Here is a 57,671-nt window from a genome sequence, read left to right on the forward strand (position 1 = left end):
CCACTCACAGTCGAAAACATGCGGTGATTCTAGCAATATGGACTCTTTTTTTCAATATGATAGAATCCACGCATGGATTTCAGGCATTTCAACGCGGGCAGGGACGACGACGGAAAGCGGCTCGACAAAATCGCGCGGCGGCTTCTCGGAACGGAGTCGCTCTCCCCGCTCTACAAGGCAATCAGGAAAGGGCTCATCAAGGTAAACGGGAAAAAAAGCCGCGAGGACACGCGGATTAAGGAAGGCGACGTCATATCGGTCGCAGCCGTCATACTCGCGCAGGAAAGCGCGCAGCAGAAAAAGCCCCGGGCGGAAACAGGCTTCCCGCATCTGGACGAAGTGTTCCGCAACGGGCACCTGCTCGTAATCAACAAGCCCTACGACATGCCGGTCCAGCCGGCGCGCGGCGGGGCGAAATCGCTCAGCGAAATCGTCGAGGCGGAGCGTCTGTCTTCGGAAAAAGCGGGAACATCGCTCTCGTTCAGGACGGGTCCCCTCCACCGGCTCGACAGGAAGACGACGGGGCTTCTCGCCTTCTCCCAGGACGCGGAGGGAGCGCGCATCTTCTCGGAAATGATGAGGGAACACCGCCTCGAGAAGCGGTACATCGGAATCGTCCTCGGCTCGATGGAGAGCGCCGCGAAATGGACGGACAGAATCGAGCGAGGAAGCGGCGCGGAAGCGGGCGGCACGGCATTCGCGACGGTAACCGTCCTCGGCGCGGAAGCGGACGGCGGGAAGGAGAGCATCACCACGGCCGAGCCGATTGCGCGCGGGACGATGTGCGGGAAGGAAGCGACGCTCGTCTCGTTCACCATCGAGACGGGACGGACGCACCAAATACGGGCGCAGTCCGCCGCGAACGGCTTCCCGCTTCTCGGGGACGAGGCATATGGCGGCGGGAAGATAAAATCGAGCAGGGATTTTTTCCTCCACGCGCTGGAAATCGTTTTCCATGACGAGGAAAAGAAAAAGGCGCTCGGGCTTCCGGACGCGCTTTTCGCGCCCCCCGCCCCGGACCTCGCCGACGCGCTCAAACTGTTCGGGTGCGTCATAGACGGCGGGACAATACGTGCCGGCGCGAAAACTTGATAAACGGGAATTCGCGCATTATTATCATCCCCGATGATTTTTCCGACTTTCTCCCGCATAACAGACTTTCTCCGCCTCCCGAAAAAGGGCATCACCGTGTACGCATTCTACGGCCCGAGCGGAACCGGGAAGAGCTACCGGGCGAAATTCATCGCGCAGAAACTCAAGGCGCGCGCCCTTATCGACGACGGCCTGCTCATCCAGGACGAGCGCATAATCGCGGGGAAGTCGGCAAAGCTCGAGCAGAACTACATGGGAGCCGTCAGGGTCGCGCTCTTCGACGACAAGGAGCACCGCGACTGGGTCGCCAAGGCAATCCTCTCCCACCACATCAGGAGAATCCTCGTGCTCGGAACGTCGGAGAAGATGATTCTCAAAATAACGACGAGGCTCCAGCTTCCGCCGCCCGTGAAATACATACGAATAGAGGACGTCGCGACGCCGGAGGAGATGGACGAGGCGAAGAGAAGCCGGCAGATAGAGGGAAAGCACGTCATCCCCGTCCGCTCGTACGAGATACGGCAGAAGGACAAATCGTACTCGAAGATATTCGTCGACTCCATCAGGATTGCCGTGGCGAAAAAACCGCTGCTCGCGAAGCTGTTCGGCATAAAGCAGCAGGCGGAGGTCGAGAAGGCGGAGGGGAACCAGCAGTCTAAGCTGTTCGAGAAATCGATAGTCCGCCCCGCGTTCTCGATTTACGCGAGGAAGAACATATCGCACGCATCCCTCGCGAGGCTGACGCTCGACTACACGGCGCAGTTCGACTCCGAGATACGGATGAAGAAGCTGTCGATAAAAAACGGGCCGTCCGGCTACACGCTCACGCTGACCGCGGACATGCCCTTCAACGGGGCGATAGCCGACATGACCCAAAAAATGAAGGATTTCGTAATAAAGATGATAGAGACGGAGACGGGCGTCCTTATCGAGGAGCTTTTCATCGTCGTCGACAAGATGCTGCAGCCGCGCGCGAAGCCCGTCATATAAAGGAAATGCGGTCAGCCCCTCCTCTGCCGTCTGGCCTGGGCGCGCGGAGGCTTCTGAATCCGCACGTTGACGCCGAGAGACAGGAGGGACGACTTTATCGCGAACTCGAGCTCCGTCCGCTGCGGGTTCATCGGCAGGACGAAGTTCCGGCACTGCGTCCACGTCCTCGTGTACAGCTCTCCGGCGGCCGAATCCGTGTCAACCTCCTTCTTCCAGTCCGTAAGGGTTCCTATGAAATCGCAGACGAGGAACGCGAGCTTTTTGCCGAACCGCGCGTCGGGATTGTCGCGCACGAACCCGTCAAGCTCCTTCAGATGAATCATGTAGCTTCTCTCGAATTTCCTGTCCGCGTACATCATCGCGCACGCCGACGGCTGGAGGTACATGAAGACGTCGAATTCAAGCGCGAGCGTAACGATTTCGAACGAATGCCCGCTGTTCACGATTTTCATGAGCTCCTCGGTGAGGCGCGACGGGGAGACAGCCGAGAGAAGATGCGCGGACTTCCTTATCCGGGAGCGGAGCGAGTGCGGCATCCTGCATCCGAGCGAGGACGCGTATTTTATGGCGCGGAGCATCCTCACCGGGTCGTCCTCGAATATGTGCTCGAGCGGTATGACGGGGCGCAGGACCTTCTTTCGGATATCCTCGACGCCGCCGACGTAATCCACGACCTGCTCCTTTATCGGGTCGTAGTACAGGGCGTTCGCCGTGAAGTCGCGCCGCTGCACGTCCTCGTCCATCGTCCCGAAATCGTTCCCGACGGAGCCGGACGCGACGGAACGGAACGTGGACACCTCGAAAATCTTCTCGCCGAAGAAAACGTGCACGAGCCTGAACCTTTTTCCTATTATCCTTGAATTCCTGAAGAGCCGCTTTATCTTTGACGGCGTCGCGTCGGTGACTATGTCGAAGTCCTTGGGCGACTTGCCCACGAGGAGGTCGCGGACCGCCCCCCCGACGATGTAGGCGTCGAACCCGCATCCGCGCAGGTGCTCGACAATCCTGTACGCATCCTGATCTATCCGTTCCCTCGGTATCAGGTGCTCGTCCTTCGTGTAGACGACGGCCTTGCGCACAGGCCTGCCTTTCTTGTCTGTAGAATAACGATATAACACAATGCCTCAATGATACCGATTCGGGGCGCGCTTTTCAACAAACGGCTTTTTTTGCCGGGAAAATGCCCTCTATTGTGGAAGAGCGCTTTTCGGAATAGAATCGAACACGCTTTTTTGAGCATCCAAACCTTTAAGGAGACGAAATTATGAAAAAGGTAATCAGCGGCAAGGTCCGCGAGGTTTACGATCTTGAGGACGGCCGCATGGTCATCGTGACGACGGACCGCATCAGCGCGTTCGACGTCATACTCCCCACGATGATAACGGACAAGGGCAAGGTCCTCAACGCGCTTTCGAACTACTGGTTCGAGCTGACGAAGGACATAGTGAAGAACCACATGATATCATCTGACCTAAAGGACATGCCCGCCGAATTCCAGAAGGACGAGTACGAGGGGCGGACAATCCTCGTGAAGAAACTCAAGATGATACCGTACGAGGTCATCGTCCGCGGATACATGTTCGGCTCCATGTACGAGGCGTACAAGAAGGGAGAGCCGTTCCTCGGCCACAAATTCGACAGGGCATACGAGCAGGCGGAGAAGCTCGAGGAGCCCATCGTCACGCCGTCAACGAAAGCAGCCGAGGGGCACGACATCAACGTCACCCTCGAATACATGAAGAACGACCTCGGAAAGGAGCTCGGCGAGAAGATTGAGAGCATGGCGCTCGCAATCTACAAGAAATGCTACGACCACGCATACAAGAACGGAATCATAATAGCCGACACGAAATTCGAGTTCGGCCTCGACGAGAACGGGGAGCTCGTGCTTGCGGACGAGGTGCTCACGCCCGACTCGAGCAGGTTCTGGAACCTTCAGGAATACAAGGTCGGCACAAGCCCGGCAAGCTACGACAAGCAGTTCGTTCGCGACTGGCTCAAGTCGAAGAACCTCGCGGGCGACCCGACCATAAAGGAAGTCGACGCCGACGTCGTGAAGCGCACGAGCGAGCTCTACCACGAGTGCGTCAGGAAGATAACGGGAAAAGACCTCTAGCGGTCAGGCGCCCCGGACAAAAAAAATCAAAACTGCCTCCAGGAGGTGGGAGGGTATCCCCGCCGAATCCGAACATCTGGATTCGGCGGGGATTTTTTCATGCGCGCGGAAAATCAGGAGCATCCGCGGGAGAGCGCCTCCTTGTAGACCTCGACGTATCCGTCGCAGCTCGCCTTCCACGAGAAGTCCATCGCCATGGCGCGCTCCTGCATCGCCCGAATGTGCTCCTTCCTGTTGTAATAGGCCCACACAGCCCAGCCCACGGTGTCGTATATGGCGCCCGGCGTGAGAGAGTCGAACATGAATCCGGTTCCCTCTCCCGTCTGCTCGTTGTAGTTCTCGACGGTGTCCGCAAGGCCTCCCGTGCGCCTGACAATCGGCAGCGTCCCGTAAAGCTCGCTGTACATCTGGTTCAGGCCGCACGGCTCGTACTGGGACGGCATGAGGAAGAAATCGGCGCCCGCCTCGACGAGATGGCTCACCCGCTCCGAATACCCGATTTTCGCGCGGAAGTTCGGGAGCTTCGACTGAAGCTCGCGGATTTCATCCTCGCACCACCGCTCGCCCGTGCCGATGACGGCGAACTGAACGTCCATCGTGGAGCATATCGAATACACCGAACCGTATGACGGCGCGAAAACCTCCGCGATTCCTTTCTGCGACACGAGGCGCCCGACCATGCCGACGAGCGGGACATCGGGGCGGACGGGAAGCCCGAACTCCTTCTGCAGCGCAGCCTTGCACGCAGCCTTGCCCGCCATATCGCCCGCGCCGAACCGTGCCGGTATGAGGCTGTCCGTAGCAGGGTTCCACACGGACTTGTCGACTCCGTTCACGATTCCGCGGACGACGTCGCTTCTCACGCGAAGGAGCCCGTCGAGGCCGAACCCGCCCTCGGGCGTCTGAATCTCATGCGCGTACGTCGGCGATACCGTGGTCACCATGTCGGCGCACGAAATTCCCGCCTGGAGGAAATTCAGCGCGCCGTTCCGCTCGAAGCCCGCGCCGTAGTACAGCCCCCAGTCGAGCCCGAGGTCGGGGAATTTGTCCTTCCCGAAGACGCCCTGATAGCCCATGTTGTGAATCGTGTACACGCTCGCCGTGTGCCGGAATTTCTCCTGCCAGCGGCAGACATGCTTGAGGAGGACGGTCGCCAGCCCCGCCGACCAGTCGTGCGCGTGCACTATGTCCGGGAACCAGCCGAGCTTGTTGCAGACCTGGAACGCGCCGTGGGCGAGGAGCGAGAAGCGGTACGTGTTGTCGGGGAAATCCGACGACGGAGTCGGCCCGTAGACGCCGTCGCGCCCGAAGCACTGCTCGTGGTCGATGAAATAGACCGTCGCCTTGGGGAATCCCGGAAGCGGCGCCGAGTAGACCTCGGTCCACTCCTGCCCGCCGCCCACGGGGACGCCCATCGCGCCAGGAAGCGGCGTGAGCTTCTTCCTGTCAATCTTGTAGTAGCGCGGCATGACAATCTTGACGTCATGCCCCTGCTCGCTGAGATTTCCGGCAAGGGCGGACACCGCGTCGGCAAGCCCGCCCGTCTTCGCGAAGGGAACGACCTCCGCAGAAACCATAAGAATCTTCATTCATGCATCTCCTTGATTTATCTACAGCGGAAAACCGTCATCCGATTTCGGCGACGGCAGCCCTGAAAGCGCGCTCCGAGTTGACTATGGTGGACTCGGGGACGCAGTACGCGAGCCTGAACCACCCCGGCCCGCCGAAACCGGCACCGGGCGCGCAGAGCACCAGATGCTTCTTCAGAAGGTCGCAGAATTCAGCGTCGCCGCCCGAAAAACGCCCCGGAACCTTGCAGAAAAGGTAGAACGCCCCCTCCGGCCGCGCGTACTCTATCCCCACCCTGTCAAGGATTTCCATGAGCAGGTCGCGCCTCCGCTCGTACGACGAGTAATCGACCTCTGCATCCCAGCTTTTCGCGACGACCTTCTGGAAGAAAGCCGGCGCGTTGACGCACCCGAGGACGCGGAGCGAGAACGTCACGGCGCCGACAAGCTCGGACGCGAACGAACAGCGCGGGCTCACGGCCACGTACCCAAGCCGCTCGCCCGGAAGCGACAAGTCCTTCGCGAACGACGTGACGACGACCGAATCGTCATAGCACTGGAACGCGGGCGCGACGACTGCGCCGTCGTATGTTATCGCGCGGTACGGCTCGTCGCACACGAGAAGCGGGGCGCGCGAGCACGACTCGGCATGCTTCCTGAGCACTTCCGCGAGCGACTCAATCTCGCCGCGCCTGTACACCCTTCCGGTGGGATTGTTCGGGGAGTTGATGAGCACCGCGGCAGTCCGCTCCGTAAGCCGGGCGCCTATCGCCCCGACATCGAGGGAGAAGCCGTCCCCCGGGGGAACCTCCACAAGGACGCCTCCATGGTTCCTTACGTAGTTCCGGTACTCCGCGAAGAAAGGAGCAGGGACGACGACCTCGTCACCGGGATTGACGACCGCCTTGAGGACGCAGTTGAGCGCGCTTGCCGCGCCTACGGTCATCACGACGTTCTGCCCGCCGACCTCGACCCCCTGCTCGGAGGAAACCTTCCGCGCCATCTCGTCGCGCACCCAGCCGTATCCTGCGTTCGGCATGTACCCGTGGGCGCCGTGCGCGCGGTCTCGGGCGACCTCCTCGATGGCGGCGAGCACCTTCTCCGGCGGGTCGAGATCCGGATTCCCGAGGGAGAAATCGAAGACGTTCTCCTCGCCATGTACCTTCTTGAGCGCGATGCCCTCCTCGAACATCCGCCTGATAGCCGATGCGCTCCTGCTGCCCATCAGCTCCTTCATATACTGTGCAATCATAATGCGCCATTATACCACGTATAAAAACAAAAGTTGCCACCGTCGCCGTTTTTCGGGCGTCATCCGGCAGCTTCCGCTCGAACTTTTGCGCCGTTTCCTCTATCATGGGGGAATGCTCACGGAGAGAATCAAAACAGCGGCGGTCGCAGCGGCGCTCTCGCTCGCCGCAGTCCATGCCGCCGCCTCGACGGCGCTCGGGATAGACTTCGACTCGATGTTCAACGGGAGGCTCAAGGAAAGCGACAGGGAAATCCTGGATTCCGGCGGAGTCGTTCTCAGGAGCGTGTCGTCGATGAAGAAGCTCTGCGTCAAGGACACGGAGGACACGAGGCTCGTGACGGAGCCGCTCAGGAACATCCTCAAATCCGGGTACATCGCGGAGATAATAAACTTCAGGCCGTACGAAGGGAACGAGGACCTCGTGGAGAGGATAGACGAGGCGATGTCCGATTTCCTGTCGTACACGGAAATCCCGTACTGGTCGGAGCACGAGCAGGCGTGGTTCCCGCTGTACAACTACGCCGAGGTCACGGAGACGCGAGAGCAGGACGGCGTGAAGACGATATTCGAGACGCTCGAGATGGACATGTTCGGGCGGTTCCACTCGCGCATAGACATCGAGAACAGGGGCGACACGTTCGTCTACAGGCTCCGGAACACGGACAAGCTGAAGTACAAGGGCATCTTCACCGTCATCCGCCCCGAGAAGATGCAGTCTGTCGTCGCGGTGTTCCGGCTGGGCAAAAACTGGGCGATATACGCCGTCGGGGGCGCGAACGTCATACGGCCGCCCTTCATAAGCGAGCGGGTCGAGCCCGCGTTCACCGGCCGCGTCAAGGCGTTCGCGGACTTCGTGTTCAGCAGAATAGACAGCTCCGGAGGAAAGGTGGAGAGCGCCATGGACAAAAGCGACGCATCCCGCGACTAGGGCGGTAACCGCAGGCGGGAGCGCTTTGTTATGTGTGAGCCTGCCCGCGGCGGGAATATCAGCAACGAAATCGGAACGAAAAGGAGAACGAAAATGAAAAACAACTTGAGAACGCTCATAATCGCGGCCGCCGCAATCATCTCGCCGGCCTTGTGGGCAAATCCGTTCAACAAGAACCTCACGGACGAGGAGCGCGCGACGCTCGGCTCGGGGAAGGTCCTCATCAAGAGCATAAGCTCCGTGAAGAAGGCGAGCGTTGACAGGACGGCGGAGACAGAGCAGGTCATCGACGCGATGAGGAAGCTCGGCCCGACATACATCGCGGAGATAATACAGGTGCGCCCCTACGAGGGCAACGAGAACCTCGTGGAGAACATAAACGCCGTCCTGTCCGACGTCTCGCAGTACGTGGGAATCCCCTACTACTCGGAGCGGACGGGCGAATGGTACCAGCTTTACAGCTCGGCGGAGACGACCGGGAAAACGGTCAGCGGGAACACGACCACGCTCTCGACGATACTGGAGATGTCCGTGTTCGGGAAGTTCAGGTCGCAAATCGACATAGAGAAGCGCGACACGAACTACTTCTACATGATGAAGAACCTCGACAAGCTGCGCTACCACGACAAGTTCAACGCCGTCGGGAAGGAGAAGATGCAGTCGGTCATAACCGTGTTCAGGGACGGGGACAACTGGATACTCTACGCCATAGGGGGCGCGGACGTGCTCAAAATCCCGTTCATGAGCGGAATCAACGAGCGCGTCGAGGTCTCGTTCATGAACAGGATAAAGACATTCTGCAACTACATATTCGAGAAAATCTAGGCCGGAAGCGGCTTCAATCGGAAAACGTCCCGCGGAAATCCCCGCGGGACGTTTCCGTCTCCGGCGGTCACTCCACGCGCAGCGAGAACCCCGGGAACTCAATCCCGACCGCCCTGAACAGCATCGGCCCGCCGTCCCCGCGCGGATTGTAGAGGGCGTCGCCCCGGACGGGGAAGCCGCACCACGCAAGATGGCAGCGCACCTGATGGCGGAACCCCGCCGTTATGGAGCAGAGCGCCCTCGACTTTCCCCCGGCCAGAGACACGCCGGTCGAATACACGCGCGTACCGCCTTTCCGCGACGCCGCACGCCCCGAACCTTCCGCAACGGGACGCACGCACGCGCCACGCGGACCGAACGGGCGGAAAAAGCTTTCCACGCGGAACGTTCCCGCGCGGACGCAAGCCGGGACGGGAGGAAATCCCCCGAGCTCGGACGCGCAGGACGGAATGTCATCGACATCGGCGCGGTAATGCTTCACGAACCGCCCTGCGTCCTGCTCGGCCGATATGAAATCGTAGAATTCCTGGGTGGACGCTATGAGGACAAGCCCGCTCGTCGCGGTGTCGAGCCTGTGGACGAGCCCCCGCTCCACCGCCTTTCTCCCCGAAACGCCCCCCGCCTCCGGGAAGGACTCCAGCGCGAACGAGAGCGCGCTTTCGTCCCCGTCGGAAAGGGGCGCCGTCGGCATGCCGGACGGCTTGTCGAGGACGATGAACGGCTCGGAATCGGTCGGGGCGTGCAGTATCTCAATTCTTCCGGAATCTTTCATGAAGCACCTTCATAACTTTCCTGAACCGGACCGGATAGTCGGCGCGGAATTCGCTCGGGACGCGCGCCCCCGGAAGCCGTATGCCGAGCATCCGCGCATGGAGCATGAGCGTCGCGGAGCGGAACGTCGAGCGGCTCCCCGGAGCCTTCCCGTACAGCGGATCCCCAAGGACGGGGCACCCTATCGACTTGAGATGCACGCGAATCTGGTGCGTCCGCCCTGTCTTTATCCGGACGCGGAAGAGCGAATACGTCTCGCCCCCGCAGGTATAGACGGCGACGCACTGGTACAGCGTCAGGGCGCTTCTCCCGGAACCACCCGCGGGAACGGCGCGGAATTTCTTCCTGTCGCCGGGATCCCGCGCTATCCACGAGTCGATTCTCCCTGCGCGCGACGGCGGGCATCCCGTGCAGATTGCGACGTACTCCTTCCGCAAAAGCCGGTGGTCAGAAAACTGCGCGTGGAGCCATTCCTCGCTCGCCCTGTTCCGCGCCGTTATGATTACGCCGGAAGTGTCCTTGTCCAGCCGGTGGACTATTCCGGGGCGAAGCCGCTCTGCCCCGCCACCTGAGACATCCTCTATCGTCCCGCGCCCCCACCGGAACAGGAGCGCGCTGACGAGCGTCCCCGTCCAGTTCCCGCCGGCGGGATGCGTGACCATCCCCTGCGCCTTGTCGACGACAGTGACGTCGTCATCCTCGTATATGACCTTGAGGGGAATGTCCTCCGGCTCAATGTTGTCCGGAACAGAATCCTCCCATCCGAATTCGACGACATCCCCGGGGCGAACCTTCGCAGAAAGCTTCGACGGCTTCCCGTTCAGCAGGAGCGACGACAGCCCCGATTTCAGCTTCGAGCGGTTCATTCCATCGCACGAATCCGCCACGAATTTGTCGAGCCGCCCCGAGCCTGCGCCGTCGGGAACGACAAACCTAAAAGACGGCATCTTCGCAAACCCCCTCCATAAGATATTCCCTGCCTTCATCCGGGCGCGCGCCCCCATCGCCGCTTCCCGGGCGGACGGTGACAGCCCCGCCCTCGCGGACGCGCCTTCCCCGCACGGAGCGGGACGCCTTCGTGACGAGCAAGTCGAAGATGCCCAGCGCGACGCACGCCCCCGCGGAGACTGCGATAATCTTCTTCTGGTCCTCGACCGTAAAGGAATCCGAGCTTTTGTTCAGCGGGTTCCTGAATTCCCCGTACTCAAAAATCGAATACCCGAGCGTCGTCCACAGCGTGACGAACGGAAGCGAGCCGAGCGTTATTATCTCCGCCCTCCTGATATCCTTCGCCCAGACGGGAAAATCTACGTCGTCCCATCCCGTCTTCGAAGACTCGGCGGCGGCGGGACTGGACGAGAGGACGAGGAACGCGAGCAGCGCCGCAAAAACGCCCCGGCTCACGCGCCTTCCCCGTAATCGCGCTCACCGAATATTGCAGTCCCTATCCTGACCATCGTCGAGCCCTCCTCGACGGCAATACGGTAGTCCCCGCTCATCCCCATAGAAAGCTCCCCGAGGTCGAGCCCCGGGAATTCCGCGGCCATCGAGTCGCGGAGTCGCCTGACGGAGGCGAACGCGTCGCGGACGGCTTTCTCGTCATCGGTGTTGGGCGCCATCGTCATGAAACCGCGCACGGTGACATGCGGGAATTCGCCGGCGGAGAGCGCGGAGAGCGCGGCGCGGACATCGTTCCCGGACGTGAAGCCCGATTTCGTTTCCTCGCCCGTTTTTATCTCGAGGAGAACGTCGACGGCCTTCCCGAGCTGCACGCACCGCTTCTCTATCTCGGAGAGGAGCTCCATCCTGTCGACGGACTGGATGCACGACGCAATCCGCACCGCCTCCTTGACCTTGTTCCGCTGCAGAGAGCCGATTATATGGAGCTCAGGCTCGATTCCCCTTGAACGGAGCTCGTCGAATTTCGCGGCGGCCTCCTGCACGCGGTTCTCCCCGAACAGTACCTGCCCCGCGCGGAACGCCTCCTCGACGCTCTCCGCCGGATGGAATTTGCTCACCGCGACGAGCCGCACAGAAGGCGGAAGCCCCGCCTTTATGCGCGAGATGTTTCCCGCTATGTCAGTTTTTTCCATCGCCAATCCTCCCCAAGAATTCGCCGAGCTTGTCGGAAAGAGCGAGCAGCTCTTCCACGGAAAGCGACTCCGCGCGCGACGACGGGTCTATTCCGGCAGACGAAATCACGTCCCCCGAATCGGTGCCGGCAAGACGCGCGAGGTTGTTCCTCACGGTCTTCCTACGCGAGCTGAAAAGCTGCCTCACCATGCCCATGAAGAGCCCGGGATTCGCGCATCCGGGGAAGCCGTCCCGCCTCTCCATGAGGACGGCACGGCTGGCGACGCGCGGGACGGGCCAGAAATTTCCTCCCGCGAGGTCGGCGACGTTCGATATTCTGTATGCCCAGCGGCACAGCACCGAAAAAGACGAATAGTCGCCGCTCCCGCAATCGGCCGCCATCCTCACGGCGACCTCCTTCTGCACGGTGACGACCGCCTTCTCGAACCTCACGCCCGACGCAATCGTGTCGGCGACAATCGTCGCGGCAACATTATAAGGAAGGTTCCCGAAAAAACGGTCGGGCACGCCCGATTTCTCAAGCTCTCCCTTCCACGTCTTGAGGACATCGCCCTCGACGAGCCTGAATTTGCCGCGGGCTGCCTCATCCGCAAAAAATTCCCCGACAAGGCGCGCGAACCCCCTGTCTATCTCGAACGCCGTCAGCGACGCGCCCCGCGACAGGATTTCCGCGGTCATGGAGCCGAGCCCCGGCCCGACCTCCCAGACGTTTTTCGAGCCGTCGATGTCGAGGGCGTCCACGATGCGCCGACGGGCATCGCCGTTGACGAGGAAGTTCTGCCCGAACTTCTTCTGCATAGCCATGCCGTTCCCGTCAAGGAAAGCCTTGAGCGCGAGCGGCGAGTTGTAGTCAGGATGTTCCATCAATCAGTTATCTCCAAGAAAATATCACGGAAGCCCGGAAAGCTCCGCAAAGAACGCGGACGCGCCGAAAACTGCCGAATACATGGCGTTCATAATACCACCGAAGAACGGCGAAAGAAAAGGCGCGGCGAGACTTGCCGCGAAGGATACGGCGCCGAGAACGATGAACGCGACGACGAGCGGCGCGACGACCGGAGTCGAGACAATCCCGACGGGAGAAGCATACCCGAACACGAGAACGGACACGGGGGCAGTTGCCACAAAAGCAGCAGCAGACGCCGAAAGGGAAGACGAAATCCACGGAACGCGGATGACGGGGGAGACGGCCGACCGGAACGCCCCGGAAAGAAGTGTTATGCCGAGAAGCGACGAGTAGCTCAGCATGAAGGAGACCTCGGCGACGTGCTCCGGAACAGCCGCGGAATGGATGAGGAACGAGAGGGACAGAAGCGCAAGCCCGTCAGGTTCCCGCAGCCGGAACGCGCCCGCGACGAACGGAACCGCGACGAAAAAGAGCGCGCGCAGAAGCGACGGGGAGAGCCCCGCGAACCAGGCGAAGCCGACGACCGCGGCGAGTGAGAAAAAGCGCCCTGCCCTCCGCCCGAAAATCCCGCCCGCGGCACTTGCGGCGCCGCCGAAAAGCGACATGTGCATTCCCGAAAGCGCAAGGATATGAGAGAGCCCCGCCCTGCGGAAATTCTCGGCGAGCACGGGGGACGTGCCGTCCCTCATCCCGGAAAGAAGCGCGAGGAGAAGCCCGCCCGCGTCCCCCCATGAGGCGAGGAGCCGCCTGAAGGAGCGCCTCCACTCCGCGCGGGCTCTCCGCAGGGCGCCGGGGATTCCCCTGCCCCATCCGCCGCAATCCCTTATCGACTCAGAGCGGAACGAGCCGCCGCCGTAAGGGTTCCACGCCGAGACGGACGCCTCGACGCTGAGCCCCGCATCGACAAGGGGAGCAGGCGAGCCGCGCGCGGACGTGAATATTCCTCCGGGGCTCCGGGAATCGATTATGCGGGCGGGAACAATGATTGAGACGGCGCCGGACGCGGAGGAGACGGCCCTCCTTGACGACACGGACGTGCAACGGAGCGGAATCATGTAGGAGCCGCCGCGAATCCGCTTCGGCGCGGACTCCACGACGCCCCGAACGGACACTATCGACGAAGGCTCGATGAGGGACGACAGGGAACCGGGGCTGACACGGACAACCCCCGAATAGCGCAGCAAAGCGACAAGCAGCGCGGACGCGAACAGAGGATTTGTGACGGAGCGGAAAAAAGACATCCGCCGCCTCCTTTTATCGGTCGGACGACGGAACGGGGCGTCACCAGCGCAGCCTTGACAGGGATTCCCGCGCCTTCGCCACGACGGAATCGGAATACCCGAGGTACGTGACGTAAAGCAGGTCATCGAACGCCGACTTGTCCCCGAGCTCGCCGAGCGCGGTTATGAGCGAAAGCATGACAGCTTCGGGAGGCTGCTCCGAGCCGCCCTCGACGAGGGCGTTGCAGTCGGCCAGACAGGAACGTATCGCCTCCACCGTCGTCACGGACGGGAAGCGCGACGAGAGGAACACGAGGCGAGCGAAAGACTCCGCCTCCACCAGACCGGCGCGGTACAGCCTGACGCATTGGGCAAAGCACCTCGGAACGAGCGGCGAGGCGCGCGTCCAGCCAGCCTCCGCGACGACACCGAACGAGCGGAGCATGAGCGCGACGGACGGCTCGCCCGCGGAAAGGGTTCCGTCAGGAACTGCCTCCACACTGTAAATCGCGTCCGAGAGAACGTTTTCCGCAATTTCCGGCAATAAATTTTTGTTATCCCTGATTTTTCCCGATTTTGACAGCGACTCCAGATACGAGGCGGCGGACGACGGCGACGATGACGACAGCTCCGCGAACAGCGAGACCAAATCGCCCCGCACGGAGTCGGAAGGCGACGACGCGAGCTTCTCGAGGACGGAAATCCGCAACGTCTCGTCGGGAAACTGCCGGAAAAGCGCCATCAGCCGCTCGCGCTCGGACGGGACGGATTCATCGGGCAGGGCGAGGACGGACGCAAGGGCGAGCGCGCGAACGTCCCGGTCATCTCCGAGGATTCCCGACACGGAAAGGCAGAAATCGATTCCCAGCCCCGCCATCCGCTCAGCGTCGCTCCCTGTCGACGCGCGGACTGCCCCCGTCTTCTCCGACACGCTCCCCTTCAGGAACGAGCGGACGAGCGCCCCGTCATCGCAGAACGCCCCGGAAAGAGCAGCGGCGAGCAATGCGGCGGATATCCTCGCGCGAAAACTCACTGCACGCCGTCCTTGTCGCCGTCCAAGCGGAATATCTCGTTCTCGTCGAACAAATTCACGGGCGGCTCAGGAACCCCCGAGTCCCCGTCCTTCTGCCCAATTCCGGCATCCGCGCCAGCCTCCCCGGAAATCTCCCCGCCGCTTCCGGCACCCTCGTCACCGGCGCCGTCAGGCGGCAAGTCGCCGGAAGCAGAGGCATCCTCCTCCGTCTGGGCGATCGCCTCGAAGACCTCCCTCTCTTTCTCGGGGAGAACCTTGTACACGTATCCGAGAACCTGGTTCCTCATCTTGTCGTCAAGGTGGATGCACTCGAAATGCAGCTTGGACTCGTTCCTCGCCTTGTCGTACTCGACGGCGCGCACGATGCCGAACATGACGACGAGGTCGTCGCCTATCGTGAACTGGAGCTTTATCTGGGAGTCGCGCACGCCCTTCCCGCCCACGCGGACGAGCGCCCCGTCCTCCGAGACGTCCTCGATGAGGCATTTGTAGCCGGCGCCCTCTTCGACGGCATCGTAGTCGACATCGCCTTCCCCGAGGAAATACAGCCTGCATTCAATCGAGCAGACGGCGCGGATGGAACGCCTCTTCTGCGTCCTGAGAAGCTCGTGCGAGTGGCTTATCCTGAGCGCCGTGACGCCGTTCCTGAATGTCGTCCCGAGAACGACGGAATCGAAAACGTAGGCGGCGTCCCCCTTCCGCCAGAGATAGACGCTTATCTTCCTGTCGACCCAATCCTCGCCGGGAATGACGATGGAGCCGTTCTGCGTGGGCGTCCGTATTATGATGTCCGCCTCGTTGCCGACAATCTCCGACTGGAAGACGCCGTGCCCCGGAAGGATGAGGCGGACTTTCTGCCCGGAATCGAGGTATTTCGTCGAGTCCAGCCCCCTTTTGTCCTCGTGCTCGAGGCTTATCCGGGTGCGGTATGCGTAGAGCTTCTTGAGGAACTCCTGGTTCGAGCGGGACGACACGGTCCCCGCCTCCTCGCACTCGGCGATGAACCGCGTTATGGCGTCATCGACGAGGTTGTGGGAATAGAACAGCGACTCCGGCTCCTCGACGCCGGCGCTTTCGGCAAGCCTCCAGAGGGAACGAATCTCGGAGAAGCTGAACCCCTTGTCGCTCCCCGTCGCAAAAAAACGAATCTTGTCGCGGAAGACGACGATGAGCCTGACCGCGACGACGACAAAAAACAAGAACAAGACGAGCTCGAACATTTTGATTCCACCTTATGAACTTTTTTGCAATAAGCGGCTAACGGCGACGCCAGAAGCCTCCACATCATCTCAACGAACCATTCGTTAAATTTATTTTATACAAAAAATCCCCAAAAGAAAATCTCAAAAACCTCCATCGCGCAAAAACATCCGCCGAACTAGCCCAACAAAAAAAATACTGCTATAATCCCGCCCGTCAAAAAAGTCCGCACGGATTCCAGATCGAAAAACGGAGTTTCGGAAAAAAAATGAGAAAAACAATTCTGGCGCTGGCATCGCTTCTTATCCCCCCGCTTCTCTCAGCACAGGAAGCCCTGAAATCCGCGGAGGAGGAATACTACGACTTTCTCTCTCTCACGGGCCAGGCAGAGCGCCAGACGCTCGGCTACCGCACATTAAGCGACAGCGAATGGACAATCACAGACGAGAACCACATCTGGGCGGGAAACAACCTCGGCACGAAATTCACGCTCTGGGAAAACGAAACGCCCGCCGAAAACCGCTTCGCGAACGGCATCGACCAGAGCGTAAAAGTAAAAATCTACGGACCAGAATGGTTCAATTCATACAACACCGCCGCTCCTTACGGGCAGAACGACGGCGCGCTCTGGCAGGGCAAAGGCTACAACACCAGTTTCACCGCGGGCGCTCGGCTTGAGGCATATGGTTTTGAGCTGACTTTTAAGCCACAGGTTTCATACTCACAGAACAAAGAGTTTGATTTGATGGACAACAGCGCATATTACACAAATAAATATGCATATATCTGGGGATATGGCAATAATGTCGGTGTTGATGCTCCTCAGAGATTCGGTGATTCATCATTTTGGACTTATGATTGGGGTGACACAGAAGTTCGTTGGTCATGGCACACATTTACTGTAGGTTTTGGCACGCAGTCCATCTGGCTTGGTCCTGCTTGGCTAAATCCTCTTTTGCATTCAAACAATGCTGCATCTTACCCAAAAGTTGATGTAGGTTTGCGTAAAACAGAAATCTATATGCCATTTTTAGGCTGGAATTTGGGTGCAATTGAAGGACGTATTTGGACTGGTTATTTAACAGAGAGTAATTATTTTGATGAGGATAGCTCGAACGACCATAATATGATTCATGGACTTAGTATGTCTTATGCACCTGCATTTATTCCTGGACTCATATTAACAGCAAATAGAATTTGTTTGGTAAAATGGAGAACATCTAATTTAAAATATATCATTCCCATTCGTGAAAATACTTATGTTGGTGATAATACAGGAAATGGAGAAGATCAAAAATTTTCTATAAGTGCTGACTGGGTATTTCCTAATGTTGGATTTGAGGCATATGGTGAAATTGGATATGATGATGGAGAGCCTTTTACCCCATATCCAGAAAGAACTGCAGTTTACACAGTTGGTGTAAAAAAAATTGTTCCCATTTGTCAAAAAAATAATCTGAAAGGAGAGGTTGTTTTTGAATGGAGTAACACTGAAATGTCTCAAGATTTTCAATTTCAATATCCTTATAGTTTCTGTATGCATTATCAAATTCCCCAAGGCTATACAAACCGTGGCCAATGGCTTGGTTCTGGGACAGGGTATGGTGGAATTTCAATATTTACAGGCTTTAAGTTATATCACTCTCGTGGCAGTATGCTTTTATTTTGGAGAAATCAAAATACAGACAATAACTATGTATATATACAAGCAATACGTACAACAACAACAAGTGAAGAACGTTCTGGATTTCGTTCTATAAGAAGTTATGGCATTTTCACAGATTTTTATGCGACAAAGAATGTTTTATTGTCTGGAAGTTTCACTATTATGGGAATAAATGACCCTTTGTATGGTGCAAGTACATGGATGCGCGGCTACTATATACAAGGTGGATTAAAAATCAATTTATAAGATGATGAACATAGCACTTATCACCGACGAAAATTATTTGATTCCAACAGGAACATCTATTGCTTCAATTTTGGAATCAAATAGAAACGAAAATTTTCATTTCTTTATCATCACGCAAAATCTTTGTGCAAATAGTATTCGACTGCTGCAATCATTTGTAGAACCTCATAGCAAGCATGCAAAAATAGAAATGATTGCACTTAGTGATAAAGATATTGCAGATTTTCCTATAAGAAAAGGCGACCACGTTTCTATTGCAACGTATTTTCGCATTTATTTTCCGAAGATAATTCCTGAAAGTAAATTGCTTTTTGTAGACGGAGATACACTTTGTGTTGATTCGTTGAAAGACTTTTATAATTTGGACATAACTAATTACTCTTGCGCAGTTTGCCACGATGAACAGGATGCAAATGAAAATCATTTTTGCAGATTAAAGTACCCAAAAGAAAACGGATATTTTTGCGCTGGTGTTATGCTCATAAATCTTGATTGGTGGCGCAAAAATGATGTTATGAAAAAATGTCTTGATTATATTGCTTCAGAACCAGACGCTTGCCTTTGGCATGACCAAGACGCGCTGAACCATGTTTTGAACGGCACTGTTTTATGGGCAGATTTCCGTTATAATTTTACTCAAGGATTTTATTTTGATAAAAATGATATGTGCATAGATAGCCATTTTTATTCAGAAATTGACAATGCAAGAAAGAATCCTTGTATTTTGCATTTTTCTGCCACTTATAAACCGTGGCATGTAGAATGTAATCACCCGCTAAAAAAGCAGTACCGACTTTTTTACAAGCAATATACTGGAAAAACTTTGCAACTTTCTCATAAATTAAAAGGCTTTTATAGAATAAAATGGTACTTAAAAAAAATATTGACTGTATTGCATATAAAAAACTATGCAGATTTCAGAAAACCGCTTGATTTGACTTTATATACAAATTTAAAGCCTTGCAGGTAAAAGATTAAGTTTGTATAATTATTAGAGTTTATTTGATATTCTAGAGTAGGAAGTGTTTTGAAAAGTATACTTTAGAAACTATTGTCATGCTGAACAAGTTTTCAGTATCTGCCTTGATAGAGTAGATTCCGAAACAAGTTCGGAATGACAAACTATCAAAAAATAGCATACTTTTTGTAACATATCCCTAGAGAATATCATAACCGTGAAAACAGTTTTAACTTTTATGCGTGTAGTGAGTATATATGAATATAACTACTGTTAGTATATCAAATTTTCGTTCAATAAATGAATTGACCATTTCTGGTTTTAAGCAATTTAATTTGATTTTAGGAGAGAACAATTGCGGAAAAAGTTCCTTTATTGAATCAATCCAATTTTGTTTGGGACTTCCAAATGGAATGCTTCTTAATCAAATAAATACTGCAAGAAGGCTTTTTAATAATGATATTTTTACAGCTTTTCATAATCTGAATTATGAAAAACCTATAATGTTTTCTCTTACAATAGATACAAAAGAAAGCAGAATTCTTTCCATCAATGCTCCAAAAATCAATGCTCAACAATTTATTTCAAGAGAGACTGCTCAACAACAAGAACGTGCTATAGGTTTATACAAAATAAATGTGGAACGTTTTGACGGACAAAAATATTCTGTGGAATATTCACCAGAGCAGCATACAAAAAATCCTCTTTATCAGTCTGTTGCTGACAATAATTTATTACAAAACAGTGATATAGTTCCTCCGTCTTTTTACTGGACTCCTGATTGGTCTGGCTACAATTATTCAAATGCCCTCAGCAGATTAATAATCAATAAGCAGAAAGACTTAGTTATAAAAGCTCTAAAGGCTGTTGATAAGAATATTCAGGATATTCAGTTAGGTGCAAATGGAGGTATTTTTGTTGATATAGGGCTTTCTTCTCTTTTGCCAATTCCTTTAATGGGACAGGGAATTGAAAAAATACTTGCTATTATAACGACTCTTACAACCTTAAAAGACGGAATTATTCTTATTGATGAATTTGAAAATGGTTTGCACCATACTTCGATGGCTCAATTATGGGCTGTTCTTTTTGAAATATGCAGTTCACAGAATATTCAAGTGTTTGCCACAACTCATTCGTATGAATGTATAGAATCTTTTATTGAAAAAGCACCAGATGAAAATAAACTTTCAATCACACGTCTTGAGAGAGATTCTTCTGGAAATCACAATGCTGTTATAATAACTCCAGAAGCTGCAAAAGAAGCAATAAAAGAGCGCTGGGAGTTGAGATGAGCGAAGCAATAAAAAGCGAAAAACTTCTTTTGGTAGAATGTAAAGATGAAGAAAATTTATTTTCAGTTCTCCTAAAATATTTACAGATTGAAAATGTAACTATTCGTTCTGCAGGTGGATATTTAAAGTTTGCAAAATTGTATCCTTCTGTTGCCATAACTACAGGATTTTCTGCTGTGAAAAAAATTGGTTTTGTTCGTGATGCGGAAACTAACGAGGCTGCTTCTGCGTTTGAAAGTATTTCAAATATTGTAAAGAAATACACACCAGACATTCTTTTGCCAAATCATGCAGGAGAAATTGCACGGGGAAATATAAAATGTGGTATTTTTATAATGCCTAACAATAAAAATGCTGGTATGCTTGAAGATTTATGCCTAAACTCTGTAAAAGTTTCTTTGCTGTATAATCAAACAGAAAAATATATTTCAGAAGCAGAATCTCTTTTAAAGAACGAAGATAAAACGCATTACAATATTCACAAAGCAAAACTGCAAGCCTATTTGGCAGGAACCGCAAACATACCACGAAATCTTGGAGAAGCAGCAATGCAGGGACTTTGGGATTTTTCATCTTCAGCCTTTCAAGATGTGAACAGATTTTTGAAATCATTGTATCTATAACTCGGAGTTTATGTTATGGCACAGAAATCTCTGAAAAAAAATGCTTTTTTAAATATATTTAAAACTTTTTTAGGAGTAATATTTCCTCTTATAACATTTCCATATAGTTCTCGAGTATTGCAGCCCAATGGAATTGGAAAAGTGAATTTTGCGCAGTCAATAGTAACATATTTTTCAGTCTTTGCTGCTCTTGGAATTTATATGTATGCTATTCGGGAAGCCGCAAAACTTCGTGATGACAAAGTAAAACTTAGTGCTTTCTGCAAAGAAGTTTTTATACTCAATTGTATCTCAACACTCATTGCATATATTTGTCTTATTGTAGCAATATTTTTTATTCCTAAATTTGTTGCATATAGAGCAGTTCTTCTTGTTTGTAGCACTACAATTATTTTTACAACAATTGGTATGGACTGGCTTTATAAAGCCGAAGAAGATTACTTTTATATAACAATCAGACATCTTGTTTTTCAAATTCTTAGTTTGTTTTTTTTGTTTGTATTTGTAAAAACTGAGGCTGACTACATAAAATACGCAGGAATTTCAGTTTTTGCAAATGTAGGTTCAAATGTACTCAATTTCTTCCATGCAAAAAAATATATTTCTTTCAGAAGTATCAAAATTGGCAATCCACTCAAGCATTTAAAACCTGTAATGGTTCTTTTTGGAATGTCTGTCGCCATTTCCATTTATACAACTCTTGACACAACAATGGTAGGTTTGATTTCTAGTGATTATCAAGTTGGACTTTACACGGCATCTACAAAAATAAACAAAATAGTTTTGCAACTTGTAACAAGCATTGGATTTATACTAATGCCAAGATTATCTTATTATATTGGAAAAAAAGATTTTCAAAGTTTTAATAGATTAGTCTATAAAAGTGTTGATGTAATGTTTTTAATATCAATTCCTTGTGCTGTTGGACTTTCTATTCTTAGTGAAAGCGTAATATTACTATTGAGCGGTGCTCAGTATGTTCGGGCAATTCCTGTAATGCGAATGATGAATCCTATAATAGTTATTATTGGTATGGGGTCTTTATTGGGTTCCCAGATTTTAATCCCTATGGGGAAAGAAAAATATACTCTAATATCAGAAATTATTGGTGCAGTTTCAAATTTTACTTTGAATCTGGTTTTGATTCCACGATTTCAAGCATTTGGAGCTGCAATCGCAACTGTTTCAGCGGAATCTTTAGTAACAGCAACACAGCTATTCTTTGCAAGAAAATATTTTGAGGTTCACAAATTTTCACTTTCATTTTTAAAATATTTTCTTAATTCCGTTATAATGGGAATAACAGTGTTCTTTTTTATAAGATTTTTTGAAACCCAGTATTCAAAAATGATTTTTGGAATTGTAACAGGAGTTATAACTTATTTTTTGCTTTTATTGCTGGAAAGAAATTCTATTGTTTTTGAAATTTTGAAATCAATAAAACAAAAAATAGTAAAAAACAAGCAATAAAACTTTGGAGATTTGTAGGCTATGTCAGCAAATGAGGTTAAAATTTATATAATTATTCCAATTTTCAATGCAGAAAAGTATCTAAATATCTGTCTTGAATCAATTTCAAAACAGACATTTAGGAATTTCACTTGTATAATGGTGAATGATGGTTCAAAAGATAGTTCAAAAGAAATTTGCGAAAATTTCACAGATGATAAACGATTTGTTTTATTAAATCAAGAGAATAAAGGTGTTTCTACTGCAAGAAATAACGGGATAAAATATGCACTTGAAAATGCTTGTGATGATGATTTCATCACTTTCGTAGATGCAGACGATTTCTTGTCCGAATCATGTTTTGAAAAAGTTGTTTTTGCTGCAAACAATAATCCAGACAATCACGATGAAACCCTTTATATTTGCGGGTGGAATCAGTTAACAAAGACAGAAGCAATTCACCATAAATTTGAAAAAAACACTTCTGTACTTTCATGCAGTCTGAAAGACGATTTTGAATCTCTTGATATTCATTTAAATTTTGTATGGGGAAATTTTTATAGTGCAAAACAATTGAAAATCAATAAAATCTTATTTGAAGAATCTATGAACCTTGCGGAAGATGTTGAATTCAATATGAGGTTCGTTTATTTTGTGAAGCAATTTATTTTTATAAATGAATGTCTTTACAATTATTTAGAAAGCCAAAACTCGCTTTCAAGACCAGAAGTTTATCCGCCAGAGCGTATAAGCATTTTTATAAGCATTTTTATAAAGCGTTTCAAATTCTTAAATGAAAATGAGGTAAAAAACAAAGAATATATTCTCAATAAACATATTTCGAATTTGATTTTTGATGCAATATTTTCGCCATATTACAAACGTCTATACGAGTTAAAACCTTATGTAGATTTGCACCATACAAGAACTAAAGGCCAAAAAAGAGTTCTATTCTGCTTAAAATATAATATGCTTTGGTTTTACAGATTGTACATGAAAATAAAAAGGAATTTTTTTAAGTAACAGATTTGGCATAAAGCGAACGAAACTTTATATTTGGCTAAAAAATATCATAAGTCAGTAAGGAAATAGCTCTCTTTAGTACCATTATTCTGTAGAAATACTTTTTGTTGGTGTGAATTATGACGAAAACAAAAGCGCACGAATGCAAAATAGAACACTTTGAAAAATGATTTTTATAGAAAGAAGTCTTGAAAAAGTATAACATGCGGAACTTGTTCTAGCATCTCACATAAAAAGCCGATTATAAAGCAGCTTGTTCCAAAGGGGATAACTGTCGAAAAAAAATATTCAGCGGTTGTAAGAAGCAGGCAAGATATTTTCACGATGAATGAAGACGGTGTGAAGTATAGCGTTTTGCGTTTTGTGCATATTATTGGCGGCAAAGAGGTCGAGTTTTCGATGGCACGCGAAAGCGACGGCACGCACAGGTTGTTTCAGTTGCTTGAAATTCTTGAGAGCAAGAAAGAAAAGGTGTATATTATGGACGAAATCAGCCGTTGTTTGCACCCAAAATTGACTATTGAGTTTGTGAAGCGATATTTTGAGATTGCTCAAAGTCGCAATATTCAGCTTTTGACCACGACTCACGAAACTCGGATTATGAGCCACGATATTGTGAGGCGCAACGAGGTTTGGATTGCAGACAGCAAAGATGACGGCAGTACCACGCTTTACAGTCTTGAAGATAAGCAGGTGCGAATTGACAAGGTTTTAGACGAGAATTATATGAATAATGTTTGGGGCGGCGTTCCTGTGTTTGAAGATGATGAAGAGGTATATATAATATGATAGCAATAGATTGCACAGCATTTGGACATAACGAAGCAGAAAGCAAAAAACTTTCACTTTCGACATCGATTTTCACAGCTGATATTTTGGACGCATTCGCGAGAATGGGAAAAGCAGATAACTTTGTGCTTTTTGTGAATTACAACCACGAGGCATTTTTTAAAGAACGCTTCCCGCAATATGAACTCTGCGTTTTGAATTATTTGCCTATTGAAATCGCAAATAAAATATCTCACGGAAAGTTCAAAGGCACAAAATATCTAAAAAAACTCGGAATATTTAAGCGAGTGGCAGAAAAAAAATGCAGCGCAATTTGGTTTCCGTATTGCGTTGATTACACATTCGTAAAAACAAAATTGCCGTCGCTATGCACAATTCACGACATTTATCGCGTTCACAGAAACGGAAAAGACGGCTGGAGCTTTATTACTGACAAAAACTGCGCGCTTACGACCGTTTCGGATTACACAAAAAACGACATAATCAAAACTTTTGCACTTGACAAAAAAAAAGCATCTTCAATTACGAAAATTCCGAATTCGATTGTCTTTGATGTGTCAAAACAAAGCGAAATTGCATATTTGTCAGGCAAAAAGTACATTCTTGACCTCAATGCCTATATCGATAAAAAGAACCCGATGACTTTGCTCAAGGCGTTCAATCTGATAAAAGACAAAATCGATGAAGATTTAGTTTTCTGCGGAGGCTACAAAGACGAAACGATTTTTGCTGAAATGCAGGAATTTATCGCCAAAAACGGCTTGAGAGAACGTGTGAAAATGCTTTTTCGCGTGAGCGATGAAGAGCGAAATTGGCTTTTGACAAATGCAAGACTTTTTGTAACGCCATCTTTGTTTGAAGGCTTTGGACGCACTCCTGTGGAAGCGGCGATTTGCAAAATCCCTGTGATTTCCACAAAAGAAACTTCTCTTTTTGAGGCGACAATGGGGCTTTGCAACTATGTTGAAAACGCAAAAGATGAAAAAGAGCTTTCTTTTCTTATGTATGAAAAACTTGCAAATCGTGATACTGATGAAAAGCTGGAACAAATCGCAAATACGCTTTCAGAAAACTACGAACCGATGAATTTGGCAAAAAAATATTTGGAGATACTAATGCAATCAATCAATCAAATTGTGATGCGCTGAAATTTGCGTGTCAAGTGTTTTTGCCGTCTTTTTCTTCTGTTGCGGATATCAAAACAAGTCTTGCGGCGTAATGGGAGAAAAAGACTATGGCAAACATCTTTTCAAAGGCAAAAAATCTTTTTAAAAGCGGAAAATATGGCGAGTTAAAAACAAAATCGTTTGATTATGCGCGCTATATTGTTCTAAAAATCTGGTACACTCTTACTTTTCAAGAAACTGACAGCAATATCAAAAAAGTGAACAAAAACTGGGTGGTTTTCACTTATCTCAAGGCAAAATACAAGCATTTTCTTTTGAATTACAAGCGAATTGAGAATAAAACGCACGAATACAGCGATATAATCTGGTGGTGCTGGCTTCAAGGCGAAGAAAATGCTCCAGAATTGTGCAAAAGCTGCCTTACTTCGCTCAAAAAGCAAATGCCAAACAAAGAAATTAAGATAATTACAGCAAAAAATCTGTATGATTATGTTGATTTTCCCGATTTTATCAAAGAAAAATACAAAAAAGGCATTATTTCCAACACTCATTTTTCAGATTTACTCCGCCTTGAACTTCTGACAAAATACGGCGGAACGTGGGTTGACGCTACTGTTTATTGCACAACTTACCCCGATTATGCTTTTAACACTCCGCTTTTTGTGTTCAAGACAAAAGAAAAGAATGATGATGCAACTGTAGCACAGAACTGGTTTATGTCGGCAGAAAAACAAAATCCGATTTTAACACTTACCCGCGATTTGCTTTATGAGTATTGGAAAAATCACAACTCGGCAATTCACTATTTTATTTTTATGAGTCTTGCTGCTGATTTTTACAAAGATGAATGGAATGAAATTCCGTGGTTTCCAGATTTACCTCCTCACATTTTGCAGCGAGAGTTAAACAAGCCGTATTCTCAAAAGCGATGGGAGCAACTTTGCCGAATGAGCGATATTCACAAGTTGTCGTATAAGATTGATATTGCAAAATCTGAAAAGCAGAGTTTTTATAAACATTTGCTAGAGTTTTAAAGCTATCGGCATAAAAGAAAAATTATGCTATAACAACTCTGCATGCAGATTTATCATGGCTCAGAAAACATAATCAAAAATCCTCAGTTCGGATTCGGAAATCCGAGAAACGACTATGGTCTGGGATTTTATTGTACACAGTCTGTTGAACTAGCAAAAGAATGGGCTTGTCAGAAAAATAAGGACGGCTTTGCAAACTGCTACGAACTGAAGACGGAAGGTCTTTCGATACTTGACCTTTCAACGTCCTCTTTCAGCATCCTTCACTGGCTTTCAATTCTCATGCAGAACCGGGTGTTTTCACCGAAATCTCCTCTTGGAAAGCAAAATTTGGATTTTCTTACGTCACATTACAATCTTTTCTATTCAGAATATGACATCATCATCGGATACAGGGCAAACGACTCCTATTTTTCATTTGCGAGTGATTTTCTGGAAAACATCATTCCTATTCAGTCCCTTGCAACATCCATGAAACTCGGAAGTCTCGGACTGCAAGTCGTTTTGAAATCAGAAAAAGCCTTTGAAAGCATTTCATATATAAACGCTGAAAAAGCTGAGCAAAACATCTACTTTCCAAAATATATTGCACGAGATACCAGCGCTCGAAAAGCATATTTGAAAAATCTGAGGAATCAAAAACCTGATTCCTCGACCTATCTGATTGACATTGTTCGTAATCCGGAGCTTTTAAATGACCTGCACCTATGATGAAATGTATTTAAGCGACGTACAGAAGAACCTGGGATTCTTTTTTCAGCTGCTGCTGCATAACATGGGGCTTTCACCAATGGAAAGTCAGAATGTCTTTTTGGATTCAATAATCCCCGCACAAATTGAAAATGCAAATCCTGATTTTTTATGCGGCAAATCTGGCTACGAACTGGCAATGCTTGCCCTTCCGCACAAAGATTTATCCAAAGTGATTGAAGAAGCTATCCAAGAACCATTTTATCCTCAAGCCGAATATTGGACAGGGTTTGTTCTCGCATTCTGTCAGTGGAAAAACAATATACCGTTTGATAGAATCTTGAAACGATATTCTCTAGAACACATTTTGCAAAACTATCCACTTTTGCATGAAGCAGACGTGACAAAAATAGAGCAAATCATAATGGAAAAAGTAAATGAAAACTAAATATTCTTCTCTCCTCCCCTACATCATAATTTTGCTGTTTTCAGCAATTCTCATAAACAACATGTTCTACGGTTTTTCCTGGACTGATGAAGGTCTTTACCTTTCCAATGTGCAGCGTTACCTTTCAGGAGACAGATTCTTAATCGATGACTGGACGCCCACCCAATTTTACGAGCCGCTTTTGTATCCGCTGTATGCTCTGTTTATAAAGGCAACCGGCTCAACAGATGGAGTTTTCCTCTTTTTCAGGATTGCGACAATTATTTTTCAAACACTAACAGCATTTTTCGCTTATACTCTGCTTTCAAAAAAATACAGCGCATTTTCTGCATGTAGCGCTTCACTCATTGTACTTTCATTTGCACGGGCGTGCATAAACGGCCCATCTTACTACACCATCGGCTTTGAAAGTTATCTTATCGCCCTGCTCTGCCTCTATGCCTTTTTCTCTTTATCTTACAGCAAGTTTTTTCTTTTTTTTTCGGGAATCTTCTTTGCTTCATCAATTCTTTGCAATCCTTTCCTCGTACTTCCCTATATCGCCGTTTCAATTTTTGCATTTATTCTTCCAATCAGCCGAAACCACATCAGGCAAATCTCAATTATCTGGCTTGGAACAGTGTTTTCTGGAATCATCTACCTGTTTTTTGTTTTTGCAGGCAATTCACTGTCTGATATTCTTTCGGGGCTGCACTACACCTACAATGATCCGTCATACAAGCACACCGTCATTCTTACGATAAAACGCCTTTACAAAATGCCGCGCCTGCTGATTTTTCCTTATGTCCTGACCTGGCTTCCAATGATTATCACATGCATTGTCGTCAAGCAAAAAAAGATACAGCTTTCTGCAAAGAAAAAAATAATCTTTCATGTACTCAATTCACTCTTATTTTTTGTACACTGCCTTATAAAAAAAGATTGCGGAAGTGCCGTAATGGCATTCTTTCATTTTACGATTTTTGAAACAATCCTTTTTTCTGATTTGCGACCAAAAAATTTCCTTCGGGAATATAAAAATGAACTGCTTTATTTCATCATTCCGGGATTAATCCTGGCCTATTTCTTCTGCTTCGCATCTGACACAGGTTTTGGCGTATGTGCAATAGGGATGGCTGTTGCTGCAATTGGGGAAGTTCTCATCCTCAGTTCCATTCTTAAAAGACTTGATTTTGTTGTTTCAAAATCTCTATTTGAAACAACAAAAAGCCTTCCACTTCTCATTCTCATTGCTTTTACTTTGTTTAATCGTACCAACCTGATTTACAGAGATGCAAAACTTCCGCCGCATATTTTGTTTATTCCTCAGCCTCACACAAATATTGAAAAAATCACTGAAGGCCCAGTAAAGGGAATTTACACAACAAAAGAAAGCAAGAATTACTATGACGAATTGTTGGCAGAGCTTAGGAATATAAGCAAGAATAAAAATAAATCCGATAAATCAATTTTCATATCTGGAGCCGCAACATGGGCTTACACGGCATTTCAAAATCTTCACAGCAACACCCCCACAACCTGGAGAACTTTTTGCGATGATGTCCGATTGCAGCCCTATTACGAAGAATTCCCCAAAAACGCTTTTCCAGAATATGTACTTCTCCTTGATTCTAAAAATCCTGACAATGAAGGAAGATATACCGGAAAAAATGATGAGGACAATATCGCAGATACTTGGTTTTTCAATAAAATCATTGCGCTGGACTATGAAAGAACACAGCTGCCCAGTGGAATACTCTATAAAAGCAAAAGGAAATGAATCATGAAATATGTCTATGTTCTAACCTCAACTGAAAAAGACCTCTACTATGAGCAGTGCCTCATGTCGCTCTTTTCGCTCAGACATTACATGCCTCAGGCAGAAGTCATTATTCTTACCGATAACAGGACTGCTTCCACTTTTACCGGAAAACGCGAAGAAATAAAAAAATATGTTTCAGACATTGTCGCTGTAGATTTCCCAGAATCTGCTGGAAATGTTGAACGCTCCCGGGTATTGAAGACAACGATTCCAGAACACATTACTGGAGACTTCCTCTTTATAGACTGCGACACAGCCATCTGTGAAAGTCTTTCTGACATCGAGAAGTTTGACTATTCTCTCGCAGCTGTTCTTGACGGTCATGTTCCGCTTTCAGAGCATAAGCATAAGGATTACTTTTTGAAGCGCGAAAAGAAAATGCACTACACAGGAACCAAAAATCAAGGCTTTCACATTAACAGCGGCGTGATTTTGTATCGGGACTGTGAAAAATCCCGTGAATTCTTCAAAAAATGGCATGAGCTTTGGGAATATTCATTCAGGGTAAAGCATGACCACCATGACCAGGGGGCTTTTAACGAGGCTTTCTATCAGTGCGGATTTGGAGACACACAGCTATCAGGAGAGTGGAATTGCCAGATTAGCCAGGGCGGGCTTGAATTCTTGGAACACGCAAAGATAATCCACTATTTTTCAAGCGAAGCTGCGGGAAAGAATTATATTTCCTACTACAAACTTGCAGACAAAAGCATTCAGCAGCGGATAAAAGACGCAGGTGAAATTCCAGAAGACATACAGAAGATGATTTTAAATCCAAAATTTCAGTTTACGAAAGTACATCTTTTGAACGACAAGCGAATCATCCCGATTTTACAGTCGCCACTTGTCTTCACGCTGGCTGAGCTTAAATTGCATTGTCCACTTTTTTTCGCTATACTTGAGACTACTATCGGCGGATGTCGTTCCCTTGCGAAAAAATTAAAGGGAAAAAAATAACTCAGGCATCAGGAGAAAAGTAAACATGAAAATAGCAGTAGCAGGAACCGGCTATGTGGGACTTTCAAACGCAATTCTTTTAGCTCAGCATAATGAAGTTTATGCGGTTGACATCGTGCAGAAAAAGGTCGATTTAATTAACAGCAAAAAGTCACCAATTGTTGACAAGGAAATCGAAGATTATCTTTCCTCCAAAGATTTGCACCTCACTGCCACAACTGATGCTGAAGTAGCCTATACAGGTGCTGATTTTATCATAATCTCCACGCCGACAAATTATGACCCCCACAAAAATTACTTTGACACTTCGAGCGTAGAGGCAGTTCTTTCCCTTGTCGATAAATTCAACAGAAATGCAGTCATCATCATAAAATCAACTATTCCAGTCGGATATACCGAAGAAGTAAGCAAGATGTTTTCTGAGCTGAACATACTCTTTGCACCAGAATTTCTTCGCGAAGGACATGCACTGTACGACAACCTTTACCCCAGCCGAATTGTTGTGGGCTACCCGAAGAACAATAAAAAACTGGAGAAGGCAGCCCATACCTTTGCGGAGCTTTTGCAGGAGGGGGCAATAAAAAAGGACATTCCTACCCTTTTCACCCAGCCTACCGAAGCCGAAGCAATCAAGCTCTTTGCGAACACTTATCTTGCCCTGCGCGTAAGCTACTTTAACGAACTTGACACTTATGCCGAAATGCACAACCTCGATACAAAACAGATTATCCAGGGGGTAAGCCTTGACCCGCGAATTGGTGACGGTTACAACAACCCGTCTTTTGGCTACGGCGGCTACTGCCTTCCAAAAGACACCAAGCAGCTTCTTGCAAACTACGCGAACATTCCTCAGAACCTCATGACGGCAATCGTCGAGTCAAACAGGACGCGGAAGGAATACATTGCCCGTCATGTACTAGAGAAGTGTCCGGAAACAGTAGGAATTTACCGCCTTACAATGAAAGCCAACAGCGACAACTTCCGGCAGAGCTCAATTCAGGATGTCATGAAAATTCTTCGTGGAGAAGGCGTGAAAGTTGTAATCTATGAGCCAACCCTTTCTACCGCGGAATTTGAAAAATACATAGTCTGCAATGACCTTGCTGAATTCAAAGCAAGGTGCGACGTTATCCTTGCGAACAGAATTACACAAGATTTGGAAGATTGCAGGGACAAGGTTTATACAAGGGATTTATTCTCAAGAGATTAGGACTATAAAAACAGGATTTTTGCAATGAACATAATTAAAAATGAAATCATCCCCTACGAAAATCTATCTCGCACGAACAGGCAGTTTGAGGCTGAGTTTAAATCCGTATTCGACAGATTTATCGAAAAAGGCTGGTATGTTCTCGGTCAGGAAGTAAAATCTTTTGAGGAAGAATTTGCTTCGTATGTCGGAACAAAGCATTGTGTAGGCGTGGCAAGCGGCCTGGACGCCCTCATCATAGCCCTTGAATGCCTTAAGCTTCCAAAAGGAAGCGATGTTCTCGTTCCGTCAAACACATATATTGCATCGATTCTTGCAATCGTAAAGGCTGGCCTCAATCCTGTCCTTGTAGAGCCGGACATTTCAACCTGCAACATAAATCCCAACTTGCTTGAGGAAAGCCTTACTCCAAACACTAGTGCAGTTCTTGTCGTTCATCTGTACGGAAAAGCCTGCGAGATGGATAAAATCACATCTTTCTGCAAAAAACATAATCTCCGTCTGGTTGAGGATTGTGCCCAGTCACACGGAGCAAAATTCAACGGAAAAATGACAGGCTCTTTCGGAGACTTCGGCGCATTCAGTTTCTATCCTACAAAAAATCTCGGTGCACTTGGAGATGCAGGCGCACTTTGCACTGACAACGACGAGCTTGCACAAATGGCCCGTGCCTGGCGCAACTACGGCTCAGAAAAGCATTACCACAACAAATACACCGGAATCAACTCACGGCTTGACGAGATTCAGGCAGCATTTCTTCGCATAAAACTCAGCCATATCGAAGAAATCACGGCAAAAAAGCGCAGGCTTGCCCAGATGTATTTTAGCGGCCTTGATAAAAGCAAGTTCATTCTTCCCCGCGTTGATGAAAAATATTTTGATGTCTATCACATTTTCCAAATCCGCCATCAAAAGCGTGATGAGTTAAAGCAATACCTTTTGGACAGTGGAATCAAAACTGAAATCCACTACCCTGTCGCTCCAATCAATCAGGAAGGCTACAAGGAGATTTTCAAAAAACAAAAGGCCACCCCTATTGCTGAAGAAATCCACAATACGGTTTTATCGCTCCCGATTTCTTATGGAACAACAGAAGAAGAAGTCGCCCACGTAATCGAAGTAATCAATCAATTTAATGTATAGGAAATAAAATGAAGCTTTCAATATGTATTCCAGTATACAACGGTGCGGACACAATCGGCCAGCTCGTAGATAAACTGCAGGAAATTTTCTCAGGACGGGATTTTGAGGTTGTAATGACAAATGACGGAAGCCGGGACAATTCCAGCGAAGTCTGCCAGTCAATCGTAAAAAAATACGGCAATGTGCGTTTTGTGGATTTAAGGCGTAACTATGGCGAGCACAATGCCGTCATGTGCTGCTTAAATTACTGCACAGGAGACTATGCGGCAATTATTGACGATGACCTGCAGAATCCGCCTGAAGAAATCCTGAAGCTCGTTGAAGAAGCCGAAAAGGGCTATGATGTTGTTTACGCAAAATACCACAAAAAGAAGCACTCTCTTTTCCGTAATCTCGGAAGCAAAATAAACGACATTCTTGCAACATGGCTCATCGGAAAGCCAAAGAATCTTTATCTCTGCTCTTTCAAACTTATTAACCGGGCCTTGATTAACGAAATCATCAAATACAAGGGGCCTTTTCCTTATATTGACGGACTCATTCTCCGCGCCACAAACAGTTATTCTTCAGTTTTTGTTGAGCATAAATCACGCGAGGCTGGAAAATCAAACTACACTCTCGGAAAGCTCATTCACCTGTGCCTGAGCATGTTCGTAAACTTTTCGATTAAGCCGATGCGCTTCATGATGGGACTCGGAGCCTTTGTAATCATGCTTTCAATTGCGATGGCAGTCTACTTCATCATAGACAAAATTCTTCATCCCGAAATCGAAAGCGGCTGGACTTCCATTGTGGCCCTTATCCTCTTTTTTGGTGGCTTGCAGACCGTGTTCTTAGGTCTCATCGGCGAATACATCGGCAAAAATTATCTTGACCAGAACGGAACGCCGCAGTTCACGGTCAAAAACACCTACGGAATTCCTGTAAATGAGGAGCAGTCAAAATGAGTGAAATGTATAAGCTTTTGAATTTTAAGGATTTGGGAGATGAACGCGGAAAACTTGTCGTTATAGAGGGGGGGCAGGACATTCCTTTTGAGATTGCCCGTGCATTTTATATTTATGGCTCAGACTCAACAGTCGTTCGAGGTCAGCACGCAAACAGGAATTCAGAATTTGTTCTTGTAAATGTTGCCGGAAGCTCAAAAGTCATGATTACCGACAGCACCAAAAAAGAAATAGTCGAGCTGAACAAACCCATGGAAGCAGTCTATATTCCCAAAATGATCTGGAAAGAAATGTACGATTTTTCGCCGGATTCAGTTCTTTTAGTTCTTGCAAATACACATTACGACGGCAAAGAATATATCCGTGATTTTGAAGAATATAAAAAAATGATGGCGGATTCTTAATGGACTCCTCTAAAAAATTTTCTCTTCTCTTCATGCACTTCGCCTTTATCGTATACGTGCTCCATCTGAATTTTCGGTGGATACATTTAGTTGAAACTGATTGCCGCTCCACAATGGCGCGCTCTGAAATCTCTAAATATTAAAATCGAGACGGCTTTTGCCAGCCGGAATCGGGCTGCTCAAGCAGCGCACTAGTCCAAAAAACAAAAAAGTAGTAGTATTTTCCCGCTTCTATAAATATGCTTGCTGATTCAGAGCGCATTTTATACCAGTATTTTCATTGTGTTTTACACCACCGGAATCCGAAACACGATGTTGCCATATAGCAATCCGGGCATATCTCGATGCCCTTCCCCACTCTTTATGGCTTATCAAGAACATCGCCTTCTTAAGCCAAAAGAGAATCCAAATTAAAGAAGGTTTTATTCAATGGGAACTCTCATCAATTCGCTCGTTATATACCCGCTTACGCAAATAATCGAGCTTGTTTTCATGTTCTGCAAAAAACTTTTTGACGATACAGGCTTCGCAATAATCGGCGTAAGCTGTGCGGTTTCGCTTCTCACGCTTCCGCTTTATATAGTCGCGGAGCACTGGCAGCAGATAGAGAGAAACAAGCAGAAAGCCATGAAAAGCCAGATTGAAAAAATCAAGGCTGTTTTCAAAGGCAACGAGCAGTACATGATTCTTTCCACCTATTACAGGCAGCAGCATTACCACCCGATAATGGCGCTGCGCTCTGCGTTCGGCCTCCTGATTCAGATTCCGTTTTTTACGGCGGCATACGCGTGCCTGAGCCACATGACGGCTTTGCAGGGGCACAGCTTTCTGTTCATCAGAGACATGGGCGCCCCCGACTCCCTTTTCATGATTGGAGCTTTCCATGTGAACGTTCTTCCAATCCTTATGACCATAATAAATATGGTGAGCGGAACGATTTACACGCGAGGATTCCCCATAAAAGACAAGCTTTATACGTACGGGCTGGCTCTTATCTTCGTCATCATTCTCTACGATTCGCCGGCAGGGCTCGTAATGTATTGGACGATGAACAATTTGTTCTCCCTCGTCAAAAACATATTCTACAAGATGCGGCATCCTGTAAAAGCGCTTTACTACATCGCCTGCGCGCTCGTCACAGCCCTTATCATATGGATTTTTGCGGCACATGTCCTTTCAATTACGAGGGCGCTGCTGGTCAGTTTCGTTTTCGCTTTGGTTTACCCGGCTCCATTGTACGTACGCTTCGCGAACTGGCTCATCGACAATCCATACACTTCGCTGAGGGACAATTTCAAACTGCGCCTTTCTTTGTTCGCAGTTTCCGCAGTCGCGCTTACGCTCCTTTTAGGGTATTTCATTCCGACGAACCTCATCGCGTCCTCCCCGGAGGAATTCAGCGGCATAGACGGCATCGGGAACCCGATGTTTTTCGTGAAGAACACCCTTTCACAGGCCGCGGGATTCTGCCTTGTCTGGGCCTCATTGATATTTTTCCTTTACCACGAGCGAATGCAGACTTTGATTGCGACGGGGCTTTCAATCATTTTCGGAATGTGCATCCTCAACAATTTCGCGTTCCCGGAAGACTACGGCAACCTGTCGAAGCTCCTCATATTCACCGATATCGGAACAGTTGATTCCACTCCAATAAAAATAGCAATCAACGCGCTGGCTCTTGCAATTTTTGCGGCCGCACTCTTTTTCGTCTTCAAATGCAACAAAACGAAAATTTTCAACAGCGTTCTTTCCCTTGCGGCAATCAGCCTATTCGGCATGGGAGTAATGAACAGCGTGACAATCACGAAGGGCTACAAATCATATGAGGAAAAAGTAAAGGCGAACGGCATTGCCTCAATGTCAAAAATCGAGCCCATTTTCCATTTGTCGAAAACAGGGAAAAACGTCCTCTACATATACTTGGACAAAGCCCAGAACAGGTATATTGAGGAAATGTTCAGGGAGATACCGGAGCTTCAGGAGCAGTTCTCAGGATTCACCCTTTACAAGAATACAGTCTCATTTAACGGGCATACGCTTCTCGGCGCGCCGTCCGTTTATGGAGGATATGAATACACGCCGGAAGCGATGAACGCCCGCAGCGACGTTTCATTGGTAGACAAGCAGAACGAATGCCTTCTTGTCCTTCCTAGAATATTCACCGAGCAGACGGACGGAAACTGGTCCGCGACAGTAACGGATTCCACCTGGGCCAATTACAGCTGGACGCCAGACCTTTCCATTTATAAAGGCTATCCGAGCATCGATGCGCACCTTACCGATGCGGTTTACCTTGATTTGTGGTACAAAGAGCATCAGGACACGGCTCAAATTTCAGTCACATCGGACACGCTCAAAAGGAACATACTGTGGTACGGATTTTTCAAATCCTCACCGCTTTTCCTGAGACCGGCCTTTTACAATGATGGCGTCTATTGGTCGGCAAACAAAACGAACGATGATTTCAACGATTACCTGAACGGATATTCCGTCCTGGATTATCTGAAGCGCTTCACGGATTTCAACGCCTCAAAGGAAAATGTGTACATCAACCTCACGAACAACTGTCCCCACGACTCGCTGTTTCTCCAGGCGCCGGAATACAGGCCTTCCTCAAAAATCACGAACAAAGGCACATCTTCATTCGCCAACGACTCCCTGTACCATTCGAACGCCGGAGCAATACGCAGAATCGGAGAGTGGTTCCAATACCTGAAATCAGAAGGAGTTTATGACAACTGCAGAATCGTTCTGGTTGCGGATCACGGGAGCTCCGGCAAGGAAGGGGAATACGTCTGGGATGAGAAGTTCGAGAAAATGCAGCCTGGCCACTATCACCCGCTCCTCATGTTCAAGGACTTCAATGAGTCAGGAAATCTGAAAGTCAACACCGATTTCATGACCAATGCGGACACGCCGCTTCTGCTGACACAGGGAATCGTTGACAATCCGACAAACCCATTTACAGGAAAAAAACTTGAAGCCGACAAGGAAAACGGCGCATTGATTTGCACCTCAGACATTTTTATGCCATACCAAAACAGCAGCAAGTATGTATTCACGGTCAAAGACGACCAATGGCTACGGGTCAGCGGGAATATATTTGATTCCGCAAACTGGTCTTTTGAACCTCATAAACAGGAGAAAAAATAATGAATGTCTTTCTATTATATATTGACCCGGGCACGGGCAGCATGCTTTTTTCGGTCTGCATCGGTGTAGCAGCCACGCTATTTTTTCTGGCAAGAGCATTATGGCTGAAACTGCAGCTGTTCTTTACGGGCGGGAAAGCGAAGGCCGACACAAACACAAAAAAATATGTAATCTACAACGAAGGCAGACAATACCTGAATTGTTTCAAGCCGGTTCTTGACGCATTCGAAAAACGCGGGACTGAGGTCTTTTATCTGACATCAATGGAGAACGACCCGCTCCTCAACGAGCCTTACAAATTCGTAAAGGGCGAATACATAGGCGAAGGAAACAAGGCTTTTGCCCGCCTGAACATGCTCAGCGCCGGTGTCGTATTAATGACGACCCCGGGACTCGACGTTTACCAGATGAAAAGGAGCAAAACCGTAAAGCATTATGCGCACCTGCGGCATGGCTCAGGGGATGCGACAATGTACCGCCTTTACGGAATCGATTACTTCGACTCGGTTCTTCTTACGGGCGACTATCAGAAAGACGACCTGCGCTATCTGGAAAAATCGCGGGGCTTAAAAGAGAAGGAGCTCGTTACGGTAGGATGCACATACCTTGATGAGCTGAAGAAAAAGATGGAGCAGATTCCCGCGGAAGAGAACCATGCGTTTACCGTTCTTCTCTGCCCTTCATGGGGTCCGAGCGCTATTCTTTCAAAGTACGGAGAAAAACTGCTCACACCGCTTATTGAGACAGGCTGGCATATAATCGTCCGCCCACATCCTCAGTCAAAAAAGTCGGAAAGCGAGATGCTCGAACGCCTTCAGAAAAAATATGAGTCATTCCCAAACATCGAATGGAATTTCGACAGGGACAATATCTACGCGCTAAAACGTGCAGACATTATGATTTCGGACTTCTCTTCTGTCATTTATGACTACACCTTCCTGTGCGACAAGCCCGTCATGTATGTAAATGCCGACCTTGATTTGCGAATCTACGACGCAAGCGAAGTATACGATGAGGACGGCTCGAACAAACGGATATGGCAGTTCACGACACTTGAAAAAATCGGAATCGAACTGAAAGAAGAGCAGTTCACGGACATAAAAAATGTAATTCAGAATGCGAGCGACTCCCCCGTTCTTGCGGCTGCCCGCGCCAAGGCAAAATCTGAGGCGTGGATGCACATAGGGGAGGCTGGCGACAGGGTCTGCCAGTTCATGATTGACAAAGTTGAGGAAAAGCAATAACGGCAAACGCGATTTTTTTATAGGAGGAATAAGAAAATAATGCAAGCAATAATCTTAGCGGCAGGAACAGGAAGCAGGCTCCGGCCTTTGACCGATACCGTTCCAAAGTGCATGGTAAAAGTAAATGGCATTCCCATGATTGAGCGAACGATAGATGCTCTCGTCGCAGCCGGCATAAAAAAATTAATCATCGGGCTTGGCTACAAGAGCGAGGTCCTTAAGGATTTTATCCGGAGAACTTTTGATGAAAAACGCCTGAACGGGATGCAGATTGAATTCGGCGAGAACCCCGACTACGACAAAACGAACAACATATACTCGCTTTACCTTCTGAAAGAGTTCTTCAAAGCTGATGACACCCTGCTCATAGAAAGCGACCTTGTTTACAAGCCGGAGGTCTTAAAGGACCTTGTGAACGCGGAGGACAAGAATCTCGCCGTAGTAAGCCGCTGGGAAGACTGGATGGACGGAACGGTAACGCTTCTGAACAAGGACGATGAAATCACAAACTTCATCGTCAAGAAGAATCAGAAAAACGAGGAAAAGCCATCTTACTACAAAACGGTCAACATTTATAAATTCTCCAAAGAATTCACAAACACCTATTATCTGCCGTTCCTTGAGACGTTCATGAATGTCTTCGGAAAGAATTCGTATTATGAGACATGCCTTAAGTTCATCTCAGAAACCGATTCAAGCCTTCTCAAGGGATTCAAAATCGACCAGGGAATCTGGTACGAAGTGGACAATCAGGAGGATTTGAAAGAGGCTGAAAAGCGGTTTTAATCGGTTTTCCGCCGCAGGTTCTGCCGAATCAGGATTTTTCCGTCCGATTCGGCATTTTTTTTGCGGTTCGCCAGAAAACGGCGATGTAGAAACAATCCGGCAAAAAATATATTCTGTCCGGCATGATTCTCATAAACGGAAATTTTCTTTGCAGGAACCTCACGGGAATCGAGCGGTTCGCATTCGAGACGTGCAGGCAGCTGGACATCATTCTGGCGGAGAAAAACGCATCGGGCATCGAGTTCTCGATTCTGGTGCCGAACAACGCAAAAACCGTTCCCGAATTCAGGAACATCCATACGATATTGTCGGAAAAGCCCCTCAAGAGCTTCCCGAAATGGGATATGTTTGAGATTGCGATGGAGGCAAAGAAGCGCAATGCCGTTCCGCTCAACTTCTCCAACACTGCCCCGCTCGGAAAAAAAAGCGGAATATGCTTCATCCACGACATTTACGCGCACGACTTCCCGGGGGATTTCGTGACATTCAAGGACAGGCTCATCCGCGCGTACAGCTGCCTCCATTACAGGAACATCGCGAAAAACGCGCGGCTCATCCTCACCGTTTCCGAATTCAGCAAGAAGCAGATTCAAAAAGCATACAAGACGGACGCCGAGCGCATCATTGTCGTCCCGAACGGGTGGGAGCATTTCAATTCCGTAGCCGAGGACAACGGGATTTTCAGCAGGTTCCCGCAGCTTGCCGAGAACAGGTTCTTTTTCACGCTCGGAAGCCTTCAGAAAAGGAAGAACCTGCGCTGGATTCTTGAATACGCAGCAGGAAACCCGGAGCAGACGTTCGCGATTTCCGGGAAGGCGATAGGCGGAATGAAATCCACGGAGCTGGGGGACATCAGGAAACTCCGGAACGTCGTTCTTCTGGGATATGTTTCCGACAGCGAGGTAAAAGCGCTCATGAAGAGATGCGAGGCATTCGTGTTCCCTTCGTATTACGAGGGGTTCGGCATTCCGCCGCTCGAGGCGCTCTCCGCGGGCGCAAAGATTATCGTCTCAAAGAACGCGAGCCTCCCAGAAATTTACGGAAACGCGGCGGCTTACATAGACGCCTGCGACACGAACTGCAGCCTTCCCGACCTGGCGGAAAAGCCCATAAAGAAAGAGGACGTCGACGGCGTGCTGCGGAAATACACGTACCGGAACGCCGCTGAAAAATTGTACGAAGCGGTATCCAAAATCGAGGACAACTAAATCCCGAACAGAAAACAGAACGACAGTCATCCGCCCGCTCGCGGGCGTTTTTATCGGCGGGAACTTCAGATTGTGCCTTCCCCGTCATGGCGGAGAAGGCTCGAAGACGTGACGCACTCGGCAGTAGCGACATCACGGACGATGCCCTGCTCGGCACGGTGGCTCGACGGGGAATGTGATGAAGGATGAGCGGATTTTTCCCGCTCTTCAAGAGGTCGCGAAAAAAATGTATAATCCCGAAAATATGAAAGTTGCTATTGTTCACGATTGGCTCGTCAACTACGGCGGTGCCGAGCGCGTCGTCGAGGCGATGCTGTCCCTCTACCCCGATGCGGACATATACACGCTTGTATACGACGAAAAGAAGATGGGGCGCATCTTCCCGAAGGAAAAAGTCCGCACATCGTTCGTCCAGAAAATACCTGGCTCAACAAAAATATATACGAAACTCCTCACGCTCATGCCGAAAGCATTCGAGTCGTTCGACTTCTCCGGATACGACCTCGTGCTCTGCTCGTCGTCGAGCTGCGCGAAGGGCGTCATAACGCCGCCCTCCGTCCCGCATATCGCCTACATCCACTCGCCCATGCGCTACGCATGGGACCAGTTCTTCGAATACAGGAAGCGGAGCGGCTCGCTGACGAGGCTTTTCATGGACAGATGGATGATGGGCATCCGGCTCTGGGATTTCGTCTCGAGCCAGAGAATCGACTCGATAATCGCGAATTCGGCCTACATCGCGCGCAGGATAAAGAAATACTGGAACCTCGACTCGAAAGTCATCTTCCCGCCGGTGGACACGCAGCGTCTCCGCCCCAACGGGAAGCCGAGCGAGGATTTCTTCGTCGTCTTCTCGCGCTTCGTCCCGTACAAGAGGATTGACCTCGCGATACGGGCATGCGGCGAGACAGGAAAGAAGCTCGTCGTAATCGGCGGCGGGAGCCAGGAAAAGGAGCTCAGGGAAATCGCGTCGCTCTACAAGGGCGCGGACATCACATTCACCGGGCGGATAAAGGACGACGAGGTGATGGATTATCTGCAGCGGTGCCGCGCGCTCATTTTCTGCGCGGAGGAGGACTTCGGGATAATACCCGTCGAGGCGCAGGCGTGCGGAAGGCCGGTCATCGCGTTCGGGAAAGGCGGCGCGCTCGAGACGGTTGTCGACGGGAAGACCGGCGTCTTCTTCGGCCACCAGTCCGCGGACGCGCTGATGATTGCGATGGAAAAATTCGAGGAGCTGGAGCGGAACGGGGCGTTCGTCCCGGAGAAGATTGCGGAGCACGCGAAATCGTTCTCGACGGAGCGGTTCTGCGCGCAGTTGAGGGAACACATAGAGGGGATCCTTTCGGAAAAAGAAAAATGCTGAAAATCGCTATTGACTGCCGGATGATCGGCTCGGGGGGCATCGGCTCCTACATTTCGGAACTTGTGCCGTGGCTTTTGGAGGAGCACGAATGCCTCCTCATCGGAACGCACGAGCAGTGCATGGATTTCGTCAGGATGAAGAACGTCGAGTTCTGCTTCTGCGACGTGAAGCCCTTCTCGTTCGACGAGATGTTCATGTTCCCGAAGGAAGTCCTCGAAAAAATCCACCAGTACGATTTCTTCTTCACGCCGTACTGCAACATACCGGGCGGCATAAGAATTCCCGTCTTCTCGACCATACACGACGTCGTGTTCCTCGACGTGCCGTCGCTCACGGGCTTTCTCGGGCGGCTCGGGCGCAAATTCTTCTACCAGCGGGCGATAAACCTTTCGGAGGAGATATTCACCGTGTCGGAATTCTCCGCCTCGCGCATACGGGCGAACCTGCGGTGCACGAAGCCGATTTCGATAACGTACAACGCCGCGCCGTCATTCCTTTCGAAGGATGACGGGACGGAGAAGACAGAGAAGACGGGGACAATCCTCTTCGTGGGAAACATAAAGAAGCACAAGGGGCTGAAAACGCTCCTCGACGCGTTCGTACTCGCCGTGCGGGAAGGATTCCAGAAAAAGCTCCTCATCGTCGGAAACGCGGAGAACTTCCGCACGGGCGACGAGGAGACCGTGGCCCGCCTGCGCGAGCTTTCCGCGGAGCTTGAGGGAAAAATCGAGTTCACGGGGAAAGTCTCGAACGAGCAGATAAAGCAGCTCTACAAGGAGGCGGATTTCCTCGTGCAGCCGTCGCTCTACGAGGGATTCGGGATGCCGCCGCTCGAGGCGATGACGGTGGGGACGCCCGCTATTGTGTCGGACATTCCCGTGTTCAAGGAGATATACGACGGGTTCCCGGTGACGTTCTTCAAGGTGTCCGACCCGCGCGACCTTGCCGACAAGATGCTCGCGTTCAAGGGCGCGGCCGCGCCAGTCCCCGAGTCCCTCGCCGGGAAATATTCCTACAAAGTCTCCGCCGAGAAAATCGCCGGCGCGATGGAGCGGAGCGCGGAAGGAAAAAAGACGGCGGAACGCGACTGATTCCGGGAAAAAATTGAAAAAGGAAGATAAAAAAGCATGGACAAGAAAAACCAATCCGAATTCACCGCATACTTCAAAAGGAACTTCTGGAGGACGAGCTCCTTCACGTCCGGGTTCCTGCTCATGCTGTGCGACTGCGTGACGATAATGCTGTCAATCGGCATATCCTTCTTCATAATAAATTTCATAAACCACTCGTGGATAAATTTCCGCTCGTTCTACACATACGGGATATACCTCCCGCCAATCCTCGCGGTGTTCTACGCGGCGGGGCTGTATCCGGGTTTTGTCCTGCCGCCAGAGGACGAGGTCAAGAAATTCTCGATATGCACGTTCTTCGCGTTCGTCGGGATTGCGCTGTCGATAAAGGTCGAGGACGCGGACGACAAGATTCCGCTGATGGTCGCGCTCATTCTCGCGACTCCGTTCGCCTCGCTCATGCTCCCGCTCGGACGAGAGGTTGCGCGGCACCAGTTCGGGAAGCACAAATGGTACGGCGTCCCCGCGGTCATCTACGAGAGCGGGAAAAGCGGCATGTTCATAACGGAGCGTCTCATGAAGAGGCCTGACTTCGGCTACAAGCCAGCGATAATAATCGACAGCAAGGCGGACGGGATATCCGTCCTCAACGGCATTCCCGTGTACCCGCCTTCGGTCGAGATTTTCGAGGAGATAAAGAAGCGCGGTATAAAGGTCGCGATTCTCTGCGATTACGAGCCGGACATAACCGACATCAACTCATATTACCGCTACACGATACAGATTCCGAAAATCCAGGACACGAACACGATAACGATGAACGTCCGCGACTTCGGCGGAATCCTCGGCTTCTCCTCGACGCACAACCTGACGAAGGGGTTCGGGCTCCTCCTCAAGCGCGCCGTTGACCTCTTCATACTGCTCCTCTCAAGCCCCGTAACGGTTCCCGTGATAGCGGTCGTCGCGGCAATCGTCAAGCTGACGAGCGAGGGGCCGGTCTTCTACGGGCACAAGAGAATCGGGAAGAACGGGAAGGAATTCAAATGCTGGAAATTCCGCTCGATGGTCGTGAACGCCGACAAGATGCTCGACAAGATTCTGGCGGAGAACCCGGACATGCGCGCGGAATGGGAGCGCGACAGGAAATTCACGAACGACCCTCGCGTGACTAAAATAGGGAAGATTCTGAGGAAGACGAGCATCGACGAGCTTCCGCAGTTCTTCAACATACTTGTCGGGGAGATGAGCTTCGTAGGTCCGCGCCCCGTCACGACGCCAGAGCTGACGAAATACGGGCACAAGAAGGACTTCATCCTCTCCGTGCAGCCTGGGCTGAGCGGAATGTGGCAGATTTCCGGACGCTCGGACACGGGATACGAGGAGAGGATAACGCTCGACTCGTACTACATTCAGAACTGGTCGATATGGCTGGATTTGTGGATAATCTGCAAGACGATATACGTCGTAATAAAAGGAAAAGGAGCATACTGAATGAATCTCGCACCAAAGGCAATCCTTGCAGCAGCGATACTTTCCGCATCAGGTGCGGCGATGGCGGAGAAATTCCGGATAGCCGACATAGACTACGAGCTTGACGGGACGAAGCAATACGCGGTCGAGAAGGCCGTCGAGGTCAACACGAAGCGCGTGTTCTCCTCATACGAGGAATTCCACGCGTACATGGACAACCTCCAGCAGGAATTCACGAACCAGCGCGTATTCGACACGGCGGAGCTGACGTACCGGTACGAGTACGAGGACGGAACGACGGGCGACACGCCGAAAGGAGACGATGACGGCGAAAGCATAACGATTGTCCACGCGCACCTGCGCGCCACCGACTCGAAGCACATGCTACTCGTCCCCTACCCCAAATACAATTCGAACAGCGGGCTGAACCTCAAGCTCAAGCTCAAGGACATGAATTTTCTCGGGACGATGAGCGTGCTCTCGTCTGACATCAACTTCTCCATCGAATACGACGAGCAGGACAGCTCGGACAAGGACTACGTAATCGGGGCGAATTTCAGCTACGACTACCCGTTCAAAGCAGGTCCCTTCGACTCATCGTGGAACAACTCGTTCGGAATCGACATGACGCTCGGCGAGACCATCCCCGAATTCAGCTACGAGACCGGGTTCACGTTCGAGCTTCCGTTCGACACGTATTCCATAAAGCTCGACTTGACGGAGGGAATCTACCGCGACATGGACTACGAGGAATACGGCGACGAACTTTACTTCAAGACGGACGCGACATTCTCGCTCCCGCTGAAAATCGCGGAGATAGAGAACTGGGGAAGCGTCAAGTGGACGCCGTCCGTCGAATTCGAGGTGAACTACGACAAGGACGGAATCTCCCCCGAGAACTCCGACATATCGAGCCCGCTCCTGACGTTCGGGCACTCGATAGGAACGGAAAGAATCGACTGGCTCGGGAATTTCAGGAACGGCCTTTCCGTATCGTTCGGGCAGACGGTCGGATACAACTTCCAGAAGGACACGTATCCCGTGAAGGTCTATTCAAAGCTGAAGGCATACAAGGCGTTCAAATACGCGGGGATTTCGGCGCAGGCGTACGCGTTCGCGGCAATGGACGGGAGCGAGAAAATCGGCTCCATGCTCCGCGGCATAAAGGACGACCAGTATTACGCCGACTACGACAAGAAGGCGCTCGACGTCCCCGCGGCAATCGTATTCAGCCTCGACATACCCGTCCACATAGTGACGACGGACTGGACGGGATGGATAGGCTGGGTTTTCGGCGAGGAGTCGTGGATTTCGCGGCACACAGGATGGATGCGCTACTTCGACTTCGAGCTACAGCTCTCTCCGTTCGGGGACATGGCGCTCGCGAAGAACGACGTGACGGGAAAAGCGTTCGCGATAAAGGACGGATGGTACGCCGGAGGACTTGAGATGCTCGTCTACCCCGCAAAATGGCGCAGCCTTGTCGTCAGGGGAAGCGTCGGAATCGATGCGGGAAGAAAAATCGTGGACAAAGTCGTGGACAAGCTTTTCGACAGCAGCTGGAGGAAAAACTGCTCCGCAGTCGAGATATATATCGGAATCGGTCTCCAGTACTGAACGGAAAGGCGCGGTTCATCATTCATCTGATTTTTTGCCGCAACAAAAAATCCCGCCCAAAACGGGCGGGATTTTTCATGTCCTATAGCAGATTGCCTTGGAAGGCGCCGCTCTGAACGAACCGATGCCGAAACGAGCTTCTTTCCGCTTACTCCGCCACATCGGTGCGCGAAATCTCTTTTCCGGCCTTCTTCAGCTGCAAAAGAGAAACAAGCCCGAAAAAGGCACAGCCGGAAGCGATGATTACAGCACCGAGAAGCGCGTCTTCGGCGCTGATGTCGAAAAACGGCTCGCCGCCAAGCACGCTTGCGATGCCGTCAACGCTCCACATCAAGGCCGCAGCCCAGAACATGAGGAGCGTCGCTTTTAGGGCGACAGCGTTTCCGGCATTCTTCCCGCCGAACAGATAAATCACCGAAAAAACGGACGCGCTTAAAATCGTCAAAATCAAGCACATCAGACAGCCCCCCGAATCATACCGGCGCACCGTTTTGAGCGCCTCCTGAAAAGGGCGCTTATGCCGACTGCCGCGCCCCAGACTGCGGTAACGAGAACAGCCATCCCCACTCCGACAGTCGCCATCTCGTGAAGCATTTCCGGAATATCTTCGGGATTTTTCATTGCCGTCAGGAAAGGCGGGTACAAAACGACTTCGCCGTGATAGATATGCTCGATTGCGAGAAGAAAACTTCCGCCGTAAAGCATTTTCTCGAGATTCCTGATGCTCACTTTTATTTCGGCGAGCTTTTCCTTTTTTGCCTCGCCGATGACGCCGTCCGCATTCCGCCTGAAAACGACAGCCTTGACAGCCGTAACGATTACAGCCTCCGCCAATGGTACCGTAAAACATGCCATATGTATTATCTCCTATTCTGCCCGTGCCATTGCTTCCTCAAAATCCTTCGTTCCAACCCAAATCTCGTTGGTGTAAGGATTTTTCCTAGCGGCAACAGAGCGTTTTATAATCATGGCAAGAACAACAACGTTGATTGCGAGCGCGAGCATTGCTACAACTCCCTGCGGAACCGGGTTCGCCTTGATTCCCGTCGTGGCGATGTCTGCAACCTGTGTCAAATCGAATGCGTTCAGATTCTGAACGTTGTTCGCATAAAGAGAAGGCAAAACTGCGCAATTCTTAATCTGGAAGAGAGGGAAAACCTGGGCGAACATGCACCATAGTGCGAGCGTATTCGCGCGGTTCTGAATCCAGCCGCCCTTGTTCCAGAAAGCAGCCGCGAATGTCGGAGCAAGAAGAAGCGCAACACCGCAGTACCAAGAATGAGTCGGAAGGTTCGCGTAAGTGTACTGGAAGTTCCAAACGTCGTAAGCGAGGATGAACCAGATTGTCATGTCCGGCCAGAGCATATCCTGATGATGCTTGTCTTTTGAAGAATAGATTCCCCACCAGCCGGTCATACAAAGAATGTTCAAAATACCTGCGATTCCGTTTGCCCAGTTCCACCAGCCGCCGTAAAGCCATACGTTCTCGCTTGATTTCCACCAGCGGTCGCCTGTGGCTGCAAGCGCCTGCGAACCTCGGATTGCGCTCTCAAAATCAGATGCAACTGCAATCAAAATGTTGATTCCGACGATAACAAAAGGCCAAGCCTTGAACCAGTGAGCCTTTCCGAGTTTTCCCCATTTGTATTTCAAAACCATGAAGCCGATACAGCCGATATCTGCCGCGTAGAGTTTTGCGTAGTGGAACCAACCGTTCATGTACAAATAAGTCTGATTCTTCAAAGCCCATTCTGCGCCGCCTGCGGCAGCGACAGCAACCACAACAAAGTAAGCCGTGAGCGCGAGCGGAAGAGCAACGAGAAGCGCAATTCCGCCAGCCTTAGTCCTGCGGGCGATTTCGTTCGCAAGAATCAATCCGACAAATACGGCACACCAGCCCAAAAGCTGACTTACTGCCGTTGTCCCGTAAATTTGAAATAACATTTTTTCCTCCTGAGTGTGCCGGTTTATGGTAAGTGACCGTATCCTCAGCACGCTTCAATTTGCTTTATGTTCATTTCGTTCCCAACCTGCAGAACGGTGTTGTCGCTCTTGCAGTTCGGGCACGTTTTTCCGAATTCGACAGTGCGGTACGTTTTCTTGCAATCATTGCAAATTGTTACCGCCTCAATCGGTTCGATTTTCAGTTCGGAGTTCTGCATGATTTCTGTCTTTTTGACAGCCCATTTCCAGCAGTCCTGCAAATATTCAGGAACAACTCCGCTAACCTCACCGATTTCAAGTGTCACGCTCTGAATTTCAGAAAGTTTGTTTTCCTCGGCAAGATTTTCAAGACGCTTAATTACATGAAAGACAATTCCTAATTCGTGCATTATTTTTCCAGCGAATTGCGGTTCGGATTCAAAAGAATCTTGATTTCCCGCTTCAAGATATTCGGCAGGATTGCCTTCAGTTTGTCCTCGCTCTTAATCATGCGGCTTGCGTTCGGGTGCTCGCGATGCAGGTGAATTGCGTCGAATGCACATTTTGTCGTACAAACGCCGCAGCCAATACACTTGTTTTCGTCAACAACGCTCTGTCCGCAGCTCAAGCAACGTGCAGTTTCCTTTTTAATCTGCTCTTCTGTAAAGCAGACTTTTGTTTCCTTGAACTTGCTTCCAACTTCGCTCGCTGTCTTTTTGCCAGGAACCTGACGAGGCGTGTTGTCGTAGCCCTCAACCTTAATGTTTGACTTGTCAAGTTCAATGAACTCACGCTTGTCGCGTCCGATTGTCATGCTTGAATGCGGCTGAACGAATCTGTGGATTGAAACAGCAGCCTTTTTGCCGGCCGCAATCGCATCAATCGCGAATTTCGGGCCGGTGTAAACGTCGCCGCCCGCAAAAATATCAGGCTCGGCAGTCTGATAGGTAAGTCCGTCCGCAACAACGCCGTTTCCGCGCCCAAGCTGAACTTTTGTGTCTTTGAGCATGTCGCCCCAAACAATCGCCTGACCAATCGAAAGGAACACATTTTCGCACTCAACGGTCATCGTGTCGTTTTCATCATATTTCGGGTTGAATCTGCCAGTTTCGTCTTTTACAGAAACGCATTTTTTGAACACGATTCCTTTTACTTTTCCGTTTTCGGTCAAAATCTCTTTCGGGCCCCATCCGCAGTTGATTTTGATTCCTTCTTCTTCGGCTTCCTCAATTTCTTCAAGAGTCGCTGGCATTTCTTTTCGCTGCTCAAGGCAGAATTGCTGAACGTCAGTTCCGCCGCATCGCCATGCAGTACGGCTCACGTCGATGGCAACGTTTCCGCCGCCCACAACCACGGTTTTTCCGTTCACTTTGTAATTCTGGTCATCTGCAACGGTTCGCAGGAAGTCTACCGCAGTCATAACGCCCTCAGCCTCCTCTCCGGCGATTCCGGCCTTGCGTCCGCCCTGGCATCCGATTGCAATGTAGAAAGCCTTGTAGCCCTGTTCCCGGAGCTGGGAAATCGTAACGTCCTTTCCCACTTCAATTCCAGTTTTGATTTCAACGCCCATTTCCTTCATCACGTCGATTTCTGCCTGGACGACATCCTTTTCGAGTTTGAAGCTTGGAATTCCGTAAACGAGCATACCTCCGGCAACCTTGTTTTTCTCGAAAACAGTCGGGCGATAGCCTTTTTCCGCCAAGTAGAACGCGCACGAAAGTCCAGCCGGGCCTCCGCCGATAATCGCGATTTTCTGCTCAAACTCGCCCCTGTTCGAAGGAATAACTTTTTTTGGGATAAACCGTGTCGAAGAGTCCAAATCTTTCTGAGCGATGAATTTCTTTACTTCGTCAATGGCAATCGCTTCGTCAATCGTTCCGCGGGTACATGCCGACTCGCACCGCTTGTTGCAGATTCGTCCGCAAACCGCCGGGAACGGATTTTCTTTCTTGATGAGGGCAAGGGCTTCCGTGTAGCGGCCTTCGCTCGCCATTTTCAAATAGCCCTGAATTCCGATGTGGGCAGGGCAGGCAGTCTTGCACGGTGCAGTTCCTGTCGAATAACAGTTAGTTCGGTTTGTGTTTCTGTAATCAACGTCCCAGTTTTTCTCGCTCCATTTGTGGTTGTCCGGCAGAATGTGCTTAGGATATTCAACCTTGCTTCCGTCTTTTTTGCAGAGTTTCTGACCAAGCTTAACAGCCCCGGCCGGGCAATACTCAACGCATCGGCCGCAGGCAACACACTTGTCGCTTTCAACACGGGCAACATAAGCCGAGCGGGAAAGATTCGGGGTGTTGAAAAGCTGACTCGTTCGGAGCGCGTAACAGACGTTCACGTTGCAGTTACAGATGGCAAAAATCTTGTTCTCGCCGTCAATATTCGTAATCTGGTGAACAAATCCGTTGTCCTCGGCGTGCTTCAGGATTTCCATGACTTTTTCGCGGGTAACGTAATGACCGCGTTTAGTCTCCACGAGATAATCAGCCATGTCACCAACGCCAATACACCAATCTTCCGGGTCGTCGGCACAGCCTTCATCAAAAGTGCGTCGGCTCAAACGGCATGAGCACGGAGAAGCCGCGCATTTTCCGTCGTATTTGTCGAGCCAGTGAGAAATGTGCTCAACCGAAACGCTCTGATTCTCGGCTTCAATCGCCTTTTCCACAGGAATAACGTGCATTCCGATTCCGGCACCGCCCTCCGGAACCATCGGAGTAACTTTCGTAAGCGGCTCAAAACTCATTCGCTCAAAGAATTTTCCGAGCTTCGGGTGCGCTTCAAGCTGCTTCTGATTCATGTTGGTAAATTCCGCGCTTCCAGGAACGAACATCGGCAAAATGTACTGTTTTTCGCGTTTCGGGTTTTCCCAGTTGTATTCAATAAGACCGGCCATCGCCATGTCCATAAGGAGATTTTCGAGATATTTTTCGTCCTTTCCTGTTCGCTTTGCAATCTGCGGGAGCGTAATTGGCTTTCGCACGTCCATCTTGAGCGCAACTTCTGCCATTTCGTCGGTTACGATTTCGTTCAATCCCCAGTACTCCGGGTCATTTTCGTTTATTTTTCGCCCAAGCCGGTCCGTAATCTTCTGACCAAGCTGCAAAATAAGTGGTCTGACTGTTTCTTTTTCTGCCATTTTTTTTGTACCTCTAAAAATTGTCATTTCGACTTCGCTCAATGACCGTTTTGTTTTACTGATTATGAATGCTCACTTCGCCCAAAAGCCAGTCCGTCCAGTCTTTAACGCCTTCGCCAGTCTTCGCGCTAATCGGGAAGATTTTTACGTTCTTGTTGAGCTTCCCAACGTAATCGCGAAGTTTTTCCATATCAAAATCAAAATACGGCATAACGTCAATTTTGTTGATGATGAGAGCGTCAACCTTGCTGAACATGAGAGGATACTTTAACGGCTTGTCGTGTCCTTCCGGAACAGAAAGAATCATAACGTTCTTTGCAGCCCCCGTGTCAAACTCGGCAGGGCAAATAAGATTTCCAACATTTTCCAGAACGACCAAATCCAAATCGTCGTATTTAAGTTCGTTTAAGCCTTGCTCGGTCATTGCCGCATCCAAATGACACATTCCGCCAGTGTGCAGCTGAATCGACTTGACTCCAGCTCTAGCCATCGTTTCAGCATCCACACTTGAATCAATATCAGCTTCCATGATTCCGATTTTAATTCTGTCTTTTAGGGATTCGACTGTGCGCAGCAATGTAGTAGTCTTTCCGCTGCCCGGTGACGACATAAGATTCATCAGGAACGTTTTCTTTGACTTGAGTTTGTCGCGCAAAACCTGAGCCTCTTTGTCGTTGTCGGCAAGAATGTTTTCCTTAACTTCGATAACGCGAATATCAGACATATTTTATTCTTCCTAAAAATGATATTTATACTTTTAAGCTGATAGTCACGCTATCAGTAATCACGAGATTATATCACCTTCCCGCCCAAAATAAAAGATACATTCATATGGATTTCAGAATTTCACCATGACACATTAGAACAGTTCCATTATTTTCCGGACATAAAATTGCCCCCGAAACGCGGACTTCCTTCATCCGGCATCGGGGGCGTTTTCGATACGGCAGATTATTTTGCGAGCTTCGACGCCGCCTCAGACCTCCAGTACGGGTCGGGCATCGCAGCCGCCATCTTCCGGAAGAAGCTGTCAGCGAGGATAAGACGCCCGCGCTTCTGCAGCCGCTCGCCCATCTGGAACATCAGCTCCCAGACGTGGTATTTCTCGCACCAGGTCATGATGTCGTCGTACTTACCGCACTTCTCGAGGAAATCGGCATACGTAGTGAACGAATAGCTCGTGTCGCGCTCGCATATCGTCGCGTAGATGTGCGTGAACGACTCTATCGTGCCGAGGGCGGCGCACACGAGTGCATTCTCGTCGCGTCCGGCGCGCTCGTAGACGTTCCCCAAGTCGAAAAGCGCCTCAAGGGAGCGGTTCTCCTCCGCGCGGAACAGCGTGAAGAACCTGTCCGCGTTCTCCGCCTTGTCGGAGTCGAGGATTTTCATGAACGCGTTCCGGAAAACGGAATCCTTGAATTTCGGGTCGGAATCGAGTATGAGGAGGAGCGCCTGCTCGTAATCGTCGGGACGCTTCGCCTCGAGCGCGAGCGCGACCATCGCGTAGAGAATCTCGTAATGGAAGTCCGGGATGTCGAGGTACTCGCGCTCGACGCGCGCCTTCTCGTAGAATTCGTACGCCGTCTTGTACTCGCCCTCAAGCTGATAGATTTTTCCTATAAGGAAATCCGCCTCGGGATAGACGTTCTTCTCCTTGACCCATTCGACGAGATTCGATATCGAATCGCCGAAAAAGCCCGTGCCGTAGAAGCGCAGGTATTTGTTTATCAGCTTGACGGCCTCGTTCTCGTCCCTTTCCGCGAGGATTTTCAGGACGTCGCCGAAACTGTCGCCGACCTTCCTGACCGCCAGCGGAGAGAGTGCATTCTCGAGGGTGTAGACCTCCCACGCAATCTCCGCGCGCCTGTTCGCCTTCGCCCGGTTCGCGAGGTTCATCGCCTCGCCGTAATCAGCAGCGTCGTAGGCGATGCGGGCGTTCTCCAGGATGCGCCACGAATACTCGCTCGCGACGGGACGCTTAGGCGCGACCTGCGGGAAAGAGAATGATGCGGACAGGACGAGCCCGCAGACGAACGCCATCTTCCTGGCAGCTGAACAGATTCCGATATTCATAAAGACATTAGTTCCTTTCTGAATTCATTATCGGCATCTTTCACGTCGATTGTTCGGACAATTTTCCCCTTCTTGAAGATGATTGCCTTGTCCCCGGCACCAGCGATTCCGATATCGGCGTGCTTTCCCTCGCCGGGGCCGTTGACGACGCAGCCCATGACGGCGACCGTTATGTCCTTTTTCATCGAAAGGAGCTCGTTCTGCCACCTGTCCATGAACGAATGCACGTCGAACCCGATTCTACCGCACCGCGGGCACGAGACGAGCGTGACGCCGCCGCTCCGCTTCCCGCACTCTCGCAGAATCTCAAGCCCGGTGACGACCTCGTTCTCGGGAGTTGACGAAAGCGACACCCGTATCGTGGAGCCGATTCCCTCACGGAGAAGCTTCGAGAACGCCAGAGTCGACTTGACGACGCCCGTTATGAGGGGCCCCGCCTCCGTGACGCCGATATGAAGCGGAACGTCAAAGCGCGACGCGAAATCCTCGTTCGCCTCGATGGTCTCGCTGACGCTGGACGCCTTCATGCTGACCGCGAACTGGTCGAACCCGAGCTCGTCGAAAACCGCGCATTCCCTGGCGGCGGTCTCCGACAGAGCGGCGGCGCGGCTCATCGCCCCGGACTCGACCTTTGCCTCAAGGTCCTTCGGAAGGCTTCCCGTGTTCACCCCAATCCGTATCGCGACGCCCTTTTCGCGGCATCCGTTGACGACGGCCTCCACGCGCTCCCGCGCGCCGATGTTGCCCGGGTTTATGCGGATTGCGCCGACCGGCCCCTCAAGGCACTTGAGCGCGAGCCGGTAATCGAAATGTATGTCAGCGACGAGCGGCATCGTCGTCGACTTGCATATCTCCACGAAACTCTCCGCGCTTGCCATATCGGGGACGGCGAAGCGGATTATGTCGCACCCGAGCGTCTTGAGTTCGGCTATGCGCGAGCGGATTGAGTCGAGGCGGGCGGAATCGTCCTTCACGCCGACAATCGGCTCCTTCCACATAGTCTGGATTGTGACGGGATTGTCCCCGCCAAGCCCGATGCGCTCGACATTACCATTGCCGCCGACAAAAACGGTTCTCGGCTTCAAAAACTGCGGCATATATTTCCTCCAAAAAAAATCGTTTTACACTGGCATCCTGCCGGCTGCGGCAGGAATCCGGAAGTCCGGAAAGGCTCATGATAGTTTTTTTTTCCGCATTCGTAAACATTCGCCCCGCGGAGAAACGCGCGCTGCGATTCAGCCGCCGCATCATCCGAAACAGCAAAACAAATCGGGCAAGTTGTGATAGAATCTCGGCGTTATGTTGCAGAAAAGTGAATCGAACCTGTACATCATCGGGGCAGGCTTTGCCGGGCAGATGATTGCGCAGGACATATCGCGGAAGAAGGTGTTCGGGAAGGTCGCGGCGTTCCTGGACGACGACAAATCGCTCGTCGGAACGGAAATAGAGGGCGTTCCCGTCCTCGGTCCCATAGCGAGCGTCGCCCCCGTGATAAAATGCGGGCCGCTTGACGAGGCAATCATCGCCATCCCGAGCGCGCCTCCGGAAAAAATCAAGGAAATATACGAGAACCTGATGCGCGGAGGCTTTGCGAGAATAAGGATTCTCCCGAGCGTGAGCCAGATTGTCGAGGGAAAGGCGCATCTCGTGCAGACGAGGGACATCGACCCGCTCGACATACTCGGACGCACCCCGATAATAATCCCGCTACACGAAAGCCTCAAATACCTGCGGGGAAAGCGCGTCATGATAACAGGCGCCGGCGGCTCCATCGGAAGCGAGCTTGCGCGGCAGCTCCTTTCGGGCGGGGCGGAGAGGCTCTACCTGTTCGGGCACGGCGAGAATTCGATCGTGAACATCTACCGGGAGCTTATCGTCCTCCAGAACGAGGGCGTCGGCGAGAAGGCGACCGTCGTCCCCATAATAGGCGACATGAAGGACAGGGAATACGTCCGCTACATAGTCGAGAGGACGCGCGTCGACGTCATATTCCATTGCGCCGCGTACAAGCACGTTCCCATGATGGAGGAGAACCCGGTCGCGGTCATCGAGAACAACGTGTTCGGGACGAAGAACCTGCTCGACGCCTCGGTCGAATCGGGCGTGTCGAAATTCGTCCTCATCTCGACGGACAAGGCGGTGGGGCCCGTAAGCGTCTACGGGGTCAGCAAGATGCTTTCGGAGAAGCTCGTCCTGCGCTCGGCAAAAAAGGCGCGCGACGGGCAGTCGTTCATGTTCGTGAGGTTCGGGAACGTCCTCGGCTCGCGCGGCTCAATACTCCCGCTCTTCCAGTCGCAGATTAAGGCAGGCGGCCCCGTAACGGTCACCGACCCGGAGATGGAGCGATTCTTCATGACGATTCCCGAGGCATGCTCGCTCGTGCTCGAGGCGGGCGGCGTCGGCATGAACGGGAAGTCGTACCTCCTCGACATGGGGGAGCCGATAAAAATACTCGACATGGCGGAGCAGATTATAAAATTCTCCGGGCACGAGCCGGGAAAGGACATCGAGATAAAGATAATCGGCGCGCGCGAGGGCGAGCGGAACCACGAGCCGCTCTGGCTTGACGAGGAGAACCCGCAGAAAACGGAATGGGAGAAAATCCTCATACTGCGCAACATCGAGATGGACGAAGGCGCGCTGGAAAAACTGCTCTCGGAGCTTGAGCCGATATGCTTCTTCAGGGAAGGGATGAGGGAGAAATTCAGGAACAGGGACGAGCTGATACGCATTCTCCGCGCAGCTTTCAAAACGCTCGACGAATTCTACGAGCAGACGAAGGACAAGGCGCAGTCGCGGAGCATATCGTCGTCCGGCGATGGCGAGAAAATCACGCTCTGAAAAAAAATGGGAGAAACACTTATGGAAGAAAAAATGAACGTGCCGTTCTTCCGCCCGTCAATCGGTGACGAGGAGAAGAAGGCGGTGCTTGACGTAATGGATTCCGGATGGCTTACGACAGGAAAAGTGGCGCACGAATTCGAGAATGAGTTCGCACGCTACGTCGGCTCGAAGCACGCGCTGGCAGTGAACTCGAACACGAGCGGGATGATACTCGCGATGGAGGCGTGCGGCGTCACCCGCGGGAAGGCGGTCATCACGACGCCGTACACGTTCGTCTCCACCGCGGCAAGCGCAATCCACCTCGGGGCGGATGTCATGTTCGCGGACATCGAGCCGGACTCATACTCGATATCACCCGACTCGATTGAGGAAATCCTCAGGGCGGACACGGAGCACAAAGTCGCGGCAATCGTCCCCGTCCATGTTGCCGGAAACCTCTGCGACATGAAGAGAATCAGGCAGCTCGCCGACAAGTATTCCACCGCGGAAAACAGGATTCGCGTCATCGAGGACGCCGCCCACTCATTCCCCTCGAAAACGGAAGCGGGATTCGCGGGAACGCTCGGCGACGTCGGCGTGTTCAGTTTCTACGCCACGAAGACGATGACGACCGGAGAGGGCGGAATGGTCACGACGAGCGACGACTCGATTTGCGCGCGCATGGCGCAGATGCGCCTTCACGGGATGAGCCGGGACGCATGGGACAGGTACACGAACCCGAAGGCGAGCTGGGAATACGACATAATCGCGCCGGGATACAAGTCGAACATGCCGGACATACTCGCGGCAATCGGCCGGGAGCAGCTCAAGAAGGCGGAGTCGTTCCGGAAAAGCCGCACGGAAATTGCGATGAGGTTCAACGAGGCGTTCGCCAAGTGCGACTTCCTCACGGTTCCGCCCGACGGCGAGGGGAATTCGTGGCACCTCTACCTCATCAGGCTGAACGAGGACAAGCTCACCATAACGCGGAACGAATTCATGGAGAAGCTCCGCGAGCGTGGGCTCGGAATCTCCATGCACTTCATCGCAATCCACCGGTTCACGTGGTGGAAGGAGCATTTCCCGCAATACAACGCGGAGACGCTCCCCAACGCGGAGAAGGCGACGGCGCGCACGATAACGCTGCCGCTCTGGCCGTACATGGACGACGCGTCGGTCAGCCACGTCATACGGTCCGTCATCGAAACGGGAAACGCGCACCATGCCTAAAAAGGAACGCGAGCTTTCGTTCTCCGGCACGTTCGCGACGGACATAGCTCTTCCGGGGATGATGTTCGCGTCCGTCGTCAGGAGCGCCGTTCCCTCGGGGAAAATCAAATCGGTCTCGCTTCCCGGCGGCACGGGAAAGATGGAGCTCATTTCGGCGGCGGACGTTCCGGGGCGCAACGCCGTATCGATGCTCGGGACGGACGCGGAGATATTCTGCACGGGCGACATACGGTACAAGGGCGAGCCGGTCGCGCTTGTCGTCGGCGAGGACGAGCGCGAAGTCAGGGACGCGGCGAGAAAAGCCGACGTCGTGGTTGAGCTCGACTTCTCCCGCAAAAAAGCGGACGGCGAAAGGACGGCCATTATCGCCGCGCGCACGGAAAAATCGGCGGGCTTCTCGCAGGACGACTTCGGGAAGGCGCCGTTCGTCGTCGACGAGACGTGGGAGAACGCGATGCGACCGCTTTCCATGAAGGAGACGAACGCGGCGGCGGCGTATTTCGACGGCGACAGGCTCTCGGTCTACGCCCCGAACCAATGGATACACAACATGCGCGAGTCGCTCTCCGCCTGCACGGGAATTCCGCGGCACAAAATATCGGTCACGCGCACCCCCATATCGAAGAAAAGCTCGAGCGCGATATTCCAGAGCGAAATTGCCGCCGCTATGGCGGCCATCGCCTCAATCAAAACGGGGCGGCCCGTGAAGCTCTCGTACACGAGAAGCGAGCAGGAATCGTTCGTGGAGAATCCCGCGCGGATAACG

At 50.5% G+C, this 57,671-nt stretch carries 53 protein-coding genes (2 of these 53 cut by a window edge); 33 read left to right on the forward strand and 20 right to left on the reverse strand.

The annotated features are described in order from the left end of the window. A protein-coding gene (locus tag TRESADRAFT_RS10335; RefSeq protein ID WP_002705466.1) for a divergent PAP2 family protein crosses the window boundary here: on the reverse strand, nucleotides 1–20 show its 5' end (the start). Its footprint begins 505 nt before the window's first position; the window shows 20 of its 525 coding nt (coding positions 1–20); its start codon is at nucleotides 18–20; its stop codon lies beyond the left edge, outside the window. Nucleotides 21–72: 52 nt separating this feature from the next. Between TRESADRAFT_RS10335 and TRESADRAFT_RS10340 the strand changes: the two genes are divergently transcribed. Further along, complete coding sequence (locus tag TRESADRAFT_RS10340; RefSeq protein ID WP_002705467.1) at nucleotides 73–1,092, forward strand: RluA family pseudouridine synthase; 1,020 nt, start codon at nucleotides 73–75, stop codon at nucleotides 1,090–1,092. 33 nt (nucleotides 1,093–1,125) lie between these two features. Further along, on the forward strand, nucleotides 1,126–2,082 hold the full coding sequence (locus TRESADRAFT_RS10345; protein ID WP_002705468.1) for a P-loop nucleotide/nucleoside kinase family protein: 957 nt from the start codon (nucleotides 1,126–1,128) through the stop codon (nucleotides 2,080–2,082). 11 nt (nucleotides 2,083–2,093) lie between these two features. Here TRESADRAFT_RS10345 and pcnB read toward each other — a convergent pair whose 3' ends face one another. After that, the gene (gene pcnB, locus TRESADRAFT_RS10350) at nucleotides 2,094–3,200 is read right to left on the reverse strand and encodes a polynucleotide adenylyltransferase PcnB (protein ID WP_040842887.1); all 1,107 of its coding nucleotides are present in this window, start codon (nucleotides 3,198–3,200) and stop codon (nucleotides 2,094–2,096) included. Between the two features lie 146 nt (nucleotides 3,201–3,346). Here pcnB and TRESADRAFT_RS10355 point away from each other — a divergent pair, with 146 nt between their 5' ends. Continuing rightward, the gene (locus tag TRESADRAFT_RS10355; protein WP_002705470.1) at nucleotides 3,347–4,198 is read left to right on the forward strand and encodes a phosphoribosylaminoimidazolesuccinocarboxamide synthase; all 852 of its coding nucleotides are present in this window, start codon (nucleotides 3,347–3,349) and stop codon (nucleotides 4,196–4,198) included. Nucleotides 4,199–4,311: 113 nt separating this feature from the next. Here TRESADRAFT_RS10355 and TRESADRAFT_RS10360 read toward each other — a convergent pair whose 3' ends face one another. Both TRESADRAFT_RS10360 and TRESADRAFT_RS10365 read right to left on the reverse strand, forming a co-directional pair. After that, nucleotides 4,312–5,787: a glycogen synthase gene (locus TRESADRAFT_RS10360; protein ID WP_002705472.1), complete on the reverse strand. Its 1,476-nt coding sequence runs from the start codon at nucleotides 5,785–5,787 to the stop codon at nucleotides 4,312–4,314. Between the two features lie 37 nt (nucleotides 5,788–5,824). Beyond that, entirely contained in the window at nucleotides 5,825–7,018 is a 1,194-nt protein-coding gene (locus TRESADRAFT_RS10365; protein WP_002705475.1) for a pyridoxal phosphate-dependent aminotransferase, read from the reverse strand. A gap of 112 nt (nucleotides 7,019–7,130) precedes the next feature. Between TRESADRAFT_RS10365 and TRESADRAFT_RS10370 the strand changes: the two genes are divergently transcribed. Continuing rightward, complete coding sequence (locus TRESADRAFT_RS10370; RefSeq protein ID WP_002705477.1) at nucleotides 7,131–7,946, forward strand: DUF6675 family protein; 816 nt, start codon at nucleotides 7,131–7,133, stop codon at nucleotides 7,944–7,946. A 93-nt stretch (nucleotides 7,947–8,039) separates the two neighbouring features. Beyond that, on the forward strand, nucleotides 8,040–8,771 hold the full coding sequence (locus tag TRESADRAFT_RS10375; protein ID WP_002705479.1) for a DUF6675 family protein: 732 nt from the start codon (nucleotides 8,040–8,042) through the stop codon (nucleotides 8,769–8,771). A gap of 67 nt (nucleotides 8,772–8,838) precedes the next feature. Here TRESADRAFT_RS10375 and TRESADRAFT_RS10380 read toward each other — a convergent pair whose 3' ends face one another. Genes TRESADRAFT_RS10380 through TRESADRAFT_RS10415 form a run of 8 tightly spaced genes read right to left on the reverse strand, consistent with a single transcriptional unit; the run spans nucleotide 8,839 to nucleotide 16,016 of the window. Further along, nucleotides 8,839–9,543: a pseudouridine synthase family protein gene (locus TRESADRAFT_RS10380; RefSeq protein WP_002705481.1), complete on the reverse strand. Its 705-nt coding sequence runs from the start codon at nucleotides 9,541–9,543 to the stop codon at nucleotides 8,839–8,841. Further along, nucleotides 9,521–10,489, reverse strand: a complete 969-nt coding sequence (locus tag TRESADRAFT_RS10385) for an RluA family pseudouridine synthase (protein WP_002705482.1) — start codon at nucleotides 10,487–10,489, stop codon at nucleotides 9,521–9,523. Before TRESADRAFT_RS10385 ends, TRESADRAFT_RS10380 begins: the two co-directional genes overlap by 23 nt. Then, complete coding sequence (locus TRESADRAFT_RS15270) at nucleotides 10,476–10,946, reverse strand: hypothetical protein (protein WP_002705483.1); 471 nt, start codon at nucleotides 10,944–10,946, stop codon at nucleotides 10,476–10,478. The genes TRESADRAFT_RS10385 and TRESADRAFT_RS15270 overlap by 14 nt, the downstream gene beginning before the upstream one ends. Beyond that, entirely contained in the window at nucleotides 10,943–11,635 is a 693-nt protein-coding gene (locus TRESADRAFT_RS10395; RefSeq protein ID WP_002705484.1) for a YggS family pyridoxal phosphate-dependent enzyme, read from the reverse strand. Before TRESADRAFT_RS10395 ends, TRESADRAFT_RS15270 begins: the two co-directional genes overlap by 4 nt. Beyond that, entirely contained in the window at nucleotides 11,622–12,500 is an 879-nt protein-coding gene (gene rsmA, locus TRESADRAFT_RS10400) for a 16S rRNA (adenine(1518)-N(6)/adenine(1519)-N(6))-dimethyltransferase RsmA (protein WP_002705485.1), read from the reverse strand. The genes TRESADRAFT_RS10395 and rsmA overlap by 14 nt, the downstream gene beginning before the upstream one ends. A 24-nt stretch (nucleotides 12,501–12,524) precedes the next feature. Continuing rightward, nucleotides 12,525–13,784, reverse strand: a complete 1,260-nt coding sequence (locus TRESADRAFT_RS15275; RefSeq protein ID WP_002705488.1) for a ComEC/Rec2 family competence protein — start codon at nucleotides 13,782–13,784, stop codon at nucleotides 12,525–12,527. Between the two features lie 40 nt (nucleotides 13,785–13,824). Further along, nucleotides 13,825–14,796, reverse strand: a complete 972-nt coding sequence (locus TRESADRAFT_RS10410; protein ID WP_002705489.1) for a hypothetical protein — start codon at nucleotides 14,794–14,796, stop codon at nucleotides 13,825–13,827. Further along, nucleotides 14,793–16,016 (reverse strand): PilZ domain-containing protein, encoded by a 1,224-nt coding sequence (locus TRESADRAFT_RS10415; RefSeq protein ID WP_002705491.1) that lies wholly within the window; start codon nucleotides 16,014–16,016, stop codon nucleotides 14,793–14,795. The genes TRESADRAFT_RS10410 and TRESADRAFT_RS10415 overlap by 4 nt, the downstream gene beginning before the upstream one ends. Before the next feature lie 248 nt (nucleotides 16,017–16,264). On the opposite strand from TRESADRAFT_RS10415, the gene TRESADRAFT_RS10420 reads away from it, so the two are divergent. The 25 genes from TRESADRAFT_RS10420 (at nucleotide 16,265) to TRESADRAFT_RS10540 (ending at nucleotide 45,720) form a co-directional block, all read left to right on the forward strand. Then, on the forward strand, nucleotides 16,265–17,908 hold the full coding sequence (locus TRESADRAFT_RS10420; protein WP_002705493.1) for a capsule assembly Wzi family protein: 1,644 nt from the start codon (nucleotides 16,265–16,267) through the stop codon (nucleotides 17,906–17,908). Between the two features lies 1 nt (nucleotide 17,909). Continuing rightward, nucleotides 17,910–18,878, forward strand: a complete 969-nt coding sequence (locus TRESADRAFT_RS10425; protein WP_002705495.1) for a glycosyltransferase family 8 protein — start codon at nucleotides 17,910–17,912, stop codon at nucleotides 18,876–18,878. Between the two features lie 245 nt (nucleotides 18,879–19,123). Beyond that, the gene (locus TRESADRAFT_RS10430; protein WP_002705497.1) at nucleotides 19,124–20,161 is read left to right on the forward strand and encodes an AAA family ATPase; all 1,038 of its coding nucleotides are present in this window, start codon (nucleotides 19,124–19,126) and stop codon (nucleotides 20,159–20,161) included. Beyond that, nucleotides 20,158–20,784, forward strand: coding sequence for a DUF3226 domain-containing protein (locus TRESADRAFT_RS10435; RefSeq protein WP_002705499.1), 627 nt, complete (start codon nucleotides 20,158–20,160; stop codon nucleotides 20,782–20,784). Before TRESADRAFT_RS10430 ends, TRESADRAFT_RS10435 begins: the two co-directional genes overlap by 4 nt. A gap of 15 nt (nucleotides 20,785–20,799) precedes the next feature. Continuing rightward, nucleotides 20,800–22,254, forward strand: a complete 1,455-nt coding sequence (locus TRESADRAFT_RS10440) for a flippase (protein ID WP_002705500.1) — start codon at nucleotides 20,800–20,802, stop codon at nucleotides 22,252–22,254. Between the two features lie 21 nt (nucleotides 22,255–22,275). After that, on the forward strand, nucleotides 22,276–23,256 hold the full coding sequence (locus TRESADRAFT_RS15280; RefSeq protein WP_002705502.1) for a glycosyltransferase family A protein: 981 nt from the start codon (nucleotides 22,276–22,278) through the stop codon (nucleotides 23,254–23,256). Nucleotides 23,257–23,523: 267 nt separating this feature from the next. Beyond that, the gene (locus TRESADRAFT_RS10450; RefSeq protein WP_245534348.1) at nucleotides 23,524–24,045 is read left to right on the forward strand and encodes an AAA family ATPase; all 522 of its coding nucleotides are present in this window, start codon (nucleotides 23,524–23,526) and stop codon (nucleotides 24,043–24,045) included. Next, nucleotides 24,042–25,193, forward strand: coding sequence for a glycosyltransferase (locus TRESADRAFT_RS15285; protein ID WP_002705506.1), 1,152 nt, complete (start codon nucleotides 24,042–24,044; stop codon nucleotides 25,191–25,193). The genes TRESADRAFT_RS10450 and TRESADRAFT_RS15285 overlap by 4 nt, the downstream gene beginning before the upstream one ends. Nucleotides 25,194–25,279: 86 nt before the next feature. Continuing rightward, nucleotides 25,280–26,206, forward strand: coding sequence for a capsular polysaccharide synthesis protein (locus TRESADRAFT_RS10460; RefSeq protein WP_002705508.1), 927 nt, complete (start codon nucleotides 25,280–25,282; stop codon nucleotides 26,204–26,206). A 42-nt stretch (nucleotides 26,207–26,248) separates the two neighbouring features. Further along, nucleotides 26,249–26,917 carry a DUF3990 domain-containing protein gene (locus TRESADRAFT_RS10465; RefSeq protein WP_002705511.1) on the forward strand — a complete coding sequence of 223 codons (669 nt, stop codon included), beginning with the start codon at nucleotides 26,249–26,251 and terminating at the stop codon, nucleotides 26,915–26,917. Further along, entirely contained in the window at nucleotides 26,901–27,344 is a 444-nt protein-coding gene (locus TRESADRAFT_RS10470) for a hypothetical protein (protein ID WP_002705513.1), read from the forward strand. Before TRESADRAFT_RS10465 ends, TRESADRAFT_RS10470 begins: the two co-directional genes overlap by 17 nt. After that, a complete protein-coding gene (locus TRESADRAFT_RS10475; protein WP_002705515.1) occupies nucleotides 27,334–29,103 on the forward strand; it encodes a hypothetical protein in 1,770 nt (589 codons plus the stop codon). Before TRESADRAFT_RS10470 ends, TRESADRAFT_RS10475 begins: the two co-directional genes overlap by 11 nt. A 3-nt stretch (nucleotides 29,104–29,106) precedes the next feature. Next, nucleotides 29,107–30,102, forward strand: coding sequence for a glycosyltransferase (locus TRESADRAFT_RS10480; RefSeq protein ID WP_002705517.1), 996 nt, complete (start codon nucleotides 29,107–29,109; stop codon nucleotides 30,100–30,102). Between the two features lie 25 nt (nucleotides 30,103–30,127). Next, nucleotides 30,128–31,312, forward strand: a complete 1,185-nt coding sequence (locus TRESADRAFT_RS10485; RefSeq protein ID WP_002705519.1) for a nucleotide sugar dehydrogenase — start codon at nucleotides 30,128–30,130, stop codon at nucleotides 31,310–31,312. Nucleotides 31,313–31,336: 24 nt separating this feature from the next. Continuing rightward, nucleotides 31,337–32,455: a DegT/DnrJ/EryC1/StrS family aminotransferase gene (locus tag TRESADRAFT_RS10490; protein ID WP_002705521.1), complete on the forward strand. Its 1,119-nt coding sequence runs from the start codon at nucleotides 31,337–31,339 to the stop codon at nucleotides 32,453–32,455. An 8-nt stretch (nucleotides 32,456–32,463) separates the two neighbouring features. Then, nucleotides 32,464–33,402, forward strand: a complete 939-nt coding sequence (locus TRESADRAFT_RS10495) for a glycosyltransferase family 2 protein (RefSeq protein WP_002705523.1) — start codon at nucleotides 32,464–32,466, stop codon at nucleotides 33,400–33,402. Beyond that, nucleotides 33,399–33,806: a sugar 3,4-ketoisomerase gene (locus TRESADRAFT_RS10500; protein WP_002705525.1), complete on the forward strand. Its 408-nt coding sequence runs from the start codon at nucleotides 33,399–33,401 to the stop codon at nucleotides 33,804–33,806. The genes TRESADRAFT_RS10495 and TRESADRAFT_RS10500 overlap by 4 nt, the downstream gene beginning before the upstream one ends. A gap of 429 nt (nucleotides 33,807–34,235) precedes the next feature. Then, the gene (locus TRESADRAFT_RS10505; RefSeq protein WP_002705528.1) at nucleotides 34,236–36,959 is read left to right on the forward strand and encodes a YidC/Oxa1 family membrane protein insertase; all 2,724 of its coding nucleotides are present in this window, start codon (nucleotides 34,236–34,238) and stop codon (nucleotides 36,957–36,959) included. Next, nucleotides 36,959–38,203 carry a CDP-glycerol glycerophosphotransferase family protein gene (locus TRESADRAFT_RS10510; protein ID WP_002705530.1) on the forward strand — a complete coding sequence of 415 codons (1,245 nt, stop codon included), beginning with the start codon at nucleotides 36,959–36,961 and terminating at the stop codon, nucleotides 38,201–38,203. Before TRESADRAFT_RS10505 ends, TRESADRAFT_RS10510 begins: the two co-directional genes overlap by 1 nt. A gap of 39 nt (nucleotides 38,204–38,242) precedes the next feature. Beyond that, nucleotides 38,243–38,989, forward strand: coding sequence for a phosphocholine cytidylyltransferase family protein (locus tag TRESADRAFT_RS10515; RefSeq protein WP_002705532.1), 747 nt, complete (start codon nucleotides 38,243–38,245; stop codon nucleotides 38,987–38,989). A 122-nt stretch (nucleotides 38,990–39,111) separates the two neighbouring features. Continuing rightward, a complete protein-coding gene (locus TRESADRAFT_RS10520) occupies nucleotides 39,112–40,197 on the forward strand; it encodes a glycosyltransferase family 4 protein (protein ID WP_002705534.1) in 1,086 nt (361 codons plus the stop codon). A gap of 244 nt (nucleotides 40,198–40,441) precedes the next feature. Continuing rightward, nucleotides 40,442–41,563 carry a glycosyltransferase gene (locus tag TRESADRAFT_RS10525; RefSeq protein WP_040842949.1) on the forward strand — a complete coding sequence of 374 codons (1,122 nt, stop codon included), beginning with the start codon at nucleotides 40,442–40,444 and terminating at the stop codon, nucleotides 41,561–41,563. Continuing rightward, on the forward strand, nucleotides 41,557–42,654 hold the full coding sequence (locus TRESADRAFT_RS10530) for a glycosyltransferase family 4 protein (RefSeq protein WP_002705538.1): 1,098 nt from the start codon (nucleotides 41,557–41,559) through the stop codon (nucleotides 42,652–42,654). Before TRESADRAFT_RS10525 ends, TRESADRAFT_RS10530 begins: the two co-directional genes overlap by 7 nt. A gap of 36 nt (nucleotides 42,655–42,690) precedes the next feature. Beyond that, nucleotides 42,691–44,124, forward strand: coding sequence for an undecaprenyl-phosphate galactose phosphotransferase WbaP (gene wbaP / locus TRESADRAFT_RS10535; protein ID WP_002705541.1), 1,434 nt, complete (start codon nucleotides 42,691–42,693; stop codon nucleotides 44,122–44,124). Beyond that, nucleotides 44,125–45,720 carry a hypothetical protein gene (locus tag TRESADRAFT_RS10540; protein ID WP_002705543.1) on the forward strand — a complete coding sequence of 532 codons (1,596 nt, stop codon included), beginning with the start codon at nucleotides 44,125–44,127 and terminating at the stop codon, nucleotides 45,718–45,720. Nucleotides 45,721–45,868: 148 nt separating this feature from the next. Here TRESADRAFT_RS10540 and TRESADRAFT_RS10545 read toward each other — a convergent pair whose 3' ends face one another. The 8 genes from TRESADRAFT_RS10545 to ispG all read right to left on the reverse strand — a co-directional run bounded on the left by TRESADRAFT_RS10545 (nucleotide 45,869) and on the right by ispG (nucleotide 53,949). Continuing rightward, complete coding sequence (locus TRESADRAFT_RS10545) at nucleotides 45,869–46,177, reverse strand: hypothetical protein (RefSeq protein WP_002705544.1); 309 nt, start codon at nucleotides 46,175–46,177, stop codon at nucleotides 45,869–45,871. Then, nucleotides 46,177–46,575: a hypothetical protein gene (locus TRESADRAFT_RS10550; protein ID WP_002705545.1), complete on the reverse strand. Its 399-nt coding sequence runs from the start codon at nucleotides 46,573–46,575 to the stop codon at nucleotides 46,177–46,179. Before TRESADRAFT_RS10550 ends, TRESADRAFT_RS10545 begins: the two co-directional genes overlap by 1 nt. A gap of 12 nt (nucleotides 46,576–46,587) precedes the next feature. Next, nucleotides 46,588–47,664, reverse strand: a complete 1,077-nt coding sequence (locus TRESADRAFT_RS10555; RefSeq protein WP_002705546.1) for a DUF5692 family protein — start codon at nucleotides 47,662–47,664, stop codon at nucleotides 46,588–46,590. Nucleotides 47,665–47,708: 44 nt separating this feature from the next. After that, nucleotides 47,709–48,053, reverse strand: coding sequence for a hydrogenase maturation nickel metallochaperone HypA (locus TRESADRAFT_RS10560; protein WP_002705547.1), 345 nt, complete (start codon nucleotides 48,051–48,053; stop codon nucleotides 47,709–47,711). Next, nucleotides 48,053–50,779, reverse strand: a complete 2,727-nt coding sequence (locus TRESADRAFT_RS10565) for an FAD-dependent oxidoreductase (RefSeq protein WP_002705548.1) — start codon at nucleotides 50,777–50,779, stop codon at nucleotides 48,053–48,055. Before TRESADRAFT_RS10565 ends, TRESADRAFT_RS10560 begins: the two co-directional genes overlap by 1 nt. A gap of 55 nt (nucleotides 50,780–50,834) precedes the next feature. Further along, nucleotides 50,835–51,503 carry a hydrogenase nickel incorporation protein HypB gene (gene hypB / locus TRESADRAFT_RS10570; RefSeq protein WP_002705549.1) on the reverse strand — a complete coding sequence of 223 codons (669 nt, stop codon included), beginning with the start codon at nucleotides 51,501–51,503 and terminating at the stop codon, nucleotides 50,835–50,837. A 227-nt stretch (nucleotides 51,504–51,730) separates the two neighbouring features. Continuing rightward, entirely contained in the window at nucleotides 51,731–52,852 is a 1,122-nt protein-coding gene (locus TRESADRAFT_RS10575) for a hypothetical protein (RefSeq protein WP_002705551.1), read from the reverse strand. Beyond that, complete coding sequence (gene ispG, locus TRESADRAFT_RS10580; protein WP_002705553.1) at nucleotides 52,849–53,949, reverse strand: flavodoxin-dependent (E)-4-hydroxy-3-methylbut-2-enyl-diphosphate synthase; 1,101 nt, start codon at nucleotides 53,947–53,949, stop codon at nucleotides 52,849–52,851. The genes TRESADRAFT_RS10575 and ispG overlap by 4 nt, the downstream gene beginning before the upstream one ends. 202 nt (nucleotides 53,950–54,151) lie before the next feature. Between ispG and TRESADRAFT_RS10585 the strand changes: the two genes are divergently transcribed. The 3 genes in view from TRESADRAFT_RS10585 to TRESADRAFT_RS10595 are tightly spaced (at most 21 nt apart) and all read left to right on the forward strand, a layout consistent with a single transcriptional unit that may run on beyond the window. Further along, nucleotides 54,152–55,693 carry a polysaccharide biosynthesis protein gene (locus tag TRESADRAFT_RS10585; RefSeq protein WP_002705555.1) on the forward strand — a complete coding sequence of 514 codons (1,542 nt, stop codon included), beginning with the start codon at nucleotides 54,152–54,154 and terminating at the stop codon, nucleotides 55,691–55,693. A gap of 21 nt (nucleotides 55,694–55,714) precedes the next feature. Then, the gene (locus TRESADRAFT_RS10590; RefSeq protein WP_002705557.1) at nucleotides 55,715–56,905 is read left to right on the forward strand and encodes a DegT/DnrJ/EryC1/StrS family aminotransferase; all 1,191 of its coding nucleotides are present in this window, start codon (nucleotides 55,715–55,717) and stop codon (nucleotides 56,903–56,905) included. Further along, nucleotides 56,898–57,671, forward strand: partial view of a xanthine dehydrogenase family protein molybdopterin-binding subunit gene (locus tag TRESADRAFT_RS10595; RefSeq protein WP_002705559.1) — the 5' end (the start) only. It continues 1,266 nt past the right edge of the window; only the first 774 of its 2,040 coding nucleotides appear in the window; it begins with the start codon at nucleotides 56,898–56,900; the stop codon falls past the right edge of the window. The genes TRESADRAFT_RS10590 and TRESADRAFT_RS10595 overlap by 8 nt, the downstream gene beginning before the upstream one ends.

Origin of the sequence: Treponema saccharophilum DSM 2985 (assembly GCF_000255555.1) — a bacterium.
In the GTDB taxonomy this organism is placed as follows: domain Bacteria; phylum Spirochaetota; class Spirochaetia; order Treponematales; family Treponemataceae; genus Treponema_D; species Treponema_D saccharophilum.

Coding starts and splice junctions, on each gene's coding strand:
- TRESADRAFT_RS10340 (WP_002705467.1), top strand. CDS start 73: ATGGATTTCAGGCATTTCAACGCGGGCAGGGACGACGACGGAAAGCGG.
- TRESADRAFT_RS10345 (WP_002705468.1), top strand. CDS start 1,126: ATGATTTTTCCGACTTTCTCCCGCATAACAGACTTTCTCCGCCTCCCG.
- TRESADRAFT_RS10355 (WP_002705470.1), top strand. CDS start 3,347: ATGAAAAAGGTAATCAGCGGCAAGGTCCGCGAGGTTTACGATCTTGAG.
- TRESADRAFT_RS10360 (WP_002705472.1), bottom strand. CDS start 5,787: ATGAAGATTCTTATGGTTTCTGCGGAGGTCGTTCCCTTCGCGAAGACG.
- TRESADRAFT_RS10365 (WP_002705475.1), bottom strand. CDS start 7,018: ATGATTGCACAGTATATGAAGGAGCTGATGGGCAGCAGGAGCGCATCG.
- TRESADRAFT_RS10370 (WP_002705477.1), top strand. CDS start 7,131: ATGCTCACGGAGAGAATCAAAACAGCGGCGGTCGCAGCGGCGCTCTCG.
- TRESADRAFT_RS10375 (WP_002705479.1), top strand. CDS start 8,040: ATGAAAAACAACTTGAGAACGCTCATAATCGCGGCCGCCGCAATCATC.
- TRESADRAFT_RS10380 (WP_002705481.1), bottom strand. CDS start 9,543: ATGAAAGATTCCGGAAGAATTGAGATACTGCACGCCCCGACCGATTCC.
- TRESADRAFT_RS10385 (WP_002705482.1), bottom strand. CDS start 10,489: ATGCCGTCTTTTAGGTTTGTCGTTCCCGACGGCGCAGGCTCGGGGCGG.
- TRESADRAFT_RS10395 (WP_002705484.1), bottom strand. CDS start 11,635: ATGGAAAAAACTGACATAGCGGGAAACATCTCGCGCATAAAGGCGGGG.
- rsmA (WP_002705485.1), bottom strand. CDS start 12,500: ATGGAACATCCTGACTACAACTCGCCGCTCGCGCTCAAGGCTTTCCTT.
- TRESADRAFT_RS15275 (WP_002705488.1), bottom strand. CDS start 13,784: ATGTCTTTTTTCCGCTCCGTCACAAATCCTCTGTTCGCGTCCGCGCTG.
- TRESADRAFT_RS10415 (WP_002705491.1), bottom strand. CDS start 16,016: ATGTTCGAGCTCGTCTTGTTCTTGTTTTTTGTCGTCGTCGCGGTCAGG.
- TRESADRAFT_RS10420 (WP_002705493.1), top strand. CDS start 16,265: ATGAGAAAAACAATTCTGGCGCTGGCATCGCTTCTTATCCCCCCGCTT.
- TRESADRAFT_RS10425 (WP_002705495.1), top strand. CDS start 17,910: ATGATGAACATAGCACTTATCACCGACGAAAATTATTTGATTCCAACA.
- TRESADRAFT_RS10430 (WP_002705497.1), top strand. CDS start 19,124: ATGAATATAACTACTGTTAGTATATCAAATTTTCGTTCAATAAATGAA.
- TRESADRAFT_RS10435 (WP_002705499.1), top strand. CDS start 20,158: ATGAGCGAAGCAATAAAAAGCGAAAAACTTCTTTTGGTAGAATGTAAA.
- TRESADRAFT_RS10440 (WP_002705500.1), top strand. CDS start 20,800: ATGGCACAGAAATCTCTGAAAAAAAATGCTTTTTTAAATATATTTAAA.
- TRESADRAFT_RS15280 (WP_002705502.1), top strand. CDS start 22,276: ATGTCAGCAAATGAGGTTAAAATTTATATAATTATTCCAATTTTCAAT.
- TRESADRAFT_RS15285 (WP_002705506.1), top strand. CDS start 24,042: ATGATAGCAATAGATTGCACAGCATTTGGACATAACGAAGCAGAAAGC.
- TRESADRAFT_RS10460 (WP_002705508.1), top strand. CDS start 25,280: ATGGCAAACATCTTTTCAAAGGCAAAAAATCTTTTTAAAAGCGGAAAA.
- TRESADRAFT_RS10465 (WP_002705511.1), top strand. CDS start 26,249: ATGCAGATTTATCATGGCTCAGAAAACATAATCAAAAATCCTCAGTTC.
- TRESADRAFT_RS10470 (WP_002705513.1), top strand. CDS start 26,901: ATGACCTGCACCTATGATGAAATGTATTTAAGCGACGTACAGAAGAAC.
- TRESADRAFT_RS10475 (WP_002705515.1), top strand. CDS start 27,334: ATGAAAACTAAATATTCTTCTCTCCTCCCCTACATCATAATTTTGCTG.
- TRESADRAFT_RS10480 (WP_002705517.1), top strand. CDS start 29,107: ATGAAATATGTCTATGTTCTAACCTCAACTGAAAAAGACCTCTACTAT.
- TRESADRAFT_RS10485 (WP_002705519.1), top strand. CDS start 30,128: ATGAAAATAGCAGTAGCAGGAACCGGCTATGTGGGACTTTCAAACGCA.
- TRESADRAFT_RS10490 (WP_002705521.1), top strand. CDS start 31,337: ATGAACATAATTAAAAATGAAATCATCCCCTACGAAAATCTATCTCGC.
- TRESADRAFT_RS10495 (WP_002705523.1), top strand. CDS start 32,464: ATGAAGCTTTCAATATGTATTCCAGTATACAACGGTGCGGACACAATC.
- TRESADRAFT_RS10500 (WP_002705525.1), top strand. CDS start 33,399: ATGAGTGAAATGTATAAGCTTTTGAATTTTAAGGATTTGGGAGATGAA.
- TRESADRAFT_RS10505 (WP_002705528.1), top strand. CDS start 34,236: ATGGGAACTCTCATCAATTCGCTCGTTATATACCCGCTTACGCAAATA.
- TRESADRAFT_RS10510 (WP_002705530.1), top strand. CDS start 36,959: ATGAATGTCTTTCTATTATATATTGACCCGGGCACGGGCAGCATGCTT.
- TRESADRAFT_RS10515 (WP_002705532.1), top strand. CDS start 38,243: ATGCAAGCAATAATCTTAGCGGCAGGAACAGGAAGCAGGCTCCGGCCT.
- TRESADRAFT_RS10520 (WP_002705534.1), top strand. CDS start 39,112: ATGATTCTCATAAACGGAAATTTTCTTTGCAGGAACCTCACGGGAATC.
- TRESADRAFT_RS10525 (WP_040842949.1), top strand. CDS start 40,442: ATGAAAGTTGCTATTGTTCACGATTGGCTCGTCAACTACGGCGGTGCC.
- TRESADRAFT_RS10530 (WP_002705538.1), top strand. CDS start 41,557: ATGCTGAAAATCGCTATTGACTGCCGGATGATCGGCTCGGGGGGCATC.
- wbaP (WP_002705541.1), top strand. CDS start 42,691: ATGGACAAGAAAAACCAATCCGAATTCACCGCATACTTCAAAAGGAAC.
- TRESADRAFT_RS10540 (WP_002705543.1), top strand. CDS start 44,125: ATGAATCTCGCACCAAAGGCAATCCTTGCAGCAGCGATACTTTCCGCA.
- TRESADRAFT_RS10545 (WP_002705544.1), bottom strand. CDS start 46,177: ATGTGCTTGATTTTGACGATTTTAAGCGCGTCCGTTTTTTCGGTGATT.
- TRESADRAFT_RS10550 (WP_002705545.1), bottom strand. CDS start 46,575: ATGGCATGTTTTACGGTACCATTGGCGGAGGCTGTAATCGTTACGGCT.
- TRESADRAFT_RS10555 (WP_002705546.1), bottom strand. CDS start 47,664: ATGTTATTTCAAATTTACGGGACAACGGCAGTAAGTCAGCTTTTGGGC.
- TRESADRAFT_RS10560 (WP_002705547.1), bottom strand. CDS start 48,053: ATGCACGAATTAGGAATTGTCTTTCATGTAATTAAGCGTCTTGAAAAT.
- TRESADRAFT_RS10565 (WP_002705548.1), bottom strand. CDS start 50,779: ATGGCAGAAAAAGAAACAGTCAGACCACTTATTTTGCAGCTTGGTCAG.
- hypB (WP_002705549.1), bottom strand. CDS start 51,503: ATGTCTGATATTCGCGTTATCGAAGTTAAGGAAAACATTCTTGCCGAC.
- TRESADRAFT_RS10575 (WP_002705551.1), bottom strand. CDS start 52,852: ATGAATATCGGAATCTGTTCAGCTGCCAGGAAGATGGCGTTCGTCTGC.
- ispG (WP_002705553.1), bottom strand. CDS start 53,949: ATGCCGCAGTTTTTGAAGCCGAGAACCGTTTTTGTCGGCGGCAATGGT.
- TRESADRAFT_RS10585 (WP_002705555.1), top strand. CDS start 54,152: ATGTTGCAGAAAAGTGAATCGAACCTGTACATCATCGGGGCAGGCTTT.
- TRESADRAFT_RS10590 (WP_002705557.1), top strand. CDS start 55,715: ATGGAAGAAAAAATGAACGTGCCGTTCTTCCGCCCGTCAATCGGTGAC.